Below are 57,671 nucleotides of genomic sequence, written 5' to 3'. Positions count from 1 at the left end.
CTTGGCCTTGCCCGACGAGCCGATGTCCGGGACATGAATGTCCTGAACCGTGTCGGCAACCGGTGCCGCCGGAGCCGCAGCGGCTGGCGCTGGAGCAGCGGCGGCGGCCGGAGCAGCAGCCTGGGCTGGCGCGGCAGCAGCAGGGGCCGCAGCACCCGCCACTTTCAACGCCAGGATCAGGTCGCCGGTGCCGACTTCGTCATTCAACTTGACGCTGATGCTTTCGACCACGCCAGCAGCAGGCGATGGAATTTCCATGCTTGCCTTGTCGGATTCCAGGGTGATCAACGATTGATCAGCGGCGACGGTGTCGCCGACCTTGACCTGGATCTCGATGATCTGGGCCTTGCCCGACGAACCGATGTCCGGCACGTGAATCTGCTGGGTAGTTGCAGCAGCCGGCACGGCGGCTGGAGCAGCGGCGGCAGGTGCAGCAGCCGGTGCAGCTTCAGCTTTGGCGGCCGGCGCAGCAGCAGCGGTTGCCGCAGGGGCCGCAGCAGCGGCACCTTCGACTTCCAGCTCCAGCAGTTCGTCGCCTTCTTTCAGGCGGTCGCCGATTTTCACTTTCAGGCTTTTGACGACGCCGGCCTTGGGAGCAGGAATCTCCATGCTCGCCTTGTCCGACTCAAGCGTCAGGATGCTCTGGTCGGCTTCGATACGGTCGCCGACCTTCACAAAGAGTTCGATTACTTCACCTTCACCGCTGCCGATGTCAGGTACTCGAATGAGTTCGCTCACAGATTGTCTCCTCAGCAGTCCAGTGGGTTGAGTTTTTCCGGGTTGATCCCGAACTTGACGATAGCCTCAGCCACCACCTTAGGTTCGATATCACCACGGTCAGCCAAGGCTTCCAAGGCTGCCAACACCACGAAGTGACGGTCGACTTCGAAGAAGTGACGCAGCTTTTTACGGCTGTCACTGCGACCGAAACCGTCGGTGCCCAGGACTTTGAATTCCTTGGACGGGACCCACTGGCGAATTTGTTCTGCGAACAGCTTCATGTAGTCGGTGGAGGCGATGACCGGACCTTTACGGCCGTTCAGGCACTCTTCGACGTAGCTCAGCTTAGGCTTCTGGCCAGGGTGCAGGCGATTGGTACGCTCTACGGCCAGGCCGTCGCGACGCAGTTCGTTGAAGCTGGTAACGCTCCACACGTCAGCGCCGACGTTGAACTCTTCACGCAGGATCTTCGCCGCTTCACGCACTTCACGCAGGATGGTGCCGGAGCCCATCAGCTGAACGTGATGCGCCGCTTCGCGGGTGTCTTCTTCGAGCAGGTACATGCCCTTGATGATGCCTTCCTCGACACCGGCCGGCATGGCTGGCTGCTGGTAGGACTCGTTCATCACGGTGATGTAGTAGAAAACGTCCTGCTGCTCTTCGGTCATCTTCTTCATGCCGTCCTGGATGATCACCGCCAGCTCATAGCCGTAAGTTGGATCAAAGGTGCGGCAGTTCGGGATGGTGCCGGCCAGGATGTGGCTGTGACCATCTTCGTGTTGCAGGCCTTCGCCGTTCAGCGTGGTCCGGCCGGCGGTGCCGCCGATCAGGAAGCCACGGGTACGGCTGTCGCCAGCGGCCCAGGCGAGGTCGCCGATACGCTGGAAGCCGAACATCGAGTAGAAGATGTAGAACGGCAGCATTGGCTGGTTGTGGCTGGAGTACGAAGTACCGGCAGCGATGAAGGAGCTCATGGCGCCCGCTTCGTTGATGCCTTCTTCGAGGATCTGGCCCTTCTTGTCTTCGCGGTAGAACATCACCTGGTCTTTATCGACTGGCTCGTAGAGCTGGCCGACGGACGAGTAGATGCCCAACTGACGGAACATGCCTTCCATACCGAAGGTACGGGCTTCGTCCGGGATGATCGGAACGATGCGCGGGCCGATTTCCTTGTCCTTGACCAATTGCGCGAGGATCCGCACGAACGCCATGGTGGTGGAAATTTCACGGTCGCCCGAGCCGTCAAGGATGGCCTTGAGGGTATCGAGGGATGGCGTCGGAACGCTGATGCTCTTGGCGCGGCGCTGTGGCACGAAACCACCCAGTGCAGTACGGCGCTCGCTCAGGTAGCGGGCTTCGGCGCTGTTTGGCTCTGGCTTGAAGAACGGCAGGTTCTCCAGCTCTTCGTCGCGCACTGGAATGTCGAAACGATCGCGGAACAGCTTCAGGCTTTCAACATCAACCTTCTTGGTGTTGTGCGCGGTGTTCTTCGCTTCGCCGGCACCGGTGCCATAACCCTTGATGGTCTTGGCCAGGATGACGGTCGGTTGTTCTTTGTGGTTGACCGCTTCGTGGTACGCCGCGTAGACCTTGTACGGGTCGTGGCCGCCACGGTTGAGTTTCCAGATCTCGTCGTCGGACAGATCAGCAACCATCGCCTTGAGTTCTGGCGAGTTGAAGAAGTGTTCACGCACGAACGCGCCGTCTTTGGCTTTGTAGTTCTGGTACTCGCCGTCGATGACTTCGTCCATGCGACGTTGCAGGATACCGTCGACGTCTTTGGCCAGCAGTGGGTCCCAGAAACGGCCCCAGATGACTTTGGTCACGTTCCACTGAGCACCACGGAAAACGCCTTCGAGTTCCTGGATGATCTTGCCGTTGCCGCGAACCGGGCCGTCGAGGCGCTGCAGGTTGCAGTTGATGACGAAGATCAGGTTGTCGAGCTTCTCGCGGCCAGCCAGGGAGATAGCGCCCAGGGATTCCGGCTCGTCACACTCGCCGTCGCCCAGGAAGCACCAGACTTTTTGCTTGCCTTCAGGAATGAAGCCACGGGCTTCCAGGTACTTCATGAAACGTGCCTGGTAGATCGCCTGGATCGGGCCCAGACCCATGGATACGGTCGGGAACTGCCAGAAGTCAGGCATCAGCCATGGGTGCGGATAGGACGACAAGCCGTGACCGTCGACTTCCTGACGGAAGTTGTTCATCTGGTCTTCGGTGATGCGACCTTCCATGAACGCACGGGCGTAAACGCCTGGCGAGGTGTGGCCCTGGAAGTAGATCAGGTCGCCGCCGTGTTCGTCGGTCGGGGCCTGGAAGAAGTAGTTGAAGCCGATGTCATACAGGGTGGCGCTGGAGGCGAAGCTGGAGATGTGACCGCCCAGGTCCGAATCTTTCAGGTTCGTACGCATCACCATGGCCATCGCGTTCCAGCGTACCAACGAGCGAATGCGGCGTTCCATGAACAGGTCGCCAGGCATGCGTGCTTCGTGGGTAACAGGAATGGTGTTGCGGTATGGCGTGGTGATGGCGTAAGGCAATTGCGAACCGCTGCGGGTCGCCAATTCGCCCATACGGGTCATCAGATAGTGAGCGCGGTCTTCGCCTTCTTTGTCGAGAACCGATTCCAGGGCGTCCAGCCATTCCTGGGTTTCGACGGGATCGAGGTCTTGCATGGCTTGCTCCAGGGCGGAAAGGCTTCCAGAATCGGTTGCCTGAGTTTGCGACTGGCCTTGTGGGCAGACGATATAAATTCTTGGATTGCCGAGAGGTTGTTCCGGCGGCGTGTAGTTTTACTACAAATCAACGGGCATTTCAGCCTTTCGAATGTATAGACGAGTAGTAAAACTACAGATGAATGGCTTGTGGCCTCCGGCTGCGTTGTGAGAATAATCGTTAAGGTTGGTCTTTTGCCAACCAGAAAAGGTGAAAGCTTGATGTTGGCTGCCAAAATAAAAGAAATTTCAGCTATTTCTAACCTTTGTTCGACAGTCGGTCACGTAGTGTGTTTTCAAAATTCACTACATGCAGCCCTTCACACGCCGATCAAGGATAGACCATGACCCTGCCTTCGCTTGCCGAACTGCCTGCCATTCTCCAGCCGTTGGTCACCCGTGCCGAGCAGTCGTTCCGTACGGCCGTCGCCTTATTAGAAGACGATCATGGCCTGTCCAGCTGGACGCCTGAACGCTGGGCGCAATTCGCCCGGGTCAGCGCCGCCAGCGATTTCGTGATTGAACAGAGCGTTCGTGACCCTTTGATGTTGCTGGGGCTGGTGCAGTCCGGTGAACTCGATCGCAGCTTCGCCACCGGCGAACTGTGCGCGCAGATCGCGACGGCCGTAAATGCAGCCGAAACCGAAGACGAACTCGGCCGCGCCCTGCGCCGCCAGCGCACCCGCCAGCAAGTGCGGATCATCTGGCGCGACCTGACCCGCCAGGCCGACCTTATCCAGACCTGCCACGACCTCTCGGACATGGCCGATGCGAGCATCGATCAGGCCTATCAGTGGTTGTATTCGCGGCATTGCCAGCAGTTCGGCGTGCCCACTGGCCGGCGCAGTGGCGAGCCGCAGCAAATGGTCATTCTCGGCATGGGCAAGCTCGGCGCGGTAGAGCTCAACCTGTCGTCGGACATCGACCTGATCTTCGCCTACCCCGAGGGCGGCGAAACCGTGGGCGTGAAGCGCTCGCTGGATAACCAGGAATTTTTCATTCGCCTCGGCCAGCGTCTGATCAAGGCCCTCGACCCGATGACCGTCGACGGTTTTGTATTTCGCGTCGACATGCGCTTGCGGCCTTACGGTTCGGCGGGTGCTTTGGTCTTGAGCTTCAACGCACTCGAACAGTATTACCAGGACCAGGGCCGCGACTGGGAACGCTACGCGATGATCAAGTCGCGGGTGGTGGCTGGCGACCAAGTGGCCGGCGCGCAGTTGCAAGAAATGCTGCGTCCGTTCGTTTATCGCCGTTATCTGGACTTCTCGGCCATCGAAGCGCTGCGCACCATGAAGCAGTTGATCCAGCAGGAAGTGCGGCGCAAAGGCATGGCCGACAACATCAAGCTTGGCTCCGGCGGCATTCGTGAAGTCGAGTTTATCGCCCAGGCGTTCCAGTTGATCCATGGCGGTCGCGACCTGAGCCTGCAACAACGTCCGCTATTAAAAGTACTGAGCACACTGGAAGGCCAGGGTTACCTGCCGGCGCCGGTGATCAGCGAGTTGCGCAACGGCTACGAATTCCTGCGTTACACCGAACACGCGATCCAGGCGATCGCCGACCGCCAGACCCAGATGCTGCCGGACAGCGCGCAGGATCAGGCGCGTATCGCTTTTATGCTCGGCTTTGCCGATTGGGACGCGTTTCACGAGCGGCTGATGTATTGGCGTGGCCGGGTGGCCTGGCACTTTGCTCAGGTGATTGCCGATCCTGATGAAGAGGAAGGCGCCGAGGCCGAAGTGGTGGTCGGCGGTGAATGGCTGCCGTTGTGGGAAGAATCCCAGGATGAAGAAGCCGCTTGCCGACAGTTGGAGCAGGGCGGCTTTGCTGATGCTTCCAAGGCCCTGAAAACCTTGGCCAGCCTGCGTGGCAGTCCGCAATTGCGGGCCATGCAACGCTTGGGGCGCGAGCGCCTCGATGCCTTTATTCCACGGTTGCTGGCCCAAGCCGTAGAGCACGCCAATCCGGACTTGGTGCTGGAGCGAGTGTTGCCACTGGTTGAAGCGGTGGCCCGGCGTTCGGCTTATTTAGTGTTGCTGACGGAAAACCCCGGCGCCTTGCGCCGTTTGCTGACCTTGTGCGCAGCGAGTCCGTGGATTGCCGAGCAGATCACCCGCTTCCCGCTGTTGCTCGATGAATTGCTTAACGAAGGCCGGTTGTTCAAACCACCACTGGCGCCGGAACTGGCTGCCGAGTTGCGCGAGCGTCTGACGCGGATTCCCGAGGATGACCTCGAACAGCAGATGGAAGCCCTGCGCCATTTCAAACTGGCGCACCGCTTGCGCGTTGCTGCGTCGGAAATCTCCGGCAGCCTGCCGTTGATGAAAGTCAGCGATTACCTGACCTGGCTCGCCGAAGCGATCCTCGAACAAGTGCTGGCCCTGGCCTGGCGCCAAACGGTGGCCAAATACGGCACGCCCCTGCGTACCGACGGTACGTTGTGCGATCCCGGCTTTGTGATTGTCGGTTATGGGAAGGTCGGTGGCCTGGAATTGGGGCATGGTTCGGACTTGGACCTGGTGTTTGTCCACGACGGCGATCCGCAGGCGGAGACCGACGGGGCGAAACCTATCGACGGTGCGCAGTTCTTCACCCGATTGGGGCAGCGGATCATTCACTTGCTCACGGCGCAGACCAACTCCGGCCAGTTGTATGAAGTGGATATGCGTCTGCGGCCGTCCGGTGCGTCCGGGTTGCTGGTGAGTTCCCTTGGGGCGTTTGCCCGTTATCAGGAAAACGAAGCCTGGACCTGGGAACATCAAGCGCTGGTGCGGGCGCGGGTGCTGGTCGGCAGTCAGGATGTGGGCCAGGCGTTCGAGAAGGTGCGCGCGGCGATTTTGGGCAAGGCCCGGGATTTGCCGACCTTGCGCCAGGAGGTCAGCGAGATGCGCGCCAAGATGCGCGATAACCTCGGCAGCAAGAGCACCGCCGCCGGCACCGGGGCAAATGCCTTCGAGGCCACGGCGCCGTTCGATCTCAAGCAGGACGCCGGAGGTATCGTCGATATTGAATTTATGGTGCAATACGCGGCCCTGGCGTGGTCCGAACAGCACCCGTCATTGCTGCGCTGGACCGACAACATCCGCATTCTGGAAGAGTTGGAAAAGGCAGGGCTGATGCCCGTCGAAGATGCGAGCCTGTTGCGCGAGGCCTATAAAGCCTACCGCTCCGCCGCACACCGGCAGGCCTTGCAGAAGGATCCGGGGGTGATCCCGGGTGATCAGTTCGCGGACGAACGGCGCCAGGTGTTGCGGATCTGGAAAGAGATGGGGTTAAGCTGAAACCGTATAGTTGAAACACCGAATACCCAGTGTGGGAGCGAGCCTGCTCGCGAAAGCGGAGTATCAGTCACCATTGATGCTGGATGTGCCGGTCCCTTCGCGAGCAAGCCCGCTCCCACAGTAGATCTACAGTGTTTGGTAGATTGAGCTACACCGCACTGGATGTGCACCAATACCCAATGTGGGAGCGGGCGTGCTCGCGATAGCGGAGTGACAGTCGACAGTAATGTTGAAGGTGATGACCCATCGCAAGCCGTCTTGCTCGCGCAGTGATTCTCGAGGCGGGGAGGCGTATGCCTCCCCGGTTCGTTTTTGGAAACCACATGAAAATTCTGATCGTTGGGCCCAGTTGGGTCGGTGACATGGTGATGGCGCAGACACTGTTTCAGTGTCTCAAGCAACGCCACCCGCAATGCGAAATCGACGTCCTGGCCCCTGAGTGGAGCCGGCCGATCCTGGAGCGCATGCCCGAAGTGCGACAGGCCTTGAGCTTCCCGCTCGGCCATGGCGCCCTGGAGCTGGCGACCCGTCGGCGCATCGGCAAATCCCTGGCCGGCCAGTACGACCAGGCGATCCTGCTGCCCAATTCCCTGAAGTCGGCATTGGTGCCGTTCTTCGCCGGCATCCCGAAACGCACCGGCTGGCGTGGCGAGTTCCGCTATGGCCTGCTCAATGACGTGCGCACGCTGGATAAAGAACGTTACCCGCTGATGATTGAGCGCTTCATGGCCCTGGCCTATGAATCGGGCGTTGATCTGCCGAAGCCCTATCCACGCCCGAGCCTGCAAATCGACCCGGTCACCCGCGAAGCCGCGCTAGCCAAATTCGGCCTCGCGCTGGATCGCCCGGTGTTGGCCCTGTGCCCCGGTGCCGAGTTCGGCGAGTCCAAGCGCTGGCCGTCCGAGCATTACGCCAAGGTCGCCGAAACCAAGATCCGCGAAGGCTGGCAAGTCTGGCTGTTCGGCTCGAAAAACGATCACGCGGTGGGTGAAGACATCCGCGCGCGCCTGATTCCCGGCTTGCGTGAAGAGTCGGTGAACCTCAGTGGCGGCACGTCCCTGGCCGAAGCGATTGACCTGATGTCCTGCGCTGACGCGGTGGTGTCCAACGACTCCGGCCTGATGCACGTCGCTGCGGCGCTGAACCGTCCGCTGGTCGCGGTCTACGGCTCGACCTCGCCGGGCTTCACCCCGCCGTTGGCCGAGCACGTCGAGATCGTGCGCCTGGGTATCGAATGCAGTCCGTGCTTCGATCGCACCTGCCGCTTCGGCCATTACAATTGCCTGCGTCAGTTGGAGCCGCAACCGGTGAATGAAGCCTTGCAGCGGTTGCAGGGCACTGTGGTCGAGGTCAATTAGTTTGCGGGTACTGTTGATCAAGACTTCATCGCTGGGGGACGTGATTCATGCGTTGCCAGCGTTGACCGACGCCGCGCGGGCGATTCCCGGCATCACGTTCGATTGGGTGGTGGAAGAAGGCTTTGCCGAGATTCCGACCTGGCACCCGGCCGTGGGCAAGGTGATCCCGGTGGCGATCCGCCGCTGGCGCAAGAACATCTGGCAGACCATCAAAAGTGGCGAGTGGAAACGCTTCAAACAAAGCGTTCGCGCGACGAAATATGATTTGGTCATCGATGCCCAAGGCCTGCTCAAAAGCGCCTGGTTGACGCGCTACGTCAAGGCCCCGGTGGCCGGACTGGACAAGGATTCAGCCCGCGAGCCGATGGCCGCGCGCTTCTACTCCCGGCGTCTGGCCGTGGGCCGTGGTCAACATGCGGTGGAGCGAGTGCGTCAATTGTTCGCGTTGGCCTTGGGCTACGACTTGCCCAAAGGCCTGGGCGATTACGGCCTGAACGTCGAGCGTCTGGTCGAACTGCCGCGCAAGAATCCCTACGTGTTGTTCCTGCATGGCACGACGTGGGACACCAAGCACTGGCCCGAAGCCTATTGGCGTGAACTGGCCGAACGCGTCGGCCACCTCGGTGTGGCGGTGAAACTGCCCTGGGGCAACCCGATCGAGAAGGCCCGGGCCGAGCGCATCGCCGCCGGTTTCCGGCATGTCGAAGTGCTGCCGAAACTGAACCTGGCCGGTGTCGGCAAGGTCCTGGCCGGCGCCCAGGCGTGTGTGGCCGTGGACACCGGTCTCGGTCACCTGGCCGCCGCACTGGACGTACCGACCCTGTCGCTGTTCGGCCCGACCAATCCGGGCCTGACCGGCGCCTACGGCAAGGCGCAGATCCACATCGCCAGCGACTTCCCGTGCGCGCCCTGCCTGCAAAAGAAATGCACCTATCAACCGACGGCCGAAGATGCCCGTCAGTTTGACCTGAAACGCGAGTGGCCCCTGTGCTTCACGCGTCTGAATCCCCAGCGTGTCGCCAGCCGACTGAGCACGTTGTTACTGGCTGAGGAGCTGCGCTGATGCAATTGGCTTTTGTCCTTTATAAATATTTCCCGTTTGGCGGTTTGCAGCGCGATTTCATGCGCATCGCCCTGGAATGTCAGCAGCGCGGGCATCAGATCCGCGTTTACACGCTGATCTGGGAAGGCGACGTGCCGCCGGGTTTCGAAGTGTTGGTGGCGCCGGTCAAGGCGTTCTTCAATCATCGGCGCAACGAAAAACTCAGCGAATGGATGGAGGCCGACCTGGCCAAGCGTCCGGTGGATCGCCTGATCGGTTTCAACAAGATGCCGGGCCTGGACGTTTACTACGCCGCCGACGGCTGCTTCGAAGACAAGGCGCAGAACCTGCGCAACTCGCTGTACCGGCGCTGGGGCCGCTACCGGCACTTTGCCGAGTACGAGCGCGCGGTGTTCGCCAAGGACGCCAAAACTGAAGTGCTGATGATTTCTGAAGTCCAGCAGCCGTTGTTCATCAAGCATTACGACACGCCATTGGAACGCTTCCATTTGCTGCCCCCGGGCATTTCCCAGGACCGTCGCGCACCGGCGAATGCGGCCCAGATTCGCGCCGAGTTCCGTCGTGAGTTCAAGCTCAAGGATGACGATTTGCTGCTGGTGCAGATCGGCTCCGGGTTCAAGACCAAGGGTGTGGATCGCAGCCTCAAGGCGCTGGCGGCATTGCCCGCTGATCTGAAGAAACGTACCCGGCTGTTTGTAATTGGCCAGGATGACCCCAAATTGTTCCAGATGCAGAGCGCCACACTGGGGCTCGGCGACAACGTGACGTTCCTCAAGGGCCGCAGCGATATCCCGCGTTTCCTGTTGGGCGCCGACCTGTTGATCCACCCGGCGTACAACGAAAACACCGGCACGGTGCTGCTTGAAGCTCTGGTGGCCGGGCTGCCGGTACTGGTGAGCGCGGTGTGTGGTTACGCCCATTACATCGCCGAGGCCGACGCCGGCCTGGTGCTGGACGAACCCTTTGATCAGGCGCAGCTCACGCAGTACCTGACCGGCATGTTGAATGACGCGCAAGCACGGGCGGCCTGGAGCCGCAACGGTCTGGCTTTCGCCGAGACGGCCGACCTCTACAGCATGCCGCAACACGCGGCCGATGTGATTCTGGCGGAGCACGCTTAATGAAGTTGATGCTGGCTGAACCGTTCAAAAGCCTGTGGGATGGACGCGATCCGTTCGCCGAAGTCGAAGGCTTGCAGGGCGAGGTGTACCGCGAGCTTGAAGCGCGCCGGACCTTGCGCACTGAAGTGGACGGCAACGGGTTTTTCGTGAAGATTCACCGTGGCATCGGCTGGGGCGAGATCTTCAAGAACCTGCTCACCGCCAAGCTGCCGGTACTCGGCGCGGGCCAGGAATGGAAAGCCATTCAGCGCCTGCAAGACGTCGGCGTGCCGACCATGACCGCCGTGGCTTATGGCGAGAAGGGCAGCAACCCGGCGGATCAGCATTCGTTCATCGTCACCGAAGAACTGGCGCCGACCGTCAGCCTCGAAGATTTCAGCATCGACTGGGTCAAAAACCCACCGCAGCCGAAACTCAAGCGCGCGCTGATCGCCGAAGTCGCGCGCATGACCGGCATGATGCACCGCGCCGGGGTTAATCACCGCGACTGCTACATCTGCCACTTCTTGCTGCACACCGATAAACCGGTGACTGCCGACGACTTCAAGCTCTCGGTGATCGACCTGCACCGCGCCCAGACCCGCCCGGCGATTACTCAGCGCTGGCGCAACAAGGATCTGGCGGCGCTGTACTTTTCGGCCCTGGACATCGGCCTGACCCAGCGCGACAAATTGCGTTTCCTCAAGGGCTACTTCCAGCAGCCGTTGCGCCAGATTCTGGCCGAGGAAGCGGCGTTGTTAAGCTGGCTCGAAGGCAAGGCGAACAAGCTCTACGATCGTAAACAGCGATACGGGGATGCGCTCTGATGCCGGGTTGGAAACTGGAACCTGCCTACAGTGATCTCGCCGAAGACTTCGGCAGTCTGGAAGCAGTGTTTGCCCTTCAGGGCGAGCGCCTGACCCGCGACCCGTTGTCCGAGGTGATCCGTGTCGAGCGCAATGGCGTCAACTATTACGTCAAGCGCTACGTCGGTGCCGGCAAAGGCCTGCGTCGTTACCTGGGCAAGCCTCGGGTCAAGGCTGAATGGCAGAATCTCAAGCGCTTCGCCAAGTGGGGCATTCCCACCGCCGAAGTGGTGGCCTGGGGCCTGAAGCGTCGCGGTGCGGCGTACGACCGTGGGGCGATGATCACCCGCGAGTTGCCGAATACCGAAGACCTGTCGGCCCTGGCCGACCGGCATGACCCGAAACTGGCGGACCGCGCCTGGGTCGATAACATCAGTCGGCAACTGGCGGGTTACACCCGGACCATGCACGACAATCGCTTCACCCATAACGATTTGAAGTGGCGCAACCTGCTGATCGATGACGAAGCCAAGCTGTTCCTGATCGATTGCCCCAACGGCGATTTCTGGCGCGGCTTCTGGCTGAAATATCGCATCACCAAGGACCTGGCCTGTCTCGACAAGGTGGCCAAGTATCACCTGTCGGCGACCCAGCGCTTGCGCTTCTACCTGCAATACCGTGGGCGTGAACGCCTGAATGCCGCTGACAAAAAGCGTATTCGTCACGTGGTGAGATTTTTCGAGGGACGCGAATGACTGATTTTCTGGCCGCTGAAGACCGTGCGCTGCTTGAGCGCCACGGCCTCGGCACCTTCGACGCCCTCTGGGCCAAGCAGCTCGACGCGGTGGATGAACCCAACACCGCGGGTGGCGGCTGGAGCAGTGTGTTTCGGCTGGACCTGGAAGGTCAGGGGTTTTACCTCAAACGCCAGAGCAACTACTTGACGCGCACCTTTCATGCGCCGTTCGGCGAGCCGAGTTTTGCCCGTGAGTTTCGCAACATTACGCGTTATCAGAAGATGGGGATTCCGGCGCTGCAAGCGGCGTTTTTCGGTGAGCGCAAGGTCGACGGCGAAGTCCGGGCGATACTGCTGACCCGCGCCCTGGATGGATGGGATGACCTGGATACGCTGTTGCAGCGCTGGTCGGACCTGAGCGCGGCGCAGCACTCGGCGATTCTGCACGCCTGTGGACAACTGGCGCGGCGCCTGCACGGCGTACGTCAGGTCCACGGTTGCTTCTACCCCAAACACATTTTCCTGCGGGCCACTGGTGACGGTTACCAGGCGCAGTTGATCGACCTGGAAAAGACCCGGCCCTTGCTGTTCGGCCAGCGTGACCGGATCAAGGATCTGGAACCATTGCTGCGTCGCGCGCCGGAGTGGGACGAAGGTCAATTGCGCGAGTTGTTGGCGAGTTATGTGGACCAGGCCGGTGACAGTTCGCTGGTGGACAGCTGGGTTTCGCGACTGACCGCGCGACGCAGTCACAAGGAGACGCGTTGATGCGTTTGTCCGAACTGAAGAACGCCGGCCGCAGTCCGCGCCTGCCATTGAACATCCCACTGGCGGATGCCGCCGGACCTGCCGAGCTGCAACTGTTGAGCTTGTTGCGCGTGTTGCCGGGGCAGCGTTATGTCGGTGCCGGTGTCTGGCGCGGCCGCCCGGTGTTGGCCAAATTACTGGTGGGCAGCAAAGCGGCGCGGCACTTTCAGCGTGAACGCGATGGCGTGCACTTGCTGGCCGATCAGGGCCTGACCACGCCGCAACTGCTGGCGGATGGCTTGAAGGACGGCGAGGGCGGTTGGTTGCTGTTCGATTTCATCGAAGGCGCCGAGAGCCTTGGCGAAACCTGGAAAAAAGTCGAGCACTTGCCGGTACTGGCGGATATGCAAGGCGCGGTGTTGGCTGAGGCGTTGGGTGCTATCGGCCAGATGCATCGCAAAGGCCTGTGGCAGGAAGACCTGCACCTGGACAACCTGTTGCGCCAACGCGGTCGGTTGTATTTGATCGATGGCGGTGGCGTCTGCGCCGAAACCCCTGGCCAGCCGCTGTCGCGCCAGAAAGTCCTGGAAAACCTCGGCGTATTTTTCGCCCAGCTGCCCAAGTCACTGGAACCGTTTACCGAAGAGTTGCTGGTGTATTACCTGTTGAGCAACGGCGAACACGCCTTGCCGATGGAAGCCTTGCAGAAGCAGATCGACAAGGTTCGTCGCTGGCGTTTAAAGGACTTCCTGATCAAGTGCGGCCGCGAATGCACGCTGTTCAGCGTCCAGCGCGGGGCGTTCGGCTTGCGGGCGATTCGTCGTGAAGAAGAAGCGGCGATGCTGCCGGTGCTGGAACAGGCCGATGCCTTGCTCGACCAGGGCCACTTGTACAAGACCGGCGGCGCGGCGAGCGTCGGCAAGGTCGAAGTGGCCGGGCGCACGCTGGTGATCAAACGCTACAACATCAAGGGTTTTGCCCATTGGCTCAAGCGCTTCTGGCGCCCGAGCCGTGCCTGGCATTCCTGGCGCGAGGGCAATCGCCTGGCGTTCCTGGGGATCGCGACGCCGAAGCCACTGGCCGTGCTGGAAAAGCGCTTCCTCTGGTTGCGCAGTCGGGCTTATCTGGTGACCGAATACCTGGCAGGGCCGGACATCATCGAGCGGTTTGCGCCGTATGTTGAGAATGGTTCGGCACCAGAAGCCGAATTGCTGGCGCTGGATCACTTGTTCGCCGAACTGATTCGCGAGCGGATCAGCCATGGTGATTTCAAGGGCCACAATCTGTTCTGGCAGCAGGATCGCTGGGCGCTGATTGATCTGGATTCCATGTGTCAGCACGGCTCGGCGGGCAGCTTTGCCCCGGCCTATGCGCGGGATCGGGCGCGGTTTATGCGCAACTGGCCTGAGAGCAGTGCGCTGTATCAGGTGATCGATCAGCGTTTACCGAAAGACATCTCCAGCGCTGCCTGAATCGGGCCTGCGGCCCTATCGCGAGCAAGCTCGCTCCCACAGGGATCGGTTCTGTACACCTATCTTGTGTACGCCGCAGAACTACTGTGGGAGCGAGCTTGCTCGCGATTAGGCCCTTACATTCAGCGAAAATCCCCCGGTCGATCATCGGAGGACAAGTTCTTACGAACCGTCCTACACAATCCACAGACCCCATGAACTGTGCCCTGAATAACCCCGATGCTAGTTTGCCTGACGTTCTCGACAGGCAGATTCAGATGAAAAAAATGGCGGCTGTACTGGGTGCTTTCTCCCTGATCTTATCCGGCTGCGGCACCGCCGTAACCGTCCTGCAAGACGACGCCGACGCCGCCCGCAGCCTCAGAAAACAAAAAACCTACTGCCAGTCCATCCCCCGGGTCTACAGCGGCCTGGCCTATGACTTCTGTGTATTGAACGCACCACCCGACCCCACCGGATTTCTAGTGCCGCTGGTGTTGCTGGATTTAAGCCTGTCGGGCGTGCTGGACACGGTGGTCTTGCCTTACACGATCTATCGGCAGGGCGTTGACGGTAATATCGCGATTTATTGGCGGGCGGGGCGTGGGTAACTCACTTGCCTCAACAATTCTTTGTTTTTGAAAACGAAAGCGATAGCGAAGCCAATGCTGATACGAAGAAGCTGTTGCCTTCAACTGGGAAGTACAGCGACTTTATCGTTTATGTCGACGAGAGCGGCGACCATGGAATGCAAAAGCTAGACCCAAACTATCCAATGTTTGTGTTGGCATTCTGTGTTTTTCATAAAAGGCATTATTGCGAAAAGGTCATTCCTGCCCTTCAGAAATTTAAATTCAATCACATGGGGCATGACCTGATCTGTCTGCATGAATTGGAAATTCGGAGGGAAAAGGGCGCATTTTCCGGGCTCTTCCTGTCCAGGCAACACAAACATGCCTTTCTCGATGAGCTGACGGACATTATTGAGGCCAGCAATTTCGTCCTGATCAGTTGCGTGATCGACAAGGCCGTCCTTCGCGAAAAAGAGGGATCTGTTCACAATCCTTATCACGTCGCACTCGGCTTCTGCTTGGAAACGCTTTATGAGTTTTTGCAGGAAAAGAACCAGCAGAGCGCATTGACTCATGTGATTTTCGAGCGGAGGGGGAAGAGAGAGGATAACGAGCTTGAGTTGGAGTTTCGCCGCATGCGTGATGGCGCGAACCGATTGGACATTAAGCTGCCGTTCGAAATCGTCTTTGCAACCAAACAAGTGAATTCCACGGGGTTACAGCTGGCGGACCTCGTTGCAAGACCCATTGGTATGAGCGTTTTGCGGTCGGGGCAGGAAAATCGTGCCTTTGACGTGCTCAAGCGTAAGTTTTACTGCAGTGGTGGTCGTAATAATGTGGGAGAGGGTTTCGACAATTGGGGTTTAAAGATTTTCCCGCGCTCAGAAAGCGAAAAGCCCCGATGAAACTCACCGAGGCTAGAACGCCGACCAGGTTCTCCCAGTCCACTTGCGCAGGAGTCTATGTCGTGGTCGCGTGTCTGTCAACGCGCGACCCCGCCGCTTCTCGCTAGAGGTTTGCCAGCGCTTTTACGCTATAATCCCGCCCTTTAGCTGTCTCTCGCCCCTTGCGAGGGCACATTAATTTTTGAGGCGCTTGTCGCCTGAATGCAGACTAAAGAGGCTAGACCCCTGTGGCATTGACGATTCTTGGCCTGTCCGGCGCCCTTAGCCATGATCCTTCCGCAGCCTTGTACATCGACGGCAAGCTGGTCGCGGCGGCAGAGGAAGAGCGCTTCGTACGCGATAAACATGCAAAGAACCGCATGCCCTACGAATCGGCGAAGTTCTGCCTCGAACAGGCCGGCATCAAGCCGTCCGACGTTGACGTGGTCGCGATCCCGTTCGCGCCGATCAGCCTGTTCGGCAAGGCGCGCTGGCACTACGCCAAGCGTTACTGGTACGCCCCGGACCGCGCCCTCGACGCGATCCTGATGGGCAACCGTCGCTACAAGCGCTATCGCAACAAGATCGTGTTCTGCCTTGAGCAACTGGGTTTCGACCCGAAGAAAATCAAGATCGAACCGGTCGAGCATCACCTGGCTCACGCCTCCAGCGCTTACCACTGCTCCGGTTTCAAAGAGAAAACCGCGATCCTGGGGATCGATGGCAAGGGCGAGTACGCCACGACCTTCTTCGGTTACGGTGAAAACGGCAAGATCCACAAGATCAAGGAATTCTTCGATCCGGACTCCCTCGGCGGCCTGTACGGCGCGATCACCGAGTTCCTCGGTTTCGAGATGCTCGATGGCGAGTTCAAGGTCATGGGCATGGCGCCGTACGGCGACGCCGGCAAATACGATTTCTCGCGCCTGGCCTCGTTTGAAAACGGTGAGTTGGTGATCAATACCGACTACGCCAACGTCATCGGCTTGCGTCGCTATAAAGAGAAGGGCAAAGGCTTCTACTTCTCGCCGAAGCTGATCGAGTGGCTGGGTCCCAAGCGCGAAGGCGACATCGCCGACGAGCCGTACATCCACTACGCCGCCAGCATGCAAGCGCTGTTCGAAAAGATCTCGCTGCAGATGATCGACCATTACCTGGGCGACGTGCTCAAGGAAACCGGCAAGCTGGCCTTCGCCGGCGGCTGTGCGTTGAACGTTAAGCTCAACCAGAAAATCATCGCCCGCGACGACGTCAAGGAACTGTTCGTGCAACCGGCGTCCGGCGATGCCGGTACGGCGGTGGGTGCCGCAGCCTACGTGTCCCACGCCCGTGGCGTACCGGTCGAGAAGATGGAACACGTCTACCTCGGCCCGTCCTACAGCAACGAAGATGTGATCGCCGCGTGCGCCCGCCACCCGAGCAAGCCGACCTGGCGCAAGCTCGAGAACATGCCGGAAAACATTGCCAAGATCATGGTCGACGGCAACCCGGTGGCCTGGTTCCAGGGCCGCATGGAGTTCGGTCCGCGCGCGTTGGGCGGTCGTTCGATCATCGGTTGCCCAAGTGCGACCGGCGTGGCTGACCGTATCAACCACCAGATCAAGTTCCGCGAGCGCTGGAGGCCTTTCTGCCCGTCGATGCTCGACACCGTGGCCCCGCAGATGATCAAGGTTGATCACCCGGCGCCGTTCATGACCTTCACCTTTGAAGTGGCTGAAGAGTGGAAGACCCGCGTGCCGGAAGTCGTCCACGAAGACGGCACGTCCCGGGCCCAGGTGCTCAAGCGCGAATACAACCCGCGCTACTACGACATGATGAAAGCGCTGGAAGTACTGACCGGTAACGGCGTGTCGCTGAACACCTCGCTCAACCGTCGTGGTGAGCCGATGATCTGCTCGCCGACCGACGCCCTGAACATGTTCTTCGGCTCCGACCTGCAATACCTGATCATGGAAGACATTCTGGTGGTCAAAGAAGGCGCGGACGCTTATGACACGCTCGGCTGAGCGCCATGTGCTGCAGTTCTGCCACGGCTATGACGGGCCGTTCCTGGACTGCGCCCGGCAGTACGCCAGCCTGTTCGCGGGGACCGGCTATCGAGTGACCACGGTCTTTTTGACCGGGGCCGCCGATGCCGAAGTCGCCGCGGGCTGCGCTTCTGACGAAGTGCTGTTCATGGAATACAGCTCCAAGGCCATTCGTGGCTTGAAGCTGGGCGCCATCGGCGATCTGCGCAAGATCGCCGCTTCGCGCAATTTCAGTTTCTGCATCGCCCATCGCTTCAAACCGAACTACATCGCCTTGCTCGGCACCTCGTTGCCGGTGATTGGCGTGCACCACGCGTTTGATGATTACAAACGCGGCACGCGCAAACTGTTCGCGCATATTTTCCGCAAGCGTTTGAGCCTGCTCGGGGTATCCGATGCGGTGCGCGACGACATGCGAAAGTGCCTGCCGAAATGGCCGGCGGCGCGGATCCAGACGCTCTACAACCGCATCGATGTGCAGGGCTTGCAGGTCACGCAGGTGTCGACTCGCGAAGCCCGGGAAACCCTCGGTCTGTCGGCGGATGCCTGGGTGGTCGGCAACGTCGGGCGGCTGCATCCGGACAAGGATCAAACCACGCTGCTGCGCGGTTTTGCCGAGGCGTTGCCGGGCTTGCCGGGTAATAGCCAACTGGTGATTCTCGGCTCCGGGCGCCTGGAACAACACCTTAAGGATCTGGCCCGTGAACTCGGGATCGGCGATCGCGTGCTGTTCCTCGGCCAGGTGCCTGAGGCTCGGCGTTATTTTCGCGCGTTCGATGTGTTTGCCTTGAGCTCTGATCACGAACCCTTCGGCATGGTGCTGCTTGAAGCCATGGCCGCCGGTGTGCCGTTGCTGGCGACCGCATGCGGTGGGGCGAAGGAAGTGGTCGAAGGCGTGGGCATTCTGTTTCCGCTGGGAGATGCCGAACACTTGGCTCAAGGGCTGCAGCATTTGGCCGCGATGGACGAACAGCAGCGTCGCCAGTGTGCCGAGCTGATGCTCGACCGCTTGCGTGAGCGCTTCAGCGACCGCGCGGTGCGCGACGCTTTCTGGCATTTGCCACACGTTACCGAACTGGCACAGAGGGGCTGATGCTCAACCGATTTCAAGGCTGGCGCGAACGTGGCTGGGTGTCTGTTGACGCCTCGACTTACGCGCACGCCTGGCAGCGTTTTGGCGGCAGCGTCGCAACTCATCCAATGGTCGTCGAGCGGCTGGCAGCGCTGGCGCAGATTCCGGTGCGCTATCTGGCCTGGGAGCAAAACGGCGAAGTCCAGGCCGCAATCCCGACCTGGGGCCGCGACCTTGCCTTGTCCAAGGACGTGCTCAAACGCAGCGGTAAAAAAGGCCTGTTCGATCTTGGCAATGCCGAGCTGATCCTGCCGGCCGCCGCCGATGCCCAGGCGCCTCTGCGTCATCGCGGGCGTTATCTGTCCGCGCTGAACGAAGGTCGCTTCACCGGTATCAAGTTGCAAACCGAACAACTGGCGATGGCCCGTACGCCCGAAGAACTGTCGAAGAAGTTTCGCTACAACCAGCGCCGCGAACTGCGCTTGCTGGAAGAGGCGGGCGGGGTGGTAAGGCCGGTCAGCGAGTTTTCCAGCGGCGAGCTGGCGGCGATTTACTGCGACCTGTTCCAGCGCCGCTGGGGCTTCCCGGCCACCGGTGCGGCGCGCATGGGCGAAGTGATCGAGTTGCTGCGCGAGTTGTTGATCGGCTCGGTGATTTTCCTCAACGATGCGCCGATTGCGATTCAACTGGTGTACCGCGTCGAAGCGCCGCAGTGGATCAGCGTCGAGTACATCAATGGCGGCGTCGACCCTGAAACCCGCGAGTTCAGCCCTGGCAGCGTACTGAGTTTCCTCAACACCCAAAGCGCCTGGGAGCACGCTCGAACCCTGGATAAACCCCTGAGGTTTTCCTTCGGTCGGGCCGACCGTGAATACAAGGACCGCTGGTGCAATCCTGTGCCGGTCTTCACCGTATGAGCCAACCCATGAGTCGCAAACAACAACTGCTCAAGCGTCACCGTCGCACCAAGCGCATCGGCCTGCTAATCGCCCTGGCATTGTTGATTGTCGTCGGCCTGCTGGTGGCCTGGTGGCTGCCGCTGGTATTGGCGGTGCTGGGCTGGATCGCTCATGAAGCCTGGTTCGCCGACCATTTGTTCTATTCGCCCAACGACGATTACCAGTACAGCTTCCCGCCCTACACCCAGCGGCCGAAGGTTCACCTGGTGGGCGAACATTTGCGGCTGGACGAAGGCGTCATGCTGGTCGATGACGCCACGCTGGTGCTGGCACTGCGGGTGAAAAGCACTTGGCTGGGGCGCTTTTTCGACCCGGTCATCGAATTGGCGGGGGGAAATCATCCTGACCGGCAAACCTTCGAGCGTGGCGTCAATGGCCTGCGTTATTTGAACCTCACGGGTCAGGCCCACGTTCTCTCCCAAGGGCAGCTGCGGTTGCGCGGGCGTTTCTGCAAAGTGTTCGGCGAACCGGTGCTCTGGGCCTTTGAACAACCGGATTACCACCGCCAGCGAGTGATGGTCATCGCCCCTCACGCTGACGATGCCGAACTGGCCGCCTACGGTTTATATAGCCAGGCCAGTGAAGCCTGGATCGTCACCCTGACCGCTGGCGAGATTGAAGCCGAACACTATCAGCGGATGGGCCTGAACAAGGTCGAGGCGGCGCGTCTGAAGGGGCGTTTGCGGGCCTGGGACAGCATCGCCGTGCCGCGATGGGCCGGCGTGCCGCAAGAGCATTGTGTGCAGTTGGGTTATTTCTGCCTACAACTGGCGGCGATGAAAGCGGCGCCGTCTCAGCCAATGGGCTCGAAGGAAGCCGAACTGGGCGACACGCGCCTGTTTCGCCAGTTGAACCCGTTCACCTTGCCCGGTGACGCCGACGGTGCACCGACCTGGAACAACTTGCTGGCCGATCTGCGCGAAGTGCTCATGCGGGCACGCCCGGACGTGATCGTGCTGCCGCACCCGACCCTCGATCCGCACCCCGATCATATCTGTGCGCAGGAAGCCGTCCTCGAAGCGCTCAAGGGCCTGGACTGGCAGCCGACCCTGCTCGGTTACGCCAATCATCTGCACGACAACGATCGTTGGCCGATGGGCAATGAGGGAGAAGGTATCGCGTTGCCGCCGGCGTTCGATTCGAGCCTGGCGATGCAGCCGTGCTGCCTGCCTATGTCCATTGAGCTACAGCGCGACAAGGCGATGGCGCTGGGCATGATGCATGACTTGCAACCCGCCATGCCGTTCAAGCGACGTTTGCGCCGCTGCATACAGCGACTGTTGGCCGGGCGGGTACCGCCGACTTATGGCGAGAATGAGTTCTTCCGCAAAGCCGTCAGGCGCCATGAATTGTTGTGGGTTTTGAAGCATATGGATACATCTGCACAGTAAAAATGAAGCATGACGCGGTTTAGCATGGCGGCAAATTAAACAGCCGCAGTGACTTTGTGTAATGAGCCCACGCCCGCGTATTCTTTTTCTGATTCCTTACTTCGGCCAATGGCCGTTCTGGATGCCGTTCTTTCTGGAGAGTTGCAGGCGTAACGCCGATATCGACTGGTTGCTGTTCAGTGACTGCGGCATTCCCGAGAATCTGCCGCCCAACGTCAGCGTCGAAACCATGACCTTCGGCGACTATTGCGGGTTAGTGTCCCGGCGCTTGAATATCGACTTTGCACCCGATGCCGCTTACAAGCTCTGCGACATCAAGCCGGCGCTGGGACACATTCATGCCGACCGCCTGCAAGGCTATGATTTCTGGGCATTCGGCGATATTGATCTGGTGTATGGTGACCTGCGAAGTTATTTCACCCCGGATCGGCTGGCCGGCTATGACCTGTTTTCCACCCATGAGCGGCGGATTGCAGGGCATTTGTGTCTGATGCGCAACACCGCTCGAAAGCGTGAGTTGTTCATGCAGATCAAGGGTTGGAAAAAGCGTTTCACCGATCAGGAGCATCACGCGCTGGACGAGGGGGCATTCAGCCGCATCTTCCTCTGGCGCAAGAATTTTCCCGAGCCTTTGTTCACCCTGGTGGGCAAGCTCAATCCGTGGCGTCGCCGCAGCGAGTTCGCCGAGGCATTCAGCACGCCGGGTGGCTGCATCAAGTGGCATGACGGCACGGACGATTTTCCGCGTCACTGGTATTGGCGCGATGGCAGTTTGAGCAATGATCGCGATGGCGATCGCCGGTTTCCGTATTTCCACTTCGTTTGCTGGAAGCGCAACGAGTGGCCACGGTTGCCCCAACCCGATCCAGCCGAGGTCAGGCGCCTCGCCGCCGAACCGGCCTGGGTCATCGATGCAACTGGTTTCCACGGGGAGAGTTATGAGTCAACGGTCAAAGGTTCTGCAACTGCAGCCTGACTACAACGTCAAAGCCCATGATTTTGCCGACCTGGCAGAGCAGATCGTCAAGGCACTGCCGAACGATCGCTATGAGGTGACCGCCGCGTTCCTGCGTGGCAAGCCGGGGCCTGGCGAGGCGGTGAGTCGTGCCGACCGTTCGGTGTATTTCGAGTTTTCCGACAAGTCCCTCAAAGGCATGCGTCTGCGCGCCATGTGGCAGTTGTACAAGTTTTGCCGTGCCGAAAAGTTCGACGTGGTGATCTGCAACCGTTTCAAACCCGTGAACATGATGCTGACGCTCAACCGTTGGCTGAAAGTGCCGCTGTGCATCGGCATTTCCCACGGTTTCGGCGAGTACGACCGGTTTTACCGACGCCGTCAGACCCAGCGCCTGGTGGATCGTCACTGGCGCTTTGTCGGCGTCTCGCCGGCGGTCAAACAGTACCTGCTGGACAGTGACTGCGGTTTTACCGACCAGAACACCTACGCCATTACCAACGCCATCGACATCGAACAGGCCGAAGGCTTGCAGCACAGCCGCGAGCGGGCCCGTGAGATGTTGGGCATCGACCCGTCGGTCCGCCTGATCGGCGCTTTGGGCCGCTTGGTGCCGGTCAAGGGACACACCTATCTGTTGCAGGCGTTTGCTGCGCTCAAGGACAAATACCCGGACACCCAACTGGCAATCATCGGTGCCGGCCGCGAAGAGTCGAAACTGGCAGTCGAGATCGAACGCCTGGGTCTGACCGGTCGTGCACACCTACTGGGCTTCAAGGAAATCGCCTTGCAGTACATTCGCGCCTTCGACGTCTGGACCATGCCGTCCCTGGCCGAAGGCCTGGGCCTGGCGCTGCTCGAAGGCATGAGCGGGCATCTGCCGGTGATCGCGTCTAACGTGCCGGCTATGCTGCCACTGATCGAGGGCGCCGGTGGTCTGGCGATTACCCCGAAAGATGTGCCGAGCCTGGTCGCGGCGCTGGATAACTACCTCGCCCTGTCGGATGACGAGCTCAAGGCCAAGGGCGAACAGGCATTCCGTTATTTGCAGAAAGAACACGACATCGAGGTGTTCCGCCAGGAATACCTGAACCTGATTGAATCCGGCCTGGAACAGGCCCGCAAGGAACAAAAATGAACGACGCGCAACCCATCGTCACCGTCATCATTGCGTCGTACAACCACGCTCCCTACATCGAGGAAAGCATCCTCAGCGTCCTCAACCAGACCTATTCGAACATCGAATTGCTGGTGGTCGATGACGGCTCCAAAGACGACAGTGTCGAGCGCATCAAGGCGTTGCAGGCGCAGCACGGTTTCGACTTTAGGGTGCAGGAGAACCAGGGCCTGACCAACACGCTCAACGGTGCGATCGCCCGGGCCAAGGGTAGCCTGATCGTGCCGTTCGGTTCCGACGACATCATGTTGCCGGAGCGCATCGCCACTCAGGTGGCGTACATGGACGGCAAGCCCGAGGTCGGCATTTGCGCCGGCAATATCGAATTGATCGACGCCGACGGCAATCTGTACCCGGAGAAGCGCCAGCGCCGGGACGTACCGTTTCGGCGTCTGGACTTCGATGACATGTTCCTTGAGCGCAAGCCCTATCCGCCCGCGCCGACCCTGATGATTCGCCGCGAGGCGCTGGACAAGGTGGGCGGGTTCGATCCGAACATCCGTCTGGAAGACTTGCTGATCGAGTTGAAGGTGACCCGTGCCGGTTACTTCATCGATGGCCTGAACGTGCTGATGGCGCGCTATCGCAAGCACGCCACCAACTCCTACAAGAACCATCGCTTCATGATCGACAACATCCTGCGCTCCTACGCGCTGTTCAGCGATCATCCGCTGTACGACGAGGTGCGCTACAAGTTCCTCAGCTCGATGTTCCTCAAAACCGCCAACCGTGACCGCACGCTGGCGCGGGAACTGCTGGCGCAGATCCCGTTCAAGGCCTGGAACAAGAAAACCTGGCGAGGTCTGGGGCGGCTGTACTTTTCGCCGCTGGAAAAGGACTGAGTCCGTTCAGGAAGATCGCTCGATGTTATCGAGCGGTCCTTTCCCTCAGGTTCTTCGTTATCCGGCCCTGACGCAGCCATAGCAAGAAGTGCTTGCCGGCGTTGATGCCGGGCTTTTCGATGTACAGGAAGGTCAGGCTGCTGATGATAATCAGCAGGCAAGCACACAGCGCCATCATCGGCAGGAAGACCCAGGTTTCACGGGTATCGATGGCCAGCACGTGCGGCAGGCGCTGCACCATGACCCAAAGTAGCAAACCGTGCAGCAAGTAGGTGCTGTAGCTGATTTCTCCAAGCCAGCGGATGCTGCGCGGCTTCAGGGCGCCGAACAGCGTGTGCCCGGACGCTACGATCACAAAAAACACAGACATCAGCAGCAGCGGCATCAAGCTGAACGCGCGACTGTAGGCGGTAAAGGCAATCGCCAGTGCAATCAACGCAATGATGCCGGCCATGCGCGTCTGACTCCAGGCCACCAGTTTCGGCCGACGGACCCAGTACGCCGCACCTATACCCCCGAGGAAACTGGCCAGGAAGTGCTTCTTCAGCGAGTGTTCCCAGCCGATCACCTGATACAGGGCGTAAATGCCGATCAGGCACAACACCACTTGCAGCCAACTGCCGCGATAGATGAACACCATCGCGGTCAGGGGCAGTGCCAGGTAGAAAAACACCTCGTAGCCCAAGGTCCAGGTGACGTTGGAAATCAACATGCCGGTCTGGTGGTACTGGTTGACGTCCGGTCGGTCGAAGGTCAGCCAGGCGAGGATCTGGCCGGCGAACCGCAAAGCGGAATCCTTCAGCTCCCAATTCTGCAGATAGAAGACCGAGACAAACACGATCAGCATCAGCGGCAGATACAGCGGGTAGAGGCGAAACAGTCGGGATACCGCAAAGGCCAGCCAGTCGTGGTTACGCCCCTGGGCGAGTAACCGACTCCAGAATAGAAAACCGGTGATCATGAAAAACAGCGCAACGCTGCCTTGGCCGAGCTGGGAGTAGAAGTTGCTCGGCGGAAAATCAATCACACCGGTGCGTAAAAAGATCCAGGTGATGATCGAGTGGTGCACGAACACACCAAACGCCAGATAGCCGCGCAGGCCATCGATACTGGCGTAGCGGCTTTCACCGGAATGCTGCAGGTGCCGGGCGATTTTCGGAACGGCACGCAGCAACAGCGCGGCGGTCACGATGGCCAGCAGGTACGCTACCAGCGCTATGAGGGGGTTGGTTTCGGTCATCAATGAGCCCGGGCCGGGTGACTGGCGGCCAGCACTTGCCTGTGCAGGTTGCTAACGGCGGATTCAGACGCTGTCATGGCGTATCCTTGGAGCAGCGCTTCGAAGTGATCTTCGAACAACCAGCGTCGATCTTCGGTATAGCGTTGCATATGGCGCAAATTACGTTGACGCAGGGACAGACTCAGTGACGACGGGTAGATGCGCATGTCGGCCAGATCGATCAGGCCGAACTCACCGTCCTCCAGCACCAATACGTTACCCAGATGCAGGGAGCGGAAGTAAACGCCTTGTTCATGCAACTGCGCCATGAACTTGCCGAAACGCTCGACCAGTGCCTGACGCACCGCTGGTGCGGTGATCCCTTGCAGGACCTGACGCAAGGTGTTGCCCGGCAGCGGCGAGTAATGCACCGCACTGCTGCCGTCTTCGAGACGGTACAGGCCCAGGGTCAGGGGTGTTGGTATGCCCATGGTGCGCAGTTGTTCGCTGTTGACGGCAAAGCGTTCGGAATAGGGATTGAAGCTGCCCGAGGTATACCAGCGGCGACGGCGGAACAGCTTGAGGAAACTGCCATCGACCAGACGCAGCACCTTCGGCCCCAGGCCATCTTCCTCGATCACCTGGGCATTGGCGCTCATCTGCTCGAAAGCGGCCGGCGCCAGCGTATTGACTGGCAAGGCGAGCAGGCGTCTGGCGCGCTGGTTAATGGTCAGTGCCGCGATCAGCGCCAGCGGAATCCACAGCAGGAACCAGTGTTCCTTGGGCCGCGAGATGATCCCGCCGCCTTCGGTCAGACCGGCACCGATGCCGAATATCAGCCAGGTCGAAGCGACAATAAACAGCGGTTGGACGCGATAGCGCCAGCTGCTCAGCAAGCCCCAGGCCTGAAAGAACAGCCACGGCAACAAGCCGAAGATTCCGACGTAATAGAGCACGCCAAGGGCAAAATTATGCGGTTCTTGCAGGGCATAGCCGACGCCGGGATCGAGGGTCAGGCTGGCGTTGTAGCCATGGCCAATCCATGGATGTTCGGCAATACGCTGCAGGGCCAGTTGCCAGATTTCAAGGCGGAAGGAGTCGCCTCGCTCAATGAGCATCCGCGCAAACAGCACGCTGACCCCCGACCCGCCGACGGCCAGCGCTACGAGTAACACGATCGAGCGACGATTCCAGCAGATGAAACTCAACCAAAGCGCGGCCAGTGTCAGAGCAACCAGTGGGGTCCGAGACCCCGTGGCAATCACCGCAGTGAACATGACAGCCATCGCCGGAAGGCTGAGCCAGAGCATCTGGCGACGTTTGCAGATCATGCTCAGGCTTAGCCAGTAGGCGCAGAAAAAGCCGAAGATATGGGAACTGAGCAGTGGATTGTCGAACGCGCCGCCGCCGATCAGTCGCAGGCCCGGCTCATAAATATGCGCAAACATGTACAGGTTATAGACCGTAGCAATCAGCCCGACGATCGCGGCACTGAACAGCAACGGCTGGATGATCTCGCTGCGGTGGCGCACCAGCAGGTAGGAGCCGGCGAACAACAACAGCGTGTGTAATGCGGGCTTGAACTGGCCGGGGATGCTTTCGTCATCCTGGGGGCCCCAGCACAGGCTCAACATGGCCCACGCGGCGAACATCAGCAATGCAATGAACACTGGTTCGCGAATCAACTCCTTGATTTCCCGCGGGCGCAGGCAAAGGGCGATCAGCGATGGAATGCTGAACAGACCGTAAAACAACTTGTGGTGAAGACTGCGCCCCGGCAGAAAGAACAGCGCACTCAGGAGCAAGAGATAGCCCAGTGGAAGAATCCACAGGCAAATGAAATCGAAGATTCGATTGGACGTGCTGTTGAAACCGCTGACTTGCATGCTGAGAAATTCAATCCTGAAGTTGATCGGCCATTTCGGTGTGATGGCTATTTGATGCCGAATGCAGTGCCTAACAATAACAGCCTTTATGCGTTTGCCAGAACCCTGAAGAAGCTGTGCTAAAGTCAGCGTCCTTTTTATCGACATTCGCGTGATATGACCGACTCCAGTCTCTCCGCAAGCCCATCGAGCTTGAAAATCTACTTCCGCCTGCTCGGCTATGTCCGGCCGTATATCAGTCTGTTCCTGATCAGCATCGTCGGCTTTCTGATTTTCGCTTCGACGCAGCCAATGCTCGGCTACATCCTCAAGTACTTCGTCGATGGCTTGTCCAATCCTGAAGCCGTACTGTTTCCGACCGTGCCTTACCTGCGCGACCTGCAACTGCTGCAGGCGGTGCCGTTGCTGATCATCCTGATCGCGGCGTGGCAGGGGTTTGGTTCCTACCTGGGCAACTACTTCCTGGCCAAGGTTTCCCTCGGGCTGGTCCACGACCTGCGGGTGCAGTTGTTCAACAACCTGCTGGTCTTGCCTAACCGGTACTTCGACAAGCATAACTCGGGTCATCTGATTTCGCGCATCACCTTCAACGTGACCATGGTGACCGGGGCGGCGACAGATGCGATCAAGGTCGTAATCCGTGAAGGCATGACGGTGATCTTCCTGTTTGCCTCGCTGCTGATCATGAACTGGCGACTGACGCTGGTGATGGTCGCGATCCTGCCGCTGATCGCGGTCATGGTGCGCACCGCCAGCAAGAAATTCCGCAAGCAGAGCAAGAAAATCCAGTCGGCCATGGGCGACGTGACGCACGTGTCTTCGGAAACGATCCAGGGCTATCGCGTGGTTCGCAGTTTCGGCGGCGAAGTCTACGAACAGAAGCGCTTCCTGAAGGCCAGCCAGGGCAACACCGACAAGCAATTGCGTATGACCCGCACCGGTGCGATCTACACGCCGCTGCTGCAACTGGTGATCTACAGCGCCATGGCGGTGTTGATGTTCCTGGTGCTGTACCTGCGCGGCGATGCTTCTGCCGGTGACATGATTGCCTACATTACCCTGGCCGGCCTGCTGCCCAAGCCGATCCGCCAATTGTCGGAAGTCAGCTCGACCATCCAGAAAGGCGTGGCCGGTGCCGAAAGCATTTTCGAGCAACTGGACGTCGAGCCGGAAGTCGATACCGGCACCGTCGAGCGCGATTCGGTCAGCGGTCGCCTGGATGTGCGCCACCTGAGCTTCACCTACCCGGACACCGATCGCCAGGTCCTCAACGACATCAGCTTCTCGGTCGAACCTGGGCAAATGGTGGCGCTGGTGGGACGCTCGGGCAGTGGCAAATCGACCCTGGCCAACCTGATTCCACGCTTCTATCACCACGACAAGGGCGAGATCCTGATCGATGGCGTGGAAGTGGAACAATACAAACTGCTGAACCTGCGCAAGCACATCGCCCAGGTGACCCAGCATGTGACGCTGTTCAGCGACACCGTGGCCAACAACATCGCCTACGGCGATCTGGCCGGCGCGCCCCGTGAAGACATCGAGAAAGCGGCGAAAGACGCGTACGCCATGGACTTCATCGCGCAGTTGCCCGAAGGCCTGGATACTCAGGTCGGCGAGAACGGCGTGTTGCTGTCCGGTGGCCAGCGTCAGCGTCTGGCGATTGCCCGGGCACTGCTGAAGAACGCACCGCTGCTGATCCTCGACGAGGCCACCTCGGCCCTCGATACCGAATCGGAACGGCACATCCAGGCAGCGCTGGACCAGGTCATGAAAGGCCGGACCACCCTGGTGATCGCCCACCGTCTGTCGACCATCGAGAAGGCTGACCTGATTCTGGTCATGGACCAGGGCCGGATCGTCGAGCGCGGCACCCATGCCGAACTGCTGGCACAGAACGGTTACTACGCCCGTTTGAACGCCATGGGCCTTGATGCCCCGGCTGAAGACATCGCCTAGCGGGGTGCGAGGGTGAGCCCGGCTCACCCTCGCGCTTACTGGACGTGCAACGCGTACGGTGAGTTTGTATCCGAATCCTTACCCTTCTTGACCAAACCTGAATAAATATCTGCACCGCGCTTGTTAAGGTTCCTGAACGAACTTTGACTTCCATCGAAGGGGCCATCCCCATCGCGCGGGTACTGCAATGTTGCAACGATATCTGTGGAAACTATTGCCCAAACAGCAGCGAGCCTTCCTGTTGGGGCGCCTGTCGGTCGTGGACCGTCAGGTGGTGAACAAGTCGATGTCAGCCAATCTGCAATTCCCCAAATCCTTCGCACAGCATGCGTGCCTGTTCATTCACGTACCCAAATGCGCCGGGAGCAGTGTCTGTGCGGCATTGTTCGACGACTGGAGCCCCGGTCACTTGCCGTTGTACTGGTACGAAGAGCAGTTTCCCGAACAGTTTGCCGACAGTTTCAAATTCGCCTTCGTCCGCGACCCGTTGGAAAGAGCCTACTCGGCTTACGCTTTTCTACGGGGCAACGAACTGGGCCGGCGCGATCAGGCGGCGCAGAAACTGGTTAGCCAGTACCGCGATTTCGACGACTTCGTGGCGCGCTGGCTGCACCCGGAGACGATCAGCCGCCAATTGCATTTTGCCGCGCAAACGGATTTTCTCACCGATTCCCTGGGGCATCTGGCCCTGGACTTTATCGGCTATCAAGAACACCTGGCGCGAGATTTTGCGCTGGTTTGCGAGCAGTTGAAGCATCCGGTGGCGCTGCCCCATATCAATAGTTCGCAGCAGCGCCAGCCAAGGCAGGCCCGTGATTTCTGTTCGGTTCGGACCCGTCGGCTGGTGCGCCGGGTTTATCAGCGCGATTACGAGATGCTCGGTTATGAATGAAGCCCAATCGATGTCAGCGCCAATGCCTGCGATTCGCCCCTATGGATTGGCGCTGACGAACGAGGCCCGGGCCGCGCTCAAATCGCAGCGTCCGCGCTGCCTCTGGTTGACCGGGTTGTCCGGGGCGGGCAAGTCGACACTGGCCAATGCCCTGGAGCTGCAACTCAATCAGCGTGGCTTTCACACCTTTATCCTTGATGGCGACAACCTGCGCGGCGGCCTGTGCAGCGACCTGGGCATGGGGGCTGATTGTCGCCGGGAAAACATTCGGCGCATGTCCGAGGTGGCGCGCCTGATGGTCGATGCCGGGCTGATTGTGATCGTGGCGGCGATCTCGCCGTTTCGCGCCGAGCGTGAAACGGCGCGGCGGTTGTTCGCCGAGGGCGATTTTATCGAGGTTTATGTGAGCACCTCATTCGCGGTGTGTGCGCAACGCGACCCCAAAGGTCTGTATCAGGCGGCCCTGCAAGGGCGGATCAAGGACTTCACCGGCATCGATAGCCCGTATGAAGCGCCGCTGACGGCGGAGTGTGAGATCGACACCCAGAATCTGAATCTGGAAGACGCCTGCGCTCGTTTATCGACTTTTTTGCTCAATAAATGATCAAAAAAACCTGCCAATTCATCCTGTTGCAGCCGCCGCACAAGCCTGCGCCAACCCTGTGTTAATATCGCGGCCCTGTTCATTTTGTATGTGGGTTGCTCCATGAAGTTGTCCATGCCGCGATTCGATCAAGCCCCTGTCTTGGTGGTCGGCGATGTCATGCTCGACCGTTACTGGCATGGTGGTACCTCACGGATTTCCCCTGAGGCGCCGGTACCGGTGGTCAAGGTCGAGCAAATCGAGGACCGCCCGGGCGGTGCCGCCAACGTTGCCCTCAACATCGCCGCCCTCGGCGCCCCGGCCTCACTGGTCGGCGTGACCGGTGACGACGAAGCCGCCGACAGCCTGGCCAACAGCCTCAAGGGCGCTGGCGTGCGGGCATTGTTCCAGCGCATTGCGCACCAGCCGACCATCGTCAAGCTGCGGGTCATGAGCCGTCACCAGCAACTGCTGCGTATCGACTTCGAAGAACCGTTCGCCACCGACGCTCTGGCGCTGGGCGAGCAGGTCGACGAGTTGCTCGAAGGCATCAAGGTGCTGGTGCTGTCCGACTACGGCAAGGGCGCGCTGAAAAACCATCAGGTGCTGATCCAGGCCGCCCGTGCCCGTGGCATTCCGGTGCTGGCCGACCCCAAGGGCAAGGATTTCTCGATCTACCGCGGTGCCAGCCTGATCACGCCGAACCTCAGCGAGTTCGAAGCCATCGTCGGCCGTTGCGCCGATGAACACGAACTCGTGAGCAAGGGCGCGACCCTGATGCATGACCTCGACCTCGGCGCCTTGCTGGTGACCCGTGGCGAGCACGGCATGACCTTGCTGCGCCCGGATCATCCGGCGCTGCACCTGCCGGCTCGCGCCCGTGAAGTGTTCGACGTGACCGGTGCGGGCGACACAGTCATTTCCACCCTGGCGGCCGCGATTGCTGCTGGCGAAGAACTGCCCCACGCCGTGGCCCTGGCCAACCTGGCGGCGGGCATCGTGGTCGGCAAGCTCGGTACGGCGTGCATCAGCGCGCCGGAACTGCGCCGCGCCATCCAGCGTGAAGAAGGTTCCGAGCGCGGTGTGCTCGGCCTTGAGCAGCTGTTGTTGGCGGTCGACGATGCCCGAGCGCACAACGAGCGGATCGTCTTCACCAACGGTTGCTTCGACATTCTGCATGCCGGCCACGTGACCTACCTCGAACAGGCACGGGCCCAGGGCGATCGTCTGATCGTCGCGGTCAACGACGATGCTTCGGTGAGCCGTTTGAAGGGGCCCGGTCGTCCGATCAACAGCGTTGACCGGCGCATGGCAGTACTGGCCGGTCTGGGCGCGGTGGATTGGGTCATCAGCTTCGCTGAAGGCACCCCGGAAAACCTGCTGCGCGAGGTCAAGCCAGACGTGTTGGTCAAGGGCGGGGATTACGGGATCGACCAAGTGGTCGGCGCGGACATCGTCACGGCTTACGGCGGCACGGTGAAAGTGTTGGGGCTGGTGGAAAACAGCTCCACCACCGCGATTGTCGAGAAGATCCGTAATAACTGACCCTGGGTGATCATTCCCACGCTCTGCGTGGGAATGCCTCAATGGACGCTCCGCGTCCGCTGTTGAGACGCGGAGCGTCTCGGGCTGCATTCCCACGCGGAGCGTGGGAACGATCAATCAAGAACCGACTTTCTTGCGCGGCACGATTTTCTTCAGCAACTGCTTGGCCTTCCCCCGCAACCGCGCCAACCCTGAATCCTTCCCCGGCGGCGCCAACCCTTGTTGCCGCACCCAATCCTTCCAGCGAATTCGCTCATCGCGCACCAGCCAGCCTTCCTGCTGGGCAAAACTCTCAGCCAGGTACAACCCGCGCGTACTCGCCGGGTACAGCTGATCCTTTTTCAGCGTGTAGAGCTCAGCCATCGGCTGGCCATCCTGCAACGGCATCAAATACAGATCGGGACGCTTGCGATCCAGTCGCGCCACCAGTTGATCACCTTCCAGTCGCTCATCCACATGGAACAGGCTCAGGGATTTGGCTTCCTTGGGCACGTCCAGGCGCAAGTCATAGATCAATTGCAACGACGCGGTCGGCAAATGCACGTAGGCCCTAGGCCGTTCGATCAACTGCATGGCGGCGCAACGCACCGGCCGCGCCGAGCCGGATAACGGCGTCAGGCGAAAGGGCAGGGCTTCGCGATAATGCAGGGCGGACGAGTAGGGCGCCGGCAACCAGGTGTCGTTGAAACGCCCGCTGAGCCAGCCTTCCGGGGTTTCCAGCAGGCACTCTTCGGCAATCTCCTGGATGGCCGTGTGCAGCGGCAGGTTCAGCTCGTGGGCCGGCACATAACCGGAAATCAGCTTGAGCACCACATCGCCACGGTCCTGTCGGCGCTGGCGCACCAGCACCCAGTAGTCGCGGTTCTGCCAATGCAGGGTCAGGCGCACCGAAACCCCGAGATTGGCCAGCTCCAGCGAAAATCGCTCAGTGTCGGCCACCGCCACCGGGCGGCGACGTTGCAGGGTCTGGGAGAAATTCAGCGGCATCCCGACGCTCTGATAACTCAGGCCTTCGGGAGTCGCTTCGACGTACAACGGCAGGGTCTTGAAGTTGCTCGGATTCTTTCTAATGAGCGTACGCGGCATGTCGGCTCCTGCTTAAGGCCGCGTGGGCGGCGTCAGTTACTACGAAGGACCTGGGCAACGGTCGCGACGTTGTGGGCGAGGTGCAGCGGATTGATGGTCCCGACAATAGCACTGGCAACGCCCGGATGTTCAAACAACAACTCGAAGCTGGCGCGCACCGGGTCCACGCCGAGGCTCAGGCACACATGACCGCTGGCAAGGGCCTTTTTCACCAGGATCGCTTTGCCGTGGACAGCAGCATAGTCAATCACGGCTTTCTCGCTCAATTCGTTCAGATTGTAGGTGACCATGGCGCAATCGCCCTGTTCCAGAGCCTTCAAACCACCCTCGACGGTTTTGCCGGAAAAACCGAAACCGCGAATCTTGCCTTCGGCCTTGAGCTCGGCGAGGGTCTCGTAGACTTCACAGTCGTTGAGGATCGCAAGGTCGTTGCCATCCGAGTGCACCAGCACCAGGTCGATAAAATCCGTTTCCAGACGTTGCAGGCTGCGCTCCACCGAGAAGCGGGTGTGGGCGGCGCTGAAGTCGTGGCGGGATTGGCCGTCGGCAAACTCTTCGCCGACCTTGCTGACGATCACCCACTCCTGGCGCTGACCGCGCAGTAGCGGGCCGAGGCGTTCTTCGCTGCGACCATAGGCCGGGGCGGTGTCGATCAGGTTGATGCCCATGTCGCGGGCGAGTTTGAGCAGCATCCGCGCCTCGTCATCGTCGGGGATCTGGAAGCCGCTGGGGTATTTCACACCCTGGTCGCGGCCCAGTTTCACGGTGCCCAGGCCCAAGGGTGAAACCAGCAGGCCGGTGCTGCCCAGCGGGCGATGCAGGTCGTGCAGGGTTTTTACGCTCATGGCAGCAGTTGCTCCCAGGCAGGGACGCCCATCGGTGGTTTTGGCAGGTCGGGCAGGGAGGCCGCCGGGCCGGGTTGAATACCATCGCGGGCCAGGCTGGCGATGACGCGATCAGCGAAGTCCGGCGCCAGCGCCAGTTTGGTCGGCCAGCCGACCAACAGCCGCCCCTGTTCGGCCAGGAAGGCGTTGTCCGGGCGGGTCAGGCCTGATTGCAGCGGCTCGGCGCGGTCCACGCGCAAGGTCGCCCATTGCACGGTGCTGAGGTCGATCCACGGCAGCAACTGCCCGAGTTCTTTTTGCGCGGTGGCGATTTGCTCGGCGGGGTCGCGGGCCACACCTTCGGCTTCGGCAATGTCGCCGCCCATGTACCAGACCCATTGGCCATTGGCGGCCGGGTGAGTGGTCACGGTGATGCGCGGCTTGGTGCCGCCGCCCAGGCAGTGGGCGTACAGCGGTTTGAGGCTCGGGCCTTTGGCGATGATCATGTGCAACGGCCGGCGCTGCATGGCGGGCTGGCTCAGTCCCAAGGTTTCAAGCAACGCGGCCGTGCCGCCACCCGCGCTGAGGACGATGCGTTGGGCGCGAATCTCGCGGCCATCGACTTTCAAGCCAACCAGAATTCCGCCATCCAGCAACGGTTCGATGGTCTGCCCGGCGAGCAAGCCGTCGCCCGCCAGATCGGCCAGGCGTTGGATCAGGCTTGGTACGTCGATCACCAGTTCGGCCAGGCGATACACCTTGCCCTTGAAACGCTTGTCTTGCAGCGCCGGCGGCAGTTGATCGCCCTTGACCTGATCGACCCGGCCACGCACGGCTTTGCTGGCGAAGAAACTGGTGAGGTTGCCGGCAATCGTGCCAGGGGACCAGAGGTAATGGGCTTCGGACAACAGGCGCACGCCGGTCAGGTCCAGCTCGCCGTCACCGGCCAGCGCTTCACGCCAGCGGCGCGGCATGTCGGCGATGGCTTCCGACGCGCCGGTCAGAGCGCCATGCAACGCGTACTTGGCGCCGCCGTGGATGATGCCCTGGGACTTCACGCTCTGCCCGCCACCGAGGCTGGCACTTTCCACCAGCACGGTCGAAAAACCCTGGCGGCGCAGACGTGCGTTGAGCCAGAGGCCGGCGACACCAGCGCCGACAATCAGAACGTCGGTGGAAATAACGGATGGCATGCAGCGACCTCAGTGATCAAGACGAGGGCGCAGTATACAGACTCGTTGCGGAGGGGATTTGTCGACGACTAATCAGGTGTACACAAAACTTGTGGGAGCGAGCCTGCTCGCGAAAGCGGTGTATCAGTCGACATTGAAGTTGCCTGACACATCGCATTCGCGAGCAGGCTCGCTCCCACAGTGGATTGGATTTCGGCAGTTAGTGCCCGGCGGTTTTGGAGAATAGCTGGATCACGACAACGCCCAACACAATCAGTCCCATCCCCAGCATCGCCGGCACATCCAGCTTCTGCCCATAGATAAACAGCGCCGCGACGCTGACCATCACAATCCCCATCCCGGCCCACACCGCGTACGCCACACCCACCGGCACGCTGCGCACTACAAGCGTCAGCATCCAGAAAGCGATGCCGTAGCCAACAATGACCAGGATCAGCGGCAGTGGCGTGCTGAAGCCTTTGACCGCTTTCATCGAAACAGTGGCGATCACTTCGGCGCAGATGGCGATGGCCAGGTAGTAGTAAGCGGTCATGGGTCAATCCTCGTATGAAGTGTTGCTCTCTGAGGTCGGCATTCTAGAGATTCCACAGATGCGGTAAAGTCATTACCTATCTGCTATCGAGATGGGTTGAGCCATGAACATGCAATGGAACCTGGAACAGCTGCGTTTGTTTGTCATCGTAGCGGAACAGCGCTCGTTTTCGGCAGTGGCGCGGGAGCAGCGCAAGGCGCAGTCGGCGGTCAGCAGTTCGATTGCGTTGCTGGAGGAAGACCTGGGCATAAGCCTGTTCGACCGCAGCAGCGGTCGCCAGCCGAAGCTGACCGAAGCCGGCGCTGCCCTGCTGGAAGAGGCGCGGGAGGTGCTGCGTCAGTGCGAGCGCCTGAACGGCCGGGCGCTGGCGATGATGCGCGGCCAGGAAGCACGCATTCGCCTGGCCCAGGATGAGGCGATGCCTTTTCAGCCGATCATTGACAGTCTCGACGCGTTGGCAGATCAGTTCCCCAGCCTGGAAGTGCAATTGTCCAACGGGACTCAGGGCGATGTGGCGAGAAAACTGTTGGAGCGCCGGGCCGACCTCGGCCTGCTGTTCTACCACGATCAAATTCCCGAAGCGCTGGAGCGACGGGTGCTGGGCAGCATCGAAATGGTCACGGTGTGTGGCGTCGGTCACCCGCTGGCGGCGCTGGATGAGGTCAACTGCCAGCAACTGGCTCAACATCGCCAATTACTGATGGCCGCTCAATCCAGCGTCTATCCCGGTAGCGAGCCGGCCAGCCCGCAGGTGTGGCGCGCCGACAGCTTCTACGTGATCGCCGAATTGCTGATGCGCGGCCTCGGCTGGGCCTGGTTACCGCGCAACGTTGTGCAGTACTCCGGGTATCAACGGCAGATGGTCGAGTTGGTCAGCGAATGGACGCCGCCGGCGCTGGTGGTGGAGCTGGTCTGGCGGCGCGACGAACCACTCGGCCCGGCCGCTCGTTGGTTGGCTGAACGTTTTGCGGTGCACTTGCAGGCGATCGGCTGAAAAACCGATAAACTCCGCCGCCATGAATAGAACTCTCTATACCGCGCTGTTTTACCTGGGGCTGCCATTGGTAGCGATTCGACTGTGGCTGCGCTCGCGCAAGGCGCCGGCCTATGCCAAACGCATTGGCGAGCGCTTCTCCTACGGCTTGCCGACGATGCAGCCGGGCGGCATCTGGGTGCACGCCGTGTCCGTCGGCGAAAGCATCGCCGCCGCGCCGATGATCCGTGCCTTGCTGCAGCGTTATCCAACGCTGCCGATCACCGTGACCTGCATGACCCCGACCGGCTCGGAGCGCATCCACGCCTTGTTCGCCAATGAGCCGCGCATCCAGCACTGCTATTTGCCTTACGACTTGCCATGTGCGGCGGCGCGGTTTCTGGATCGGGTCCGGCCGAAACTGGCTGTGATCATGGAGACCGAACTGTGGCCCAATCACATTCACCAGTGCGCCAAGCGCGGAATTCCCGTGGCGCTGGCCAATGCGCGATTGTCCGAGCGTTCGGCCAAAGGCTATGGCCGCTTCCATAAACTGACCGGGCCGATGCTCGCCGAGATGAGCCTGTTCGCGGTGCAGACCGAAGCCGAGGCCGAGCGCTTCCGTTCACTCGGTGCGCGTGCGGAAACCGTCGAGGTGACCGGCTCGATCAAATTCGACCTGACCATCGACCCGCAATTGCTTGAACGCGCCGCCGAGTTGCGCGGGCAGTGGCAGGCGCTGGAGCGTCCGGTGTGGATCGCCGCCAGTACCCATGAAGGGGAAGACGAAGTGGTCCTCGCGGCCCATCGGCAGTTACTGGCCAGTCATCCTGATACGTTGCTGATTCTGGTGCCGCGTCATCCGGAGCGTTTCAATTCGGTGTTCGAGTTGTGCAAGCAGCAGGGTTTTGCCACGGTGCGGCGTTCCACGGGCGAGCCGGTCACCCCCGATACCTCGGTGCTGCTGGGCGACACCATGGGTGAATTGCTGTTTCTCTACGCCTTGGCCGACAGCGCTTTTGTGGGCGGCAGTCTGGTGCCGAATGGCGGGCATAACCTGCTGGAACCGGCGGCACTGGCCAAGCCAGTTTTGAGCGGGCCGCACCTGTTCAACTTCCTTGAAATCGCCGCGCAATTGCGCAGTGCCGGGGCGTTGGCGGAGGTCGATGATGCCGAAGGGTTGGCGGTGGCCGTGCAGCGGTTGTTCGAATTGCCGCGAGATGCGCAGCGGATGGCCGAGGCGGGGTTGAAGGTGATGCGCACCAATCAAGGCGCGTTGCAGCGGTTGTTGGATGGACTCGGACGATTGATCGAGCGCTAACTTGTAGGAGCAAGGCTTGCCCGCGATGGCGCCCTCAAGATCGTCATCGCGAGCAAGCTATGCTCCTACAGATTTGGCGTCAGGGCCGGGCCTTGAGTTGCTCGGCCGCAGCTTTGGCCAAATCCGGCGGCAAGAAGTCTTTATCCGGGTTGTAGTCAGCCTTGAGGTAACGCGACAAATCCTGCAAATCCCCCGGGTTCAAAGTGCCCGCCGCTTGCTTGAGGCGCAGGTTGTCGAGGATGTAGTCGTAGCGAGTGTTGTTGTAGTTGCGCACCGAGGTGTACAGCTGACGCTGGGCATCGAGCACGTCGACGATGTTGCGCGTGCCCACCTGATAACCGATTTCCGTCGCTTCCACCGCGCTCTGGTTGGAAATGATCGACTGCTTGCGCGCCTGCACCTGCTCGACATCGGTGTTCACCGCGCGGTGCAGGTTGCGGGTGTTTTCCACCACTTGCCGGCGCAGTTGTTCGCGTTGCTGCTCGGACTGATCAAGGCGTGCGTAGGACTCGCGCACTTGCGAATTGATCAGGCCGCCGCTGTAGATCGGGATGTTCACTTGCAAACCGACGGTGGTCTGCTCGACGTTGCCGCCATAAGGCTGGCCGAACGCGCTCGGGTTGCTGAAGCCCAGTGCGTCGTTGTCACCCTTTTCGTATTTGGCCACCGCATCGAGGGTCGGCGCGTGGCCGGCCTTGCGTTGCTTGAGGGTTTCTTCGGCGGCGTTGACCGCGTAGTTGCTGGCCAGCAGATTCAGGTTTTGCTTGGCGGCGGTGTCGACCCAGGCCTTGGCGTCGTTCGGCGCCGGCGGCAGGATCGGCAGCGTATGGACGATGCCCTGGATCGAGTTGTACTGGCGGTTGGTCAGGGTGATCAGCGCTTCAAACGCATCATCCACCTGGCGCTGGGCGAGGATCCGGTTGGCCCGCGCGGTGTCGTAGCTGGCCTGGGATTGCAGCACGTCGGTCTTGTCCGACAGGCCGACATCGAAGCGTTCGTTGGACTGGTCGAGCTGGCGCTTGAACGCCGCTTCTTCAGCCTTGGTCGAGGCCAGGTTGTCTTGGCTGCGCAGCACGTTGAAATAGCTTTCCGCCGATTGCAGGATCAGGTTCTGCTCGGTGGCCGACAGTTGCAGCGAGGCTTGCTCGTTGACGTCCTTGGCGGCCTGGAACTGGAACCAGCGATCAGCGCGAAACAGTGGCTGGGCCAATGTCGCCTGATACGAATGAGCATCGCGGTTGGCGGTGCCTGACGGTTGATCGAGCTGGGTGCGCACCGAGCTCAGGTTGGCCCCGCCCGACAGGTTCGGCAGCAGGCCGGCACGGGCCTGGGGCACGACTTCTTTTTGCGCGCCGTATTGCGCGCGGGCAGCCGCCAGGTCGGCGTTGTTATCCACTGCCTCCTGATAGACGCTTACCAGGTCGGTCTTGGTGGATAAGGGCGCTTCAGCTGCCCAGGCCATTCCATTGGACGCACAAGACACGGCAAGGGCCAGTGAGAGTTTGCGCAGCATGAGGCCATCCCTAAAAAATTACGCTGATAATTTGAGCGCCAAAGGTAAGACGCGGCCCGCGTAGCGTCAAGGCGCAGCACGGCGTAGCGAGTGTAGTTGCACGGGCGTACGGCAACAATCTGGTAATTGCGCCATTCATCATGGTGTTTACCGCGGTGTTGGCGTTCTTTGCCAGTTGTGTCTAGACTGGCCGGGTTCTTGTCGGGGTGCCTTGCTATGAGGCTGAGATCGAATAATTTCGGATCCCGTTGAACCTGATCAGGTTAACGCCTGCGTAGGGAACAAGATTTCTCGTCACCCGGCGAGTCCTCTTGTGCTTCGTCCGGGATGTTGTTCGACAATCGACAGTCGACAGCCCTCGAGCACAGAGCACAGCACCAACAGCATTGTCATGGCTGATTGGTCGCGTCCATTCGTTACAGGTTCACTCCGACAAAATTCCACCGCCTGGATGCTGTCTGGAGAGCCCGTGATGACGATAAAACTAAAAAATACGACGAACCTGAGTGATTCGGCCCAAGTCGATCAACAATCGGTTCAGCCGTTTACCCGCTCGCAAAAAATCTATGTGCAGGGCTCCCGCCCGGACATCCTCGTGCCGATGCGCGAAGTCAGCCTCGACGTGACCCCGACCGACTTCGGCGGCGAGATCAACGCGCCGGTGGTGGTCTACGACACCTCGGGTCCGTACACCGATCCCAACGTCATCATCGACGTGCGCAAAGGCCTGGCCGACATTCGTTCGCCGTGGATCGAAGCCCGGGGCGACACCGAGCGCCTGCCCGGCCTGAGCTCCAACTTCGGTCGTGAGCGCCTCGCCGACGCCGAACTGACCAAGCTGCGGTTCGCCCACGTCAACAACCCGCGCCGCGCCAAGGCCGGTGGCAACGTCACCCAGATGCACTACGCCCGCAAAGGCATCATCACGCCCGAGATGGAATTCGTCGCCATCCGCGAAAACATGAAGCTCGAAGTGGCCCGCGCCGCCGGGCTGCTGGACCAGCAACATGCCGGTCACAGCTTCGGTGCCAGCGTGCCGAAAATCATCACCCCTGAATTTGTCCGTGAAGAGATCGCCCGTGGTCGCGCGATCATTCCGGCCAACATCAACCACACCGAACTGGAACCGATGATCATCGGCCGTAACTTCCTGGTGAAGATCAACGGCAACATCGGCAACAGCGCCCTGGGTTCGTCCATCGAAGAAGAAGTGGCGAAACTGACCTGGGGCATTCGCTGGGGCGCGGACAACATCATGGACTTGTCCACCGGCAAGCACATTCATGAAACCCGCGAGTGGATCATCCGCAACTCGCCAGTGCCGATCGGCACCGTGCCGATCTACCAGGCCCTGGAAAAAGTCGGCGGCGCCGCCGAAGACCTGACCTGGGAGCTGTTCCGCGACACGCTGATCGAGCAGGCCGAGCAGGGCGTCGACTACTTCACCATCCACGCCGGCGTGTTGCTGCGCTATGTGCCGCTGACCGCCAAGCGTGTGACCGGCATCGTCTCCCGTGGCGGTTCGATCATGGCCAAGTGGTGCCTGGCGCACCATAAAGAGAGCTTCCTCTACACCCATTTCGAAGACATCTGCGAAATCATGAAGGCCTACGACGTCAGCTTCTCGCTGGGCGATGGCCTGCGTCCGGGCTCGATTGCCGACGCCAACGACGCCGCGCAATTCGGTGAGCTGGAAACCCTCGGCGAGCTGACCAAGATTGCCTGGAAGCACGACGTGCAAACCATGATCGAAGGCCCGGGCCACGTGCCGATGCAGTTGATCAAAGAGAACATGGACAAGCAGCTCGAGTGCTGCGACGAGGCGCCGTTCTACACCCTCGGCCCGCTGACCACCGACATCGCGCCGGGCTACGACCACATCACCTCCGGCATCGGTGCGGCGATGATCGGCTGGTTCGGTTGCGCCATGCTTTGCTACGTCACGCCGAAGGAACACTTGGGCCTGCCGAACAAGGATGACGTGAAGACCGGGATCATCACCTACAAGATCGCGGCCCATGCCGCCGATCTGGCGAAAGGGCATCCGGGGGCACAGATTCGCGACAATGCCTTGAGCAAGGCGCGGTTCGAATTCCGTTGGGAAGACCAGTTCAACCTGGGCCTCGATCCGGACACCGCGCGGTCGTATCACGATGAAACCCTGCCGAAGGATTCGGCCAAGGTCGCGCACTTCTGCTCCATGTGCGGGCCGAAATTCTGCTCGATGAAAATCACCCAGGAAGTCCGCGAATACGCGGCCAACCAACGGATCGAAACCGTCGACGCCGAAGTCGCCCAGGGATTGGCGGACCAGGCGGAGCGGTTCAAGCAGGAAGGTAGTCAGCTGTACAAAAAGGTTTGATCCAGCACTGATCGTTCCCACGCGGAGCGTCCCTGATCGTTCCCACGCTCTGCGTGGGAATGCAGCCCGGGACGCTCCGCGTCCCCGAACGGCGTGACGCAGAGCGTCACAGGAGGCATTCCCACGCGGAGCGTGGGAACGATCAACGGTGGTGGTCAACACAACAACAAATGTCCCTCTGAGATAACACCCTTGAGCATTCAACCCAGCACTTATTCCCCAGACATCGCGGTGCCGACTGACAAACGCGTCTTCGGCGGCCGCGATCTGTTTTCCCTGTGGTTCTCCCTCGGCATCGGCCTGATGGTCTTGCAGACTGGCGCATTGCTCGCGCCAGGCCTGGGTCTGTCCGGCTCGCTGCTGGCGATTTTCCTCGGCACGTTGGTTGGCGTTCTGCTGCTGGCCGCCGTTGGGGTGATCGGCAGCGACACCGGCCTGTCGTCGATGGCCGCGCTCAAACTCAGCCTCGGCAAACGGGGCGCGAGCCTGCCGGCGGTGTTGAACCTGCTGCAACTGATCGGTTGGGGCTCGTTCGAAATCATCGTCATGCGCGACGCCGCCAGCCTGCTTGGCGCCCGGGCATTCAGCGAAGGCAGCCTGCTGTCCAATCCATTGCTCTGGACCTTGGTATTCGGCGCACTCGCGACCCTGCTCGCCGTCAGCGGTCCGTTGACTTTCGTGCGGCAGATCCTGCGCAAGTGGGGCATCTGGCTGTTGCTGGCCGCGTGCATCTGGCTGACCTGGAACCTGTTCGCCAAGGCTGATCTGGCCGCGTTGTGGGCCCAGGCTGGTGACGGTTCGATGCCGTTTGCCGTGGGTTTCGACATTGCGATTGCCATGCCGCTGTCCTGGCTGCCACTGATTGCCGACTACTCGCGTTTCGGCAAACGCGCGAAAAACGTGTTCGGTGGAACGGCGCTGGGTTTCTTTATCGGTAACTTCTGGCTGATGAGCCTCGGCGTGGCTTACACCCTGGCGTTCGCGCCGAGTGGTGAAGTGAATGCCTTGCTGCTGGCGCTGGCGGGTGCTGGCCTGGGGATTCCACTGTTGCTGATCCTGCTCGACGAGTCGGAAAACGCCTTTGCCGATATTCACTCGGCGGCGGTGTCCAGCGGGATTCTGTTGCGCTTGAAAGTCGAGCATCTGGCCCTGGCGATTGGCGTCATCTGCACATTGATCGCCTGCCTGGCGCCATTGGCCCAGTACCAGAACTTCCTGCTGTTGATCGGCTCAGTGTTTGCGCCGCTGTTCGGCGTGGTGCTGGTGGATCACTTCATCCTGCGCAAACGCAGTGCTCAAGTGGCGTCAGCCGCGTTGCGCTGGCCGGCGTTGCTCGCCTGGTTGGGCGGGGTGAGCACCTATCATTTGCTGGCGAATCTGTATCCGGATGTCGGCGCAACCCTGCCGTCGCTGGTACTGGCAGGGCTGCTGCAACTCGTGCTCGGTCGAGCCTTCAGTTACGGCCGGGAAACAGCTCGGGCTTGAGAATGCCATTGAGGCGCGGGTAGGGGATCTTCAGTTCGATGTGGCCCAACGCGTAAGGCGCGATGGTGCTCACTTCGTACTTGAGGATTACCCCGCCGTAGGTCAGCGCCACGTTCTGGGTTTTCTGGAAATGCCAGGTCTTCAGGAAATCCGCTTCCTGATCGAGCTTGGTGCTGATCAGCCAGCTGTTGTGCGCCACTTGCGCGGCTTTCCAGAACGCTTCTTCCTGACCCGGCAGCAACATGTCCGACAAGCTCAGCACTTTATGCTGCTGGCGCGAATAGTTGATAAAGCTGCGGCCCGGCGTGCCATGGGCGCCGCCAGTGTCCAGGTAACTGGAAAACTCAACGATCACCAAGCCGTCATGCTGCTCCCGTACCTTGGCTTGCAAATAGCTGCTGGAGCGCGGCGCGGCAGTGCGCAGGAATTGATCGCGGTAGGCGGCCAGGGTCGGCGCTGCCGGAGCGTCCGGGGTGCGGGTCAATTGCAGCAGGTTTTTTTCCACGATGCCGTCCAGCTGTGGCTCGGCCGGGAATTTCAGGGTGTCGATGTTCACCAACGGGCAGTCAGGCGTGGTGCAACCCGGTTTCAGTGTTTCCGAGGCATCGCGGGTGGTTTCCAGCGGCGTGCGGTAGTTGGGTTGGAACAGACTCTGGCAAGCGCCCAAGGTCAGGGCGATGGCGGCCACGGAGGCGATTTTAAAAAGCGACATGGGCGTCCTTCATAAAACAGGGAAAGGCGAAAGTTACCGCTTCGACTATCAACGAAGCAGTCAGTTCGCCACTAAGCTAATTAGAGTTGGTTTCGCCCTCACCGTCTATCCCGCTGAAGGTAAAGGGGCTGCATCAAAGGTCGCGGGCGCGTTAGGATGGCGCGAAGTCGAGGTTGCAAGTAACAAAAAGGAACCTCGTAACGGATTGCAGTAAAGAGGATTGTCATGACTGATTTTGCCAACGCCATTCCGACCACCGTTGAGATCGTTCGACGCGAACAGTGCTACGCGGGTTTCTACAAGCTCGATCGCCTGCATTTGCGCCATGAATTATTCGCCGGCGGCATGAGTCGCGAGATCAATCGTGAAGTGTTCGTGCGTCACGATGCGGTGTGCGTGCTGCCTTACGATCCGCAGCGCGATGAAGTGGTGTTGATCGAGCAGTTCCGGGTCGGCGCCATGGGCAAGACGACCAACCCGTGGTTGATCGAGTTGGTCGCCGGTCTGATCGATAAAGACGAAGAACCGGAAGAAGTTGCTCACCGCGAAGCGCAGGAGGAAGCTGGGCTTGTGTTCGGGGCGCTGTGGCCAATGACCAAGTATTTTCCATCCCCGGGCGGCAGCAACGAATTCGTGCATTTGTACTTGGGGCGTTGCGAAACGAATGGAGTAGGTGGCCTGCATGGACTGGCAGAAGAAGCGGAAGATATCCGCGTCACGGTCTGGGCCTTCGAAGATGCCCTGCAGGCCGTACGCGATGGACGAATTGCCAACGCGGCCAGCATCATTGCTTTGCAATGGCTTGCTTTGAACCGCGCTGAAGTGAGGGGGCTATGGTCGTAAACAAGCTGCGCGATCGCTATCGGGTGGACCTCGTGGGGCTGCAAGCCTCCTGCGAGGCGAACTACGCGCGTTTGATGCGACTGCTGCCAGACATGCGCAGCGAACCCGAGGCCCGGCGCATTGCCGTGACCCAGGGCGACCAGATGCTCGGCGTCCTGGCGCTGGAAGTGCTGCAAGTCTGTCCGTACACCACCACCCTGCAAGTGCGCCAGGAACACAGCCTGCCGTGGCTGCCGGTGCCGCAACTGGAAGTTCAGGTCTATCACGACGCGTGCATGGCCGAGGTTGTCAGCGCCGAACATGCAAGACGCTTCCGGGGCATCTATCCTTACCCGAACGCCGCCATGCATCAGCCGGATGAAAAGGCCCAGCTCAATCTGTTCCTGGGGGAATGGCTGAGTCACTGTCTGGCGTGTGGGCACGAGTACGCAGTCGTTCGATAGATGTGAACTGCGTCCGGTTCACACGTTTCCTCTTTTGACCTTCCCCCAGCATAATTGCGGCCACTATCCACCTCCGTGATTCAGCCCTGGGAGAACGCCTTGCCGAGCGTATCCACATTGACCACCGCCGATTCGGCGTTGCTGGTGCAAATCTCCGACAGTCATCTGTTCGCCGAGGCGGACGGGACGTTGCTGGGCATGAATACCCGTGAGAGCCTGCAAAAGGTCATTGAGCTGGTGCGCCAGCAACAGCCGCAGATCGATCTGATCGTCGCGAGTGGCGATATTTCCCAGGATGGGACGCTGGAGTCCTACCAGCAGTTTCGCGACCTGACCCGACAACTCGACGCCCCGGCGCGCTGGATTCCCGGCAATCACGATGAGCCGATGATCATGGCTGAGGCGGCAGTGCAGAGTGCGCTGTTGGAACCGGTGGTGGATATCGGCAACTGGCGGGTGACCTTGCTCGATTCCGCCGTGCCGGGTTCGGTGCCGGGGTATTTGCAGGATGAGCAGTTGCAGTTGCTGGCGCGGTCATTGAGTGAGGCGCCGGAGCGGCATCATTTGGTGTGCTTCCATCATCATCCGGTGTCGATTGGGTGCGCTTGGATGGAGCCGATTGGTTTGCGTAATCCTGAGGGGTTGTTTGCGGTGCTGGATCGGTTTCCGCAGGTGCGGGCGGTGTTGTGGGGGCATGTGCATCAGGAGATTGACCGGATGCGCGAGGGCGTGCGGCTGATGGCTTCGCCTTCGACGTGTATTCAGTTTGAGCCGGGGAGTGAGGATTTCAAGGTTGGGGAGCAGGCGCCGGGGTATCGGTGGTTGCGGCTTTTGCCTGATGGTCTCATTGAAACCGGTGTTGAGCGGGTTATCGGGTTTGATTTCCAGGTTGATTATGGGTCTGACGGTTATTGAGACTTGGCGGCCTTTGGGCCGACCATGCTCTTGGTTGAGTACATATCCATTTCTGCGGTAACGGCTGCTTAAGGTTCCGCTCTTACAGCGGGTCACTTTTGGCAAACGCCCCAAAAGTAACCAAAAGGTCTCGCCCCGGCGTCCGGCCCCTCGCTTAGGCTCGGCGTTCCCTCGCTCCGGTCCTGCTCCGTGGGCCCGCCGCCATCGGCCATCCATGGCCGGGGGCGGCTAGCCCGGCATCCATGCCGGGCTGCCCACTGCGCAGAACCTCCACTCGGCCTCCCGAAGGGGCGGTAGAGCAAGATCAAGAGCAGGCGAGCTAACGCTCGGCCTAATGAGTGGTGAAGGGCGGGCGGTGCATGCCGCTCTGCTTCTGTTTTTGATTTTGTAGGAGCAAGGCTTGCCCGCGAAGGCGTCCTGACAGCCGACCAACCCCTCCCGGATACACTCAATCAAACTGTAGGAGCAAGGCTTGCCCGCGAAGGCGGCCTGACAGCCAACCAACCCCTCCCGGATACACTCAATCAAACTGTAGGAGCAAGGCTTGCCCGCGAAGGCGGCCTGACAGACAACCAATCCCTCCCGAATACACTCGATCAAACTGTAGGAGCGAGCCTGCTCGCGAAGGCGTCCTGCCAGCCGACCAATCCCTGCCAGATGTACTCAATCAAACTGTAGGAGCGAGGCTTGCCCGCGAAGGCGGCCTGACAGCCGACCAACCCCTCCCGGATACACTCGATCAGAATTGTGGGAGCGAGCCTGCTCGCGAAGAGGGTCCGACAGCCGACCAACCTCTCCTGGATGCACCAACTCTCTGTCGGAGCTGCCGAAGGCTGCGATCTTTTGACTTTTATCTTCAAAATCAAGATCAAAAGATCGCAGCCTTCGGCAACTCCTACGACGGTGTTTAATCGTTAGTAAAATTTTCAGAACCTTCCCACAAGGTTTTCAGGTTGCCCGTCAGACGCGGCTTCTCTAGCCTTTTGCCTGTCGCTGACACATTCAGTGATCGGGCTTCGCGGCCTCAATCAGATTCACTTGGTGCATAATCCGCCGGTTCAAACTGGAGTGTCTTGGTGCACGTCGTTTGATGTCATGGCGGCTGTGCGCGGGATACCTTCGGGTATGCCGAGTTGCCAAGTGTTCGGTCCGCGAACCTGCGCACGGCTGCCACCCTTAATTGCTTCGCGGCAATAATCAGTGGCGGCTCCATTTCTCACTTGGAGTACCACCATGTTCAAACCAACCCCAAACCCCCCGACCCGCAAACCCAGCACGATGTACATGATCGTCCCCGAAAAGGACACGGAAAGCCTATTAGCCAATGCCTGCGAGTCCCTGGCGTCGGCGAGTGTCCTGGCCAGCGATTTTGCCGCGCGCCTGCAATGGCCGGACCGGCAGACGGCGATGGCGATCCAGCAACTGGTCATGCTGGCCGATCTGGCGGTGAATCGGGCGCTGGATAATGTTGATCCGGCGTAATTTTTTCAGATAGACCGCGTTATCGTTCTTCGCGAGCAAGCCCGCTCCCACATTGGATCTGCGCCGTTCACAAATCTCTGTGGGAGCGGGCTTGCTCGCGAAGGAGTCCTTACTGATTTCGTCAAACGGCTCATTTTTCAAGCATGAATTAAGCGCAGTACCTCTGTAACGAGGCCTGTTGCAAAACGTTGAGCTTGTATCTGTTCATCTGACGCTTCTTCGTTTTTACCATGCATAAACTGACCGTATAGGACGGGGCCAGTCAGGAGGTATCCCTCCACACCATTTCCCTCCGCAAATTTTCTTTGCAACGCATCTAAACCGGCGTGCATTGCCTCCTTATGTGTCCCGCTTTCAATTTTTGTCAGGAAGCGGCTCGCGATGTGTTCTGGAGGGCCTGCGTATTGCATCACATGAATGAGATCGCCTGCGTCCTTGGGCTCACCGCGGCTGTCGAATGCAAGTGCTTTGAGAATGATGAAAGCTACCAAATCGGCGTATCGAATATCCTCAATCGCGATGCCTGCACCATTCAGCAGTTTTGCGGTAATTCGCTTTTCTTCGTACCAGTCATGAGTGATCTCGGCATATTCAATCGCAAGCGCGGATACCGCCTCACCATCGATCGAAATTTTCGAGAAGGGTTCTTTGTCACCTGCTCCCTTCAGAAACTCGACAAGTACGACATGCTGTTGCGAAATACGTCTCTGCCACCGCCAAGCCGAGACCCAGCCGTTCTCTTCTTGAAACCGTTCAAAACCGCGTTCAGTAAGTTGCTGAGCCAACGATGCGTATCCCTTGCCCTCGGCGATCACTTGAAGATTTAGCACTACATCGACATCGGATGTACCTGCATGCGGCGGGATATCGGGATGCGACTCAGGGGTGAGATATCGTGGTACCAGTCCTCCCACTAGGCGGATCGTGGACTTCAATGTTCCAAAAGCACCCAAGAGGGTGACGAGGACTTGCTCGCAGGCATTGGTGTGATCGCTGGAATAACCGTCAGCGGTTTTAGGCTTCGATGCCAGTGCCATCGTTAAATCCTCAATATGTCCGCTCGCAATTTTTCGGCGAGCTCTTTGTTTCTTCCTCGACCATTTTGGAGGTCGATGTATTGAATGAATGGGCTGGCGAGCCAAACCCCATCCTCTTCTTGTCGGAAGAGCATCGCTGCGCCGCTGCGCTCAATCAAGATGACGTTCGATCCTTTCTCGGCAGGCTTAAGCGCCAAGGCCTCTACGAAACCACTGAATGACTCTGGAGGAACAGCGATGTCAGCGACGTCCACACTCGTCAAAAGAGGCGATATGGCGTTTGCTGCAATAGGTCCTGTAAACGCCCAATCCTGAGATGCATTAGCCTTTTTGGCTGCCTGAGAAATTTGGGTGAGGAGATGCTTGGGGTTTGAACAGAATAGATACCAGCGAGATGTCTTTTCTTTGGCCTTCAGTCGAGCCAATGACCACGCATCAAGTAATTTTCCCGGTTGAGTCAGTTTCCTGCGCTGATCCCGGCCCCGTCCTTGCGATGCGACTACCCATTCAAGCTTTTCGAGTTCTTTAAGAACAATCGAAACTGAATAGACAGAAGTCTCGGATATATCCGCAAGCTGGTATCCAGTGAACCAGTCGTCTCCCAGATGAAGCAGGGCGTGCACGACCTTTTCACGTGAACCGCTGAACAGTGATATCTGGCGTTGTTCACGACCGCCAGAATGTGCCCGTTCAATGTTTACCAGCCAACGCTCATGGCGCAGATACATGGAGCCGCTAGCGTCGTAGTACCCAATGTTTCTAATCCTGAGCTCATCGCGGGCGCCTTGACTCAGGCGTTGCGCAACGATCATCGGCACAACATCAGACCCAATAGCATTCTGGGGAAGCCGCGCGCGATATCCATCAAGCGCCCATACGGCATTGCGAACATCACGTGGATAGCCCTCGTTCAACATTTGGATGGGTATCCGCCATTGGCCGTCTGGTGTATCGACCTCCAGCACGGCATCAAGTGGACCGTCCGTGCTTGGGACCTCATGCGAGATAGTCGAAACTGTGACGCCCGTTGCTTGCTCAAGCGCTGAAATGAAGTCATTTAGCAGGGTTTTTTCTGAATGCTTCGGATAATTGCTCTGCATGGTATTTCCAGATAACTGAACCGGATCGAGCCTTTCGTTATGAAATCAGCATAAGTTATCCGCACAGATAAACAAGGTGAAATTTCTGTTTTGTTATCAAAAATGGCTATGTTATCTGTACTGATAACAATGCTTTTTTTGATAACAATGGTGTCTAGGAAGCATTTCAGCTACTGGTCAGATTCGACAGGTATCTAATGGATCACGTTCATTCTGGCCCCATCACGCCCCCGTCTCCCTGTAAACTGCGCCTCTTTACCCGACGCCCAGGGAGTTCAAATGTCCGGTTCGATCCTTTATATCCACGGTTTCAACAGCGCGCCGGCCTCGAAGAAGGCTTGTCAGTTGATCAAGGTGATGGAGCGTCTGGGCTTGAGCGATCAGTTGCAGGTTCCGGCGTTGCATCACCACCCGCGCGAGGCCATCGGTCAGTTGAACCGGGCGATTGAGGAGCTGGGACGGCCACTGCTGGTCGGCAGCTCACTCGGCGGCTACTATGCCACTCACTTGGCCGAGCACCATGGCCTCAAGGCCCTGTTGATCAACCCTGCCGTCAGTCCGCACCGGATGTTCGACGGGTATTTGGGGACGCAGAAAAACCTGTATACCAATGAAGCCTGGGAATTGACCCACGACCATGTGACGGCCCTGGCCGAGCTGGAAGTGCCGGCGCCCCAGGACCCGCAGCGGTATCAGGTGTGGTTGCAGACCGGCGATGAAACGCTGGACTACCGCCTCGCCCAGCAGTATTACCGAGCCTGTGCCTTGCGCATCCAGGCCGGCGGCGACCATAGTTTCCAGGGCTTTGCCGGGCAATTGCCGGCAATGCTGAGTTTTGCCGGCATCGGCGCAGATTTGTATCAGGCGATTGATTTCACTGCTCTATAAAAAGCTTCGCCTCTTATTAACAGAACATTGACGACGAGACCCCATGGCCACTCCCAGCGCTAGCTCTTATAACGCAGACGCCATCGAAGTCCTCTCGGGCCTCGACCCGGTGCGCAAACGCCCCGGCATGTACACCGACACCAGTCGGCCGAACCACCTCGCCCAGGAAGTCATCGACAACAGCGTCGATGAAGCCTTGGCCGGGCACGCGACGTCGGTGCAGGTCATCCTGCACGCCGATCACTCCCTGGAAGTCAGCGATGACGGCCGTGGCATGCCGGTGGACATTCACCCGGAAGAGGGTGTTTCGGGGGTCGAGCTGATCCTCACCAAGCTTCATGCGGGCGGCAAGTTTTCCAACAAGAACTACCAGTTCTCCGGCGGTTTGCACGGGGTGGGTATTTCCGTGGTCAACGCCCTGTCGAACGAAGTCCGGGTGCGCGTAAAGCGTGACGGCAACGAATACCAGATGACCTTCGCCGACGGTTACAAGAAAACCGAGCTGGAAGTCATTGGCACCGTCGGCAAGCGCAACACTGGCACCAGCGTGTTCTTCGCCCCGGACCCGAAATACTTCGATTCACCGAAATTTTCCATCAGCCGCCTCAAGCACGTGCTCAAGGCCAAGGCCGTTCTGTGCCCGGGGTTGCTGGTCAGTTTTGAAGACAAGGCCACCGGCGAAAAAGTCGAATGGCATTACGAAGACGGCCTGCGCTCCTACCTGGTGGATGCGGTCAATGGTTTCGAGCGCCTGCCGGACGAGCCGTTCTGCGGCAGCCTGGCCGGTAATAAAGAAGCGGTGGATTGGGCGCTGCTGTGGTTGCCGGAAGGTGGCGACAGCGTGCAGGAAAGCTACGTCAACCTGATCCCGACGGCCCAGGGCGGCACCCACGTCAACGGTTTGCGCCAAGGCTTGCTCGACGCCATGCGCGAGTTCTGCGAATTCCGCAGCCTGTTGCCGCGCGGCGTGAAGCTGGCGCCGGAAGACGTCTGGGAACGCATCGCCTTCGTGCTGTCGATGAAGATGCAGGAGCCGCAATTCTCCGGCCAGACCAAGGAACGTCTGTCGTCCCGCGAAGCGGCGGCCTTCGTCTCCGGTGTGGTCAAGGATGCGTTCAGCCTGTGGCTCAACGCCAACCCGGAAACCGGCATGCTCCTGGCGGAACTGGCGATCAACAATGCCGGCCGTCGTCTGAAGGCCAGTAAAAAAGTCGAGCGCAAGCGCATCACCGCGGGGCCGGCGTTGCCGGGCAAACTCGCTGATTGTGCCGGGCAAGACCCGATGCGCTCCGAACTGTTCCTGGTCGAAGGTGATTCCGCCGGCGGTTCGGCCAAGCAGGCGCGGGACAAAGAGTTTCAAGCGATCCTGCCGTTGCGCGGCAAGATTCTGAACACCTGGGAAGTCGATGGCAGCGAAGTGCTGGCCAGCCAGGAAGTGCACAACATCGCCGTGGCCATCGGTGTCGATCCGGGCTCGGCGGACATCGCCCAGCTGCGCTACGGCAAGATCTGCATCCTCGCTGACGCCGACTCCGACGGTCTGCACATCGCCACACTGCTCTGCGCCCTGTTCGTCCAGCATTTCCGCCCGTTGGTGGATGCCGGTCACGTCTACGTCGCCATGCCGCCGCTGTACCGCATCGACTTGGGCAAAGAGATTTACTACGCCCTCGACGAGGCCGAGCGCGACGGCATCCTCGATCGTCTGGTGGCCGAGAAGAAACGCGGCAAGCCACAGGTCACCCGATTCAAAGGCCTGGGTGAAATGAACCCGCCGCAGCTGCGCGAAACCACCATGGACCCGAACACGCGGCGCCTGGTGCAGCTGACGCTGGACGATTTCGAAGCGACCTCGGAAATGATGGACATGTTGCTGGCGAAGAAACGCGCCGGTGATCGCAAATCCTGGCTGGAGTCCAAGGGCAACCTGGTCGAGGTTCTGGGCTGATGCGGTTTGGCTTTGCCCTGGCGTGTGCGTTACTGCTGACCTCGTTGACGGTGTCTGCCGAACCAGCGCCAGAGCTGCGCGTGTTGTCCGAGCATGCCGTCGATGGCATGCGCGGTGGCAATCTGTCGGGGCTGGCCCAGTGTGGCAAGGACCTGTGGACCGTTTCCGATCGCGACGATGATCAAATCTACCGTCTCGATACGAGCGCCAGCACCTGGCAAGCCGAAACCGTACGCATCGATGTGCCGCCCGTGCCGGACACCGGTTTGCCCTGGGGTTTGCGTTCGCGCAACTGGGCGGCGTCTTTCGTGCGGGGCGGGGACCTGGATTTCGAAGGCATCACCTGTGACAGCGCCGGTAATCGTTACATCGTCAGCGAAGGCCATGCGGCCGTGCTGCAAGTACCGCCGACGGGTCCGGCAAACTGGCTGAAAATCTCGCCCATGATGGTTCGCGAAGCTCGGGCCAGGGGCATGCTGCTGCAATTCAATGCGATATTCGAAGGCCTGGCGATCAATCCCGCAGGCGATCAGATGTGGCTCGCCGCAGAGCGCCAAAGCCGCGGTTTACTGCTGATCAAACGCAAGCAGACGGTCTGGGATTGCGACGGTCACTGTGTGCTATTGAGCGAAGCTGGCAAGGAAATGCAGCCGCCGCAGTTTCCCAAGGCCAGAGCAGTTGACCGGGATTTTTCCGACCTGTCATTGTTCGACGGCAAGCTGTTTACCCTTGAGCGCAACGCCTATCAGATCTGTCGTCGCGATCCGCAGACGGCCAAGGTCGAGCGCTGCTGGTCGTATGCCGCCGAGCTGTTGCAGGAAAACCGGCGTTATTCGCAGAACTTCGGTTTGGAAGAGGCATTGATCATCGACGCCGACGGTGCCTGGATTGGGGTCGACAACAATTTCGGTCCACGCGTTGATGGCGAGCTCCGCCCGATTGTCTGGCGCTTCGCCGCGCCTGAAGGTGGCTGGAGCGCCAAGCCATGAGCCAGCAACCGCCGGGCAAACGCGCCGGTCGGGTGTTCATGATCTTGGCCTGGTGCGCCGCATTGTTTTTGGCGACGCGGTTTTTCGGGCAGTTGGAACAGCGTCAGCACAATCCCAACGCGGTGGTGACTTCACAGCAGGGCGAAGGTTTTGTCGAAGTGAAACTGATTGGCAACAGTCAGGGGCATTTCGTCGCCAGCGGCCAGATCAACGGTCAGCCGGTGGATTTTATGTTGGATACCGGGGCGACCGATGTGTCGATCCCGGCCAGTCTGGCCGAACGGCTGAAACTGGAGGAGGGCTTCGGGGTGACCCTGAGCACCGCCAACGGTTTGAGCCAGGGTTATCGAACCCGCATCGACCGGTTGCAACTGGGCGATATCGTGCTGCGTGATGTTCGCGCGCTGGTCGCGCCAGGGCTGGATGGCAATCAGGTGCTGCTCGGTATGAGCGCACTGAACAAACTTGAATTTACCCAGCGCGGTGGCACCATGCTGCTGCGCCAGACAACGAAATGATGAGGCCCGCATGAGCGACTCCCTTGATCTCAGCCTGGACGGTGTAGAGCGCCGGTCACTGGCTGACTTCACCGAAAATGCCTACCTCACCTACTCCATGTACGTGATCATGGACCGTGCCTTGCCGCATATCGGCGACGGCCTGAAACCGGTACAGCGGCGCATCATCTATGCGATGAGCGAGTTGGGGCTGGACGCCGATTCCAAGCACAAGAAATCGGCGCGTACCGTCGGTGACGTGCTCGGCAAGTTCCACCCACACGGCGATTCGGCGTGCTACGAAGCCATGGTCCTGATGGCCCAGCCGTTCAGCTACCGCTACACGCTGGTCGACGGCCAGGGTAACTGGGGTGCGCCGGATGATCCCAAGTCCTTTGCCGCCATGCGATACACCGAGGCGCGGCTGTCGCGTTATTCGGAAGTGCTGCTCAGCGAACTGGGCCAGGGCACCGCGGACTGGGGCCCGAATTTCGACGGCACCCTCGACGAGCCACTGGTGTTGCCGGCACGTTTGCCGAACATCCTGCTCAACGGCACCAGCGGTATCGCCGTGGGCATGGCCACCGACGTGCCGCCGCACAACCTGCGCGAAGTCGCGACGGCGTGCGTGCGTTTGCTCGATGAGCCCAAAGCCACGGTCGAGCAGCTCTGTGAGCACATCCAGGGCCCGGATTACCCGACCGAAGCGGAAATCATCACGCCCCGCGCCGACCTGCTGAAAATGTACGAAACCGGCAAGGGCTCGGTGCGCATGCGCGCCGTCTACCACGTCGAAGACGGCGACATCATCGTCACCGCATTGCCGCATCAGGTGTCCGGTGCCAAGGTGCTGGAACAGATCGCGGCGATGATGCAGGCCAAGCCGTCCAAGGCCCCGCAAATCGCCGACCTGCGCGACGAATCGGACCACGAAAACCCGTGCCGGATCGTGATCATCCCCGGCGCGCGGAAGAATTTTGACCACGATGCATTGATGACCCACCTGTTCGCCAGCACCGAGCTGGAGTCGAGCTATCGGGTCAACATCAACATCATTGGCCTGGACGGCAAGCCACAGCTGAAAAACCTGCGGGCATTGCTGGTCGAGTGGCTGGAGTTCCGGGTGCAGACCGTGCGTCGTCGCCTGCAATTCCGCCTGGACAAGGTCGAGCGTCGCCTGCACCTGTTGGACGGTTTGCTGATTGCCTACCTCAACCTGGATGAAGTGATTCACATCATCCGCACCGAGGAGCACCCGAAAGCCGCACTGATCGCGCGTTTTGCGTTGAGCGAAATCCAGGCCGACTACATTCTCGACACCCGTCTGCGTCAATTGGCGCGACTGGAAGAAATGAAGCTGCGTGCCGAGCAGGATGAACTGCTCAAGGAACAAGCCAAGCTGCAAGCCCTGCTGGGCAGCGAAGCCAAGCTGAAAAAACTGGTGCGCACCGAGCTGATCAAGGACGCCGAAACCTATGGCGACGACCGCCGCTCGCCAATCGTCGAGCGCGCCGAAGCCAAAGCTTTGACCGAACACGATCTGTTGCCGAACGAGAAAGTGACGGTTGTGCTGTCGGAAAAAGGCTGGGTTCGCTCCGCCAAGGGTCACGAAATCGACGCCACCGGGCTTTCCTACAAGGCCGGTGATGGTTTCAAGGCCCTGGCGCCGGGGCGTTCCAACCAGTTTGCGGTGTTTATCGACTCCACCGGTCGCAGTTATTCGGTGGCCTCGCACACACTGCCATCGGCCCGTGGCCAAGGCGAACCGTTGACCGGTCGTCTGACACCGCCGCCAGGGGCGACGTTTGAATGTGTGCTGATGCCGGAAGACGATTCGCTGTACGTGATCGCCTCCGACGCCGGTTACGGTTTCGTGGTCAAGGGCGAAGACTTCCAGGCCAAGAACAAGGCGGGTAAAGCGTTGCTGAGCTTGCCGAACAACTCGAAAGTCATTCTTCCGCGCCCGGTGACCGATCGCGAGAACAATTGGCTGGCGTCGGTCACGACCGAAGGTCGCCTGCTGATCTTCAAAATCAGCGACCTGCCACAATTAGGTAAAGGTAAAGGCAATAAGATCATCGGTATTTCCGGTGAGCGCGTTGCCAGTCGCGAAGAATATGTCACGGACATCGCCGTACTGCCGGAAGGCGCCACGTTGGTGCTACAGGCCGGAAAACGTACCTTGTCACTGAAGGCGGACGACCTCGAACACTACAAAGGTGAGCGTGGACGTCGTGGTAACAAACTGCCACGTGGCTTCCAGAGGGTAGATGCGCTGCTCGTCGAAAACCTCAATTAGGCGTGCTAGACCGCTCGATCTACGATTTAACCCGTAGATCGACGCTTTGGCGCTGGAGTCGGAACGCATATTCACGGATGATATGGCCTTTCAAGCGCCGGCGTGGCCGAGCGTTCTTCATATTTATTGAGTATTTTCACTGTGGTTAGCCTTGTGGCAACCACCTGGATGGGACGATGACTGCTCTGCGCCTTCCGTTAATTTTGATGCTCGCTGGGGTTCTTGGCCTGGCGGGTTGCAGCGTTCACCAACCGGTGTCGCTGTATCAGCTGGACAGCGGAAGTCCAGCTCAGCCTGCGCAAAGCGCGGGCATGGCTGTATTGCTGGGCCCGGTCACGATTGCCGACTATCTGCAACGTGAGACTTTGCTACAGCGTCAGCCGGATGGCAGCCTCCAGGCATCGGCCGATGGTCGCTGGGCGGGTAGCCTGTCGTCGGACATCGATCAATTGCTGTTGCGTCAGGTTGCGGGTCATCTGGACAGCCAACGCGTAGTGCTGGCGCCGGCGACATTGGGGTTTGCCCCGGATGTGCAAGTGCTGCTGACGATTACTCGCCTGGACTCGGGTGAGTCGCAACCGGCGATCCTGGATGCGCAATGGCGTTTGATCGACCGTCGTGGCCAGGTTCGCGATAACCGCATCATTCATCTGCAAGAACAACATGCGGGCGGGACGGCGGCACAGGTCCAGGCGCAAGGCGTGTTGTTGCAGCGTCTGGCCGAACAGTTGTCCGTAGCGCTGAAGCCGTTGGCCAACCAGCCGCCGATTGCCGAAGCGCCGCGTAAAAAGGAGCCCAAGCCTGTAGCGCCTGCCGCGGAGCAGGACAAGCAGCCGAAGATCCCGATGGCTTCGCCGATTCGTACCGATATGGAAGTGTTCAGGTTCTAAAGCCTGGATTGATCCGACACAAAGCCTGCAGAAATGCGGGCTTTGTTGTTTCTGCGGGTTGGGAATGCAGCCCGTGACGCTCTGCGTTACATCGCTGCCAGGCTGGGTTGTGAGGTGAGGCTGGACGCGGAGCGTCCCTGGAGGCATTCCCACGCGGAGCGTGGGAACGATCAACAAAGCCTGCAGAGATGCGGGCTTTGTTGTTTCTGCGGGACGGATCTGCGGTGTTGCTGATGGCCTCTTCGCGGGCAAGCCTCGCTCCTACAGGGTTTGTGTCGTGCGCCACGTGTGTGAACGCCACAAACCCTGTAGGAGCGAGGCTTGCCCGCGAAGGCGTCAGTGCAGTGTCTAGTCCTGAAATAGGTTTACACCTGTTTCACCCTAACGCCCGATGCAC

Annotated in this window: 46 protein-coding genes, 1 pseudogene and 1 riboswitch (1 of these 48 running past the window's edge); of the genes and pseudogenes, 35 read left to right on the top strand and 12 right to left on the bottom strand. The window is 59.9% G+C overall.

Annotated features, from left to right (window positions below):
- On the bottom strand, positions 1-738 hold the beginning of the coding sequence (aceF, locus tag BK667_RS00945; protein ID WP_123596545.1) for a dihydrolipoyllysine-residue acetyltransferase. The gene continues 1,227 nt to the left of window position 1, outside the view; 738 of the gene's 1,965 nt are visible here — the first part of the coding sequence; the start codon lies at positions 736-738; its stop codon lies off the left edge, out of view.
- Positions 739-749: 11 nt separating this feature from the next.
- The gene (gene aceE, locus BK667_RS00940) at positions 750-3,395 is read right to left on the bottom strand and encodes a pyruvate dehydrogenase (acetyl-transferring), homodimeric type (RefSeq protein ID WP_123510934.1); all 2,646 of its coding nucleotides are present in this window, start codon (positions 3,393-3,395) and stop codon (positions 750-752) included.
- Positions 3,396-3,778: 383 nt separating this feature from the next.
- Between aceE and glnE the strand changes: the two genes are divergently transcribed.
- The 17 genes from glnE to BK667_RS00850 all read left to right on the top strand — a co-directional run bounded on the left by glnE (position 3,779) and on the right by BK667_RS00850 (position 23,858).
- Complete coding sequence (gene glnE / locus BK667_RS00935; RefSeq protein ID WP_123596544.1) at positions 3,779-6,718, top strand: bifunctional [glutamate--ammonia ligase]-adenylyl-L-tyrosine phosphorylase/[glutamate--ammonia-ligase] adenylyltransferase; 2,940 nt, start codon at positions 3,779-3,781, stop codon at positions 6,716-6,718.
- A gap of 323 nt (positions 6,719-7,041) precedes the next feature.
- On the top strand, positions 7,042-8,076 hold the full coding sequence (gene waaF, locus BK667_RS00925) for a lipopolysaccharide heptosyltransferase II (protein WP_123596543.1): 1,035 nt from the start codon (positions 7,042-7,044) through the stop codon (positions 8,074-8,076).
- Between the two features lies 1 nt (position 8,077).
- Positions 8,078-9,139, top strand: a complete 1,062-nt coding sequence (gene waaC / locus BK667_RS00920) for a lipopolysaccharide heptosyltransferase I (RefSeq protein WP_123510928.1) — start codon at positions 8,078-8,080, stop codon at positions 9,137-9,139.
- A complete protein-coding gene (locus tag BK667_RS00915) occupies positions 9,139-10,260 on the top strand; it encodes a glycosyltransferase family 4 protein (protein ID WP_123596542.1) in 1,122 nt (373 codons plus the stop codon). Before waaC ends, BK667_RS00915 begins: the two co-directional genes overlap by 1 nt.
- Positions 10,260-11,066: a lipopolysaccharide core heptose(I) kinase RfaP gene (rfaP, locus tag BK667_RS00910; RefSeq protein WP_123596541.1), complete on the top strand. Its 807-nt coding sequence runs from the start codon at positions 10,260-10,262 to the stop codon at positions 11,064-11,066. The genes BK667_RS00915 and rfaP overlap by 1 nt, the downstream gene beginning before the upstream one ends.
- Positions 11,066-11,800 (top strand): lipopolysaccharide kinase InaA family protein, encoded by a 735-nt coding sequence (locus tag BK667_RS00905; protein ID WP_123596540.1) that lies wholly within the window; start codon positions 11,066-11,068, stop codon positions 11,798-11,800. The genes rfaP and BK667_RS00905 overlap by 1 nt, the downstream gene beginning before the upstream one ends.
- Positions 11,797-12,549: a lipopolysaccharide kinase InaA family protein gene (locus BK667_RS00900; protein ID WP_123510920.1), complete on the top strand. Its 753-nt coding sequence runs from the start codon at positions 11,797-11,799 to the stop codon at positions 12,547-12,549. Before BK667_RS00905 ends, BK667_RS00900 begins: the two co-directional genes overlap by 4 nt.
- Positions 12,549-14,000, top strand: a complete 1,452-nt coding sequence (locus BK667_RS00895; protein WP_123596539.1) for a lipopolysaccharide kinase InaA family protein — start codon at positions 12,549-12,551, stop codon at positions 13,998-14,000. Before BK667_RS00900 ends, BK667_RS00895 begins: the two co-directional genes overlap by 1 nt.
- A gap of 257 nt (positions 14,001-14,257) precedes the next feature.
- Entirely contained in the window at positions 14,258-14,590 is a 333-nt protein-coding gene (locus tag BK667_RS00890; protein ID WP_123596538.1) for a YceK/YidQ family lipoprotein, read from the top strand.
- 5 nt (positions 14,591-14,595) lie between these two features.
- Positions 14,596-15,456, top strand: a complete 861-nt coding sequence (locus tag BK667_RS00885) for a DUF3800 domain-containing protein (protein ID WP_123511377.1) — start codon at positions 14,596-14,598, stop codon at positions 15,454-15,456.
- A 227-nt stretch (positions 15,457-15,683) separates the two neighbouring features.
- Complete coding sequence (locus BK667_RS00880) at positions 15,684-17,441, top strand: carbamoyltransferase family protein (protein WP_123510914.1); 1,758 nt, start codon at positions 15,684-15,686, stop codon at positions 17,439-17,441.
- The gene (locus BK667_RS00875) at positions 17,425-18,555 is read left to right on the top strand and encodes a glycosyltransferase (RefSeq protein WP_123596537.1); all 1,131 of its coding nucleotides are present in this window, start codon (positions 17,425-17,427) and stop codon (positions 18,553-18,555) included. The genes BK667_RS00880 and BK667_RS00875 overlap by 17 nt, the downstream gene beginning before the upstream one ends.
- Complete coding sequence (locus BK667_RS00870; RefSeq protein ID WP_123510910.1) at positions 18,555-19,451, top strand: antimicrobial resistance protein Mig-14; 897 nt, start codon at positions 18,555-18,557, stop codon at positions 19,449-19,451. Before BK667_RS00875 ends, BK667_RS00870 begins: the two co-directional genes overlap by 1 nt.
- Positions 19,452-19,459: 8 nt before the next feature.
- On the top strand, positions 19,460-20,884 hold the full coding sequence (locus tag BK667_RS00865) for a PIG-L deacetylase family protein (RefSeq protein WP_123596536.1): 1,425 nt from the start codon (positions 19,460-19,462) through the stop codon (positions 20,882-20,884).
- Between the two features lie 61 nt (positions 20,885-20,945).
- On the top strand, positions 20,946-21,860 hold the full coding sequence (locus BK667_RS00860) for a DUF6625 family protein (RefSeq protein ID WP_123510906.1): 915 nt from the start codon (positions 20,946-20,948) through the stop codon (positions 21,858-21,860).
- Positions 21,823-22,977: a glycosyltransferase family 4 protein gene (locus tag BK667_RS00855; protein ID WP_123596535.1), complete on the top strand. Its 1,155-nt coding sequence runs from the start codon at positions 21,823-21,825 to the stop codon at positions 22,975-22,977. The genes BK667_RS00860 and BK667_RS00855 overlap by 38 nt, the downstream gene beginning before the upstream one ends.
- Positions 22,974-23,858, top strand: coding sequence for a glycosyltransferase (locus BK667_RS00850; protein WP_123510902.1), 885 nt, complete (start codon positions 22,974-22,976; stop codon positions 23,856-23,858). Before BK667_RS00855 ends, BK667_RS00850 begins: the two co-directional genes overlap by 4 nt.
- 25 nt (positions 23,859-23,883) lie before the next feature.
- Here the strand turns inward: BK667_RS00850 and BK667_RS00845 are convergent, their stop codons facing one another.
- A complete protein-coding gene (locus tag BK667_RS00845; RefSeq protein ID WP_123596534.1) occupies positions 23,884-25,098 on the bottom strand; it encodes an acyltransferase family protein in 1,215 nt (404 codons plus the stop codon).
- Complete coding sequence (locus BK667_RS00840) at positions 25,098-26,963, bottom strand: bifunctional O-antigen ligase/aminoglycoside phosphotransferase family protein (RefSeq protein WP_123596533.1); 1,866 nt, start codon at positions 26,961-26,963, stop codon at positions 25,098-25,100. Before BK667_RS00840 ends, BK667_RS00845 begins: the two co-directional genes overlap by 1 nt.
- Before the next feature lie 156 nt (positions 26,964-27,119).
- On the opposite strand from BK667_RS00840, the gene msbA reads away from it, so the two are divergent.
- From msbA to hldE, 4 genes are all read left to right on the top strand, one after another.
- Positions 27,120-28,922, top strand: coding sequence for a lipid A export permease/ATP-binding protein MsbA (gene msbA / locus BK667_RS00835; RefSeq protein ID WP_123510896.1), 1,803 nt, complete (start codon positions 27,120-27,122; stop codon positions 28,920-28,922).
- 187 nt (positions 28,923-29,109) lie between these two features.
- Positions 29,110-29,814 (top strand): sulfotransferase family 2 domain-containing protein, encoded by a 705-nt coding sequence (locus BK667_RS00830; protein ID WP_123596532.1) that lies wholly within the window; start codon positions 29,110-29,112, stop codon positions 29,812-29,814.
- Positions 29,807-30,418 carry an adenylyl-sulfate kinase gene (gene cysC / locus BK667_RS00825; RefSeq protein WP_123596531.1) on the top strand — a complete coding sequence of 204 codons (612 nt, stop codon included), beginning with the start codon at positions 29,807-29,809 and terminating at the stop codon, positions 30,416-30,418. The genes BK667_RS00830 and cysC overlap by 8 nt, the downstream gene beginning before the upstream one ends.
- 102 nt (positions 30,419-30,520) lie before the next feature.
- Complete coding sequence (hldE, locus tag BK667_RS00820; protein WP_123510890.1) at positions 30,521-31,942, top strand: bifunctional D-glycero-beta-D-manno-heptose-7-phosphate kinase/D-glycero-beta-D-manno-heptose 1-phosphate adenylyltransferase HldE; 1,422 nt, start codon at positions 30,521-30,523, stop codon at positions 31,940-31,942.
- A 117-nt stretch (positions 31,943-32,059) separates the two neighbouring features.
- Here the strand turns inward: hldE and BK667_RS00815 are convergent, their stop codons facing one another.
- From BK667_RS00815 to BK667_RS00800, 4 genes are all read right to left on the bottom strand, one after another.
- Positions 32,060-33,028 carry a metal ABC transporter ATPase gene (locus BK667_RS00815; RefSeq protein ID WP_123510888.1) on the bottom strand — a complete coding sequence of 323 codons (969 nt, stop codon included), beginning with the start codon at positions 33,026-33,028 and terminating at the stop codon, positions 32,060-32,062.
- Positions 33,029-33,060: 32 nt separating this feature from the next.
- Positions 33,061-33,873 carry an aldo/keto reductase gene (locus tag BK667_RS00810; protein WP_123596530.1) on the bottom strand — a complete coding sequence of 271 codons (813 nt, stop codon included), beginning with the start codon at positions 33,871-33,873 and terminating at the stop codon, positions 33,061-33,063.
- Positions 33,870-35,045, bottom strand: coding sequence for an NAD(P)/FAD-dependent oxidoreductase (locus BK667_RS00805; protein ID WP_123596529.1), 1,176 nt, complete (start codon positions 35,043-35,045; stop codon positions 33,870-33,872). Before BK667_RS00805 ends, BK667_RS00810 begins: the two co-directional genes overlap by 4 nt.
- A 199-nt stretch (positions 35,046-35,244) precedes the next feature.
- Positions 35,245-35,577: a DMT family transporter gene (locus BK667_RS00800; protein WP_123402464.1), complete on the bottom strand. Its 333-nt coding sequence runs from the start codon at positions 35,575-35,577 to the stop codon at positions 35,245-35,247.
- Between the two features lie 103 nt (positions 35,578-35,680).
- Here BK667_RS00800 and BK667_RS00795 point away from each other — a divergent pair, with 103 nt between their 5' ends.
- Positions 35,681-36,571, top strand: a complete 891-nt coding sequence (locus tag BK667_RS00795; protein WP_123596528.1) for a LysR family transcriptional regulator — start codon at positions 35,681-35,683, stop codon at positions 36,569-36,571.
- 22 nt (positions 36,572-36,593) lie between these two features.
- The gene (gene waaA, locus BK667_RS00790; protein ID WP_123596527.1) at positions 36,594-37,871 is read left to right on the top strand and encodes a lipid IV(A) 3-deoxy-D-manno-octulosonic acid transferase; all 1,278 of its coding nucleotides are present in this window, start codon (positions 36,594-36,596) and stop codon (positions 37,869-37,871) included.
- A gap of 79 nt (positions 37,872-37,950) precedes the next feature.
- Here waaA and BK667_RS00785 read toward each other — a convergent pair whose 3' ends face one another.
- Complete coding sequence (locus tag BK667_RS00785) at positions 37,951-39,384, bottom strand: TolC family outer membrane protein (protein WP_123510878.1); 1,434 nt, start codon at positions 39,382-39,384, stop codon at positions 37,951-37,953.
- A 192-nt stretch (positions 39,385-39,576) separates the two neighbouring features.
- A riboswitch (TPP riboswitch) is annotated at positions 39,577-39,682 on the top strand.
- 174 nt (positions 39,683-39,856) lie between these two features.
- Between BK667_RS00785 and thiC the strand changes: the two genes are divergently transcribed.
- Both thiC and cytX read left to right on the top strand, forming a co-directional pair.
- Complete coding sequence (thiC, locus tag BK667_RS00780; RefSeq protein WP_123596526.1) at positions 39,857-41,746, top strand: phosphomethylpyrimidine synthase ThiC; 1,890 nt, start codon at positions 39,857-39,859, stop codon at positions 41,744-41,746.
- A gap of 192 nt (positions 41,747-41,938) precedes the next feature.
- Positions 41,939-43,231, top strand: coding sequence for a putative hydroxymethylpyrimidine transporter CytX (gene cytX / locus BK667_RS00775; RefSeq protein ID WP_123402459.1), 1,293 nt, complete (start codon positions 41,939-41,941; stop codon positions 43,229-43,231).
- On the opposite strand, the gene BK667_RS00770 is transcribed toward cytX, so the two are convergent.
- Entirely contained in the window at positions 43,200-43,943 is a 744-nt protein-coding gene (locus BK667_RS00770; protein ID WP_123510872.1) for an RsiV family protein, read from the bottom strand. The two genes, cytX and BK667_RS00770, sit on opposite strands and share 32 nt — an antisense overlap.
- Positions 43,944-44,168: 225 nt before the next feature.
- Between BK667_RS00770 and BK667_RS00765 the strand changes: the two genes are divergently transcribed.
- From BK667_RS00765 to BK667_RS00745, 4 genes and pseudogenes are all read left to right on the top strand, one after another.
- Complete coding sequence (locus tag BK667_RS00765) at positions 44,169-44,786, top strand: NUDIX domain-containing protein (RefSeq protein ID WP_123510870.1); 618 nt, start codon at positions 44,169-44,171, stop codon at positions 44,784-44,786.
- Complete coding sequence (locus BK667_RS00760; protein ID WP_123510868.1) at positions 44,777-45,229, top strand: DUF1249 domain-containing protein; 453 nt, start codon at positions 44,777-44,779, stop codon at positions 45,227-45,229. Before BK667_RS00765 ends, BK667_RS00760 begins: the two co-directional genes overlap by 10 nt.
- Positions 45,230-45,328: 99 nt before the next feature.
- Positions 45,329-46,144: a 3',5'-cyclic-AMP phosphodiesterase gene (cpdA, locus tag BK667_RS00755; protein ID WP_123510866.1), complete on the top strand. Its 816-nt coding sequence runs from the start codon at positions 45,329-45,331 to the stop codon at positions 46,142-46,144.
- A gap of 1,260 nt (positions 46,145-47,404) precedes the next feature.
- Positions 47,405-47,626 (top strand): annotated as a pseudogene (locus BK667_RS00745) (DUF6124 family protein); the annotation flags it as partial.
- A 137-nt stretch (positions 47,627-47,763) separates the two neighbouring features.
- Here the strand turns inward: BK667_RS00745 and BK667_RS00740 are convergent.
- Both BK667_RS00740 and BK667_RS00735 read right to left on the bottom strand, forming a co-directional pair.
- Positions 47,764-48,663 (bottom strand): hypothetical protein, encoded by a 900-nt coding sequence (locus BK667_RS00740; protein ID WP_123596525.1) that lies wholly within the window; start codon positions 48,661-48,663, stop codon positions 47,764-47,766.
- A 2-nt stretch (positions 48,664-48,665) separates the two neighbouring features.
- Entirely contained in the window at positions 48,666-49,763 is a 1,098-nt protein-coding gene (locus tag BK667_RS00735; RefSeq protein WP_123596524.1) for a hypothetical protein, read from the bottom strand.
- Between the two features lie 279 nt (positions 49,764-50,042).
- Here BK667_RS00735 and BK667_RS00730 point away from each other — a divergent pair, with 279 nt between their 5' ends.
- The 6 genes from BK667_RS00730 (at position 50,043) to BK667_RS00705 (ending at position 57,274) form a co-directional block, all read left to right on the top strand.
- Positions 50,043-50,651, top strand: a complete 609-nt coding sequence (locus BK667_RS00730) for a YqiA/YcfP family alpha/beta fold hydrolase (protein ID WP_123596523.1) — start codon at positions 50,043-50,045, stop codon at positions 50,649-50,651.
- Between the two features lie 43 nt (positions 50,652-50,694).
- Positions 50,695-52,599 (top strand): DNA topoisomerase IV subunit B, encoded by a 1,905-nt coding sequence (gene parE / locus BK667_RS00725; protein ID WP_123510856.1) that lies wholly within the window; start codon positions 50,695-50,697, stop codon positions 52,597-52,599.
- A complete protein-coding gene (locus BK667_RS00720; RefSeq protein ID WP_123596522.1) occupies positions 52,599-53,588 on the top strand; it encodes an esterase-like activity of phytase family protein in 990 nt (329 codons plus the stop codon). Before parE ends, BK667_RS00720 begins: the two co-directional genes overlap by 1 nt.
- A complete protein-coding gene (locus BK667_RS00715; RefSeq protein ID WP_123510852.1) occupies positions 53,585-54,106 on the top strand; it encodes a retropepsin-like aspartic protease family protein in 522 nt (173 codons plus the stop codon). Before BK667_RS00720 ends, BK667_RS00715 begins: the two co-directional genes overlap by 4 nt.
- A 10-nt stretch (positions 54,107-54,116) precedes the next feature.
- The gene (gene parC, locus BK667_RS00710) at positions 54,117-56,384 is read left to right on the top strand and encodes a DNA topoisomerase IV subunit A (protein WP_123510850.1); all 2,268 of its coding nucleotides are present in this window, start codon (positions 54,117-54,119) and stop codon (positions 56,382-56,384) included.
- A 176-nt stretch (positions 56,385-56,560) separates the two neighbouring features.
- Positions 56,561-57,274 (top strand): PqiC family protein, encoded by a 714-nt coding sequence (locus tag BK667_RS00705; RefSeq protein WP_123402450.1) that lies wholly within the window; start codon positions 56,561-56,563, stop codon positions 57,272-57,274.
- The last annotated feature ends 397 nt before the right edge of the window (positions 57,275-57,671 follow it).

This window comes from Pseudomonas frederiksbergensis (assembly GCF_003732705.1).
GTDB classification, from domain to species: domain Bacteria; phylum Pseudomonadota; class Gammaproteobacteria; order Pseudomonadales; family Pseudomonadaceae; genus Aquipseudomonas; species Aquipseudomonas frederiksbergensis_F.
The sequence above is the reverse complement of the archived record's forward strand: the minus strand, read 5'-3'. Positions and strand labels throughout refer to the sequence as shown.

Coding starts and splice junctions, on each gene's coding strand:
- BK667_RS00860 (WP_123510906.1), top strand. CDS start 20,946: ATGAGCCCACGCCCGCGTATTCTTTTTCTGATTCCTTACTTCGGCCAA.
- BK667_RS00855 (WP_123596535.1), top strand. CDS start 21,823: ATGAGTCAACGGTCAAAGGTTCTGCAACTGCAGCCTGACTACAACGTC.
- cysC (WP_123596531.1), top strand. CDS start 29,807: ATGAATGAAGCCCAATCGATGTCAGCGCCAATGCCTGCGATTCGCCCC.
- BK667_RS00900 (WP_123510920.1), top strand. CDS start 11,797: ATGACTGATTTTCTGGCCGCTGAAGACCGTGCGCTGCTTGAGCGCCAC.
- BK667_RS00715 (WP_123510852.1), top strand. CDS start 53,585: ATGAGCCAGCAACCGCCGGGCAAACGCGCCGGTCGGGTGTTCATGATC.
- BK667_RS00815 (WP_123510888.1), bottom strand. CDS start 33,028: ATGCCGCGTACGCTCATTAGAAAGAATCCGAGCAACTTCAAGACCCTG.
- BK667_RS00890 (WP_123596538.1), top strand. CDS start 14,258: ATGAAAAAAATGGCGGCTGTACTGGGTGCTTTCTCCCTGATCTTATCC.
- parE (WP_123510856.1), top strand. CDS start 50,695: ATGGCCACTCCCAGCGCTAGCTCTTATAACGCAGACGCCATCGAAGTC.
- BK667_RS00795 (WP_123596528.1), top strand. CDS start 35,681: ATGAACATGCAATGGAACCTGGAACAGCTGCGTTTGTTTGTCATCGTA.
- BK667_RS00895 (WP_123596539.1), top strand. CDS start 12,549: ATGCGTTTGTCCGAACTGAAGAACGCCGGCCGCAGTCCGCGCCTGCCA.
- glnE (WP_123596544.1), top strand. CDS start 3,779: ATGACCCTGCCTTCGCTTGCCGAACTGCCTGCCATTCTCCAGCCGTTG.
- rfaP (WP_123596541.1), top strand. CDS start 10,260: ATGAAGTTGATGCTGGCTGAACCGTTCAAAAGCCTGTGGGATGGACGC.
- BK667_RS00840 (WP_123596533.1), bottom strand. CDS start 26,963: ATGCAAGTCAGCGGTTTCAACAGCACGTCCAATCGAATCTTCGATTTC.
- waaA (WP_123596527.1), top strand. CDS start 36,594: ATGAATAGAACTCTCTATACCGCGCTGTTTTACCTGGGGCTGCCATTG.
- BK667_RS00915 (WP_123596542.1), top strand. CDS start 9,139: ATGCAATTGGCTTTTGTCCTTTATAAATATTTCCCGTTTGGCGGTTTG.
- BK667_RS00905 (WP_123596540.1), top strand. CDS start 11,066: ATGCCGGGTTGGAAACTGGAACCTGCCTACAGTGATCTCGCCGAAGAC.
- BK667_RS00765 (WP_123510870.1), top strand. CDS start 44,169: ATGACTGATTTTGCCAACGCCATTCCGACCACCGTTGAGATCGTTCGA.
- BK667_RS00865 (WP_123596536.1), top strand. CDS start 19,460: ATGAGTCGCAAACAACAACTGCTCAAGCGTCACCGTCGCACCAAGCGC.
- BK667_RS00760 (WP_123510868.1), top strand. CDS start 44,777: ATGGTCGTAAACAAGCTGCGCGATCGCTATCGGGTGGACCTCGTGGGG.
- waaF (WP_123596543.1), top strand. CDS start 7,042: ATGAAAATTCTGATCGTTGGGCCCAGTTGGGTCGGTGACATGGTGATG.
- BK667_RS00785 (WP_123510878.1), bottom strand. CDS start 39,384: ATGCTGCGCAAACTCTCACTGGCCCTTGCCGTGTCTTGTGCGTCCAAT.
- thiC (WP_123596526.1), top strand. CDS start 39,857: ATGACGATAAAACTAAAAAATACGACGAACCTGAGTGATTCGGCCCAA.
- BK667_RS00830 (WP_123596532.1), top strand. CDS start 29,110: ATGTTGCAACGATATCTGTGGAAACTATTGCCCAAACAGCAGCGAGCC.
- BK667_RS00800 (WP_123402464.1), bottom strand. CDS start 35,577: ATGACCGCTTACTACTACCTGGCCATCGCCATCTGCGCCGAAGTGATC.
- BK667_RS00730 (WP_123596523.1), top strand. CDS start 50,043: ATGTCCGGTTCGATCCTTTATATCCACGGTTTCAACAGCGCGCCGGCC.
- BK667_RS00735 (WP_123596524.1), bottom strand. CDS start 49,763: ATGCAGAGCAATTATCCGAAGCATTCAGAAAAAACCCTGCTAAATGAC.
- BK667_RS00810 (WP_123596530.1), bottom strand. CDS start 33,873: ATGAGCGTAAAAACCCTGCACGACCTGCATCGCCCGCTGGGCAGCACC.
- aceE (WP_123510934.1), bottom strand. CDS start 3,395: ATGCAAGACCTCGATCCCGTCGAAACCCAGGAATGGCTGGACGCCCTG.
- BK667_RS00705 (WP_123402450.1), top strand. CDS start 56,561: ATGACTGCTCTGCGCCTTCCGTTAATTTTGATGCTCGCTGGGGTTCTT.
- parC (WP_123510850.1), top strand. CDS start 54,117: ATGAGCGACTCCCTTGATCTCAGCCTGGACGGTGTAGAGCGCCGGTCA.
- BK667_RS00845 (WP_123596534.1), bottom strand. CDS start 25,098: ATGACCGAAACCAACCCCCTCATAGCGCTGGTAGCGTACCTGCTGGCC.
- BK667_RS00850 (WP_123510902.1), top strand. CDS start 22,974: ATGAACGACGCGCAACCCATCGTCACCGTCATCATTGCGTCGTACAAC.
- msbA (WP_123510896.1), top strand. CDS start 27,120: ATGACCGACTCCAGTCTCTCCGCAAGCCCATCGAGCTTGAAAATCTAC.
- BK667_RS00720 (WP_123596522.1), top strand. CDS start 52,599: ATGCGGTTTGGCTTTGCCCTGGCGTGTGCGTTACTGCTGACCTCGTTG.
- BK667_RS00875 (WP_123596537.1), top strand. CDS start 17,425: ATGACACGCTCGGCTGAGCGCCATGTGCTGCAGTTCTGCCACGGCTAT.
- hldE (WP_123510890.1), top strand. CDS start 30,521: ATGAAGTTGTCCATGCCGCGATTCGATCAAGCCCCTGTCTTGGTGGTC.
- BK667_RS00740 (WP_123596525.1), bottom strand. CDS start 48,663: ATGGCACTGGCATCGAAGCCTAAAACCGCTGACGGTTATTCCAGCGAT.
- BK667_RS00805 (WP_123596529.1), bottom strand. CDS start 35,045: ATGCCATCCGTTATTTCCACCGACGTTCTGATTGTCGGCGCTGGTGTC.
- BK667_RS00870 (WP_123510910.1), top strand. CDS start 18,555: ATGCTCAACCGATTTCAAGGCTGGCGCGAACGTGGCTGGGTGTCTGTT.
- BK667_RS00770 (WP_123510872.1), bottom strand. CDS start 43,943: ATGTCGCTTTTTAAAATCGCCTCCGTGGCCGCCATCGCCCTGACCTTG.